Source organism: Roseicyclus marinus (genome assembly GCF_036322625.1).
Classification (GTDB): domain Bacteria; phylum Pseudomonadota; class Alphaproteobacteria; order Rhodobacterales; family Rhodobacteraceae; genus Roseicyclus; species Roseicyclus marinus_A.
The window spans coordinates 2,094,075-2,148,540 of sequence record NZ_AP027266.1 but is presented as its reverse complement, the minus strand read 5'-3'; the positions used below and the strand labels follow the sequence as shown (position 1 = coordinate 2,148,540).

The following is a 54,466-nucleotide window of genomic DNA, read 5'->3' as shown; positions in this document are numbered from 1 at the left end:
CTGCGCCTGAAACCCAAGGCAGATGCCCGCAAGATCCGCCACGGCGCCCCCTGGGCCTGGGCGGATGACCTCGTTCTGGACCGTCGCTCGCGCGCCATCCCCGCCGGGGCCCTGGCCGTGCTCGAAGATGCCGAACGCCAACCGCTCGGCCTTGGCGTCGCCACGATCGAGGCCAAGATCGGCCTGCGCCTTCTGGATCGCAACCCCGATGCCGTGATCGATGCCGATTGGCTCTCGGCCCGGATCGGGGCGGCGCTGGCGCTCCGGCAACGGGCTTTTGACGCGCCCTTCTACCGCCTGATCCATGCCGAAGGCGACGGGTTGCCCGGCCTGATCGTCGACCGTTTCGGCGATACGCTCGTGATGCAGCCCAATGCGATCTGGCTCGAAGAGCGCGAGGATATGATCGCCCAGACGCTCCTTTCGGCCACCGGCTGCACCAATCTGATCAAGAACGGCACCGGCCGCGCCCGTCTGGCCGAAGGCCTGCCCGAGGTGACGGCGGTTCTGGCCGGTGCGGCCCCCGCCTCCGCCATCCCCGTGCCGATGAATGGCGCGACCTACATGGCCGATGTGATGGGCGGGCAGAAAACGGGCCTGTTCTACGACCAGCGCGACAACCATGCCTTTGCCGCGCGGCTGGCGCGGGGCGCGCGCGTGCTCGACGTGTTTTCCCATGTGGGCGGCTTCGCGCTGGCCTGCCTTGCGGCGGGGGCGGACAGGGCCGTGGCCGTCGACGGCTCCGAACCCGCGCTGGCGCTCGCCCAAGAGGGGGCCGTTGCCATGGGCGTTGCCGATCGCTTCACCACGCGGCGCGGCGATGCCTTCACCGAGATGGAGGCGCTGGCCGCCGAAGGCGCGCGGTTCGACCTCGTCATCTGCGACCCGCCCGCCTTTGCCCCCGGCAAGACGGCGCTCGAAGCGGGCTTGCGCGCCTATGAACGCGTGGCCCGTCTGGCCACCGCGCTCGTGGAACCCGGCGGCACGCTGATCCTGTGTTCCTGTTCCCATGCCGCCGACCTGTCGAAATTCCGCGCCGCCTGCCTGCGCGGGATCGGCAGGGCCGGGGGCGAGCCGCGCCTGATCCACACGGGCTTTGCCGGCCCCGACCATCCGCAGCACCCCGCGCTCACCGAAACGGGCTATCTCAAGGCGCTGGCCTTCCACCTGATGCCATGACCCTGCGGGCGGTGATCGACGCCTGCGTGCTCTATCCGACCGTCCTTCGCGAGATCGTGCTGGGGGTGGCGCGCGCAGGCCTGATCGAACCGCTCTGGTCCGACCGCCTGCTCGAGGAATGGGCCCGCACCGCCGCCCGCCACGGGGGCGCGGTCGACGAAGCCTTGGCGCGCGGCGACATCGCGGCACTGGCGCTGGCCTTTCCCAAGGCGAGGCTCCCCGCCGATCCGGGGCTGGAGGCGCGCCTCTGGCTGCCCGACAGCGGCGATGTCCATGTGCTGGCCACCGCGATCACCGGACAGGCCGAGGCGATCATCACCTTGAACCTGCGCGATTTTCCTGCCCGCGAATTGATGGGGCAGGGGGTCCGGGCGCTCCATCCCGATGCGACGCTCCATGACCTGTGGCTTGCCCATCCGGACCGCGTGGCCCCGGTCGTGGGCAGCGTCCATGCCAAGGCCGAGCAGCTCTCGGGTGCAAGCCTCGACAAACGCGCGCTTCTCAAACGGGCCCGCCTGCCGCGGCTGGCCAAGGCTTTGGGCTAGGCGCGGAAAACGCGCGTTTTCCGTCCTGGAAATCCCGGGATTTCCAAGACGTTTCCCCCGGGAAAACGCCCCCTCACTCCGGCGGCAATTCCTTGGCCCAGCGGGCTTCCAGCGCCTCGATGGCGCGCACGCGGTCTTCGGTCTTGGGATGGCTCATCAGCCATGCGGGCATTCCCCGCCCGCCCATGCCCGCCAGCCCCTCGAGCTTGAGGAACAGCGATTTCTGCGGCCCCGTGCCGATCCCCGCCTTGGTCAGCAGGGCCGCGGCATAGGCATCGGCCTCGTATTCGTCCTGACGGCTCAACCGTGCCGCCAACAGCCCCGCAAGCATGTTCGCGATCCACACGCCCACCCCCGGCACGATCCGCCCCAGCACGGTGGCCAGCGCCACCCGCACCGCGTTCTGGCCGGAAAAATCGATCATCCGGCGGCGCGAATGCCCCAGCGCCACATGGCCCAGCTCATGGGCCACGACACTGGCCAATTCCTCGCCCGTGACCTCGCCCGCCCGATACTTGTCGTAAAAGCCCCGCGTCAGGAAAATCCGCCCATCGGGCGCGGCCAGCCCGTTCACCGGCGCCACTTCGTAGATATGCACGCGCACCCGCTCGATCCCCAGCGCCTCGGCCATGCGCGCCATCAGCCCGCGCAGGCGCGGATCGGCCAGCTCGGTCGAGCGCGCATCGAGCTCCCGCTTGGTGCGCCAGGCCGAGAATTGATACATCACCAGCGCATAGCCGATGGCCAAAAGGATCGGGGTCAGCTTCAACATGGTCTGGATATGGGGCGGGCCCGGGGCCGGGGCAACGGCCTTGTCATCTGGCCTTGCGCTCATGCAGCGCGGCACGCAGCCACAGGCCCAATCCCCCCGTCACCGCGAGCGCCGCCAACAGCCCCGAGGCAGTGCCAAGCATCTCCCCCAGCGCCAGGATGTCATCGGCGAAAAGCGCGCCCAGACCCACGTAAAGCGTGACCCAAAGGGTCTCGCCCGCCACCCCCGCGCGGGTAAACGCCCGCCAGTCGATCCGCGCAGCCCCGCCCGCGAAATTGACATAAGGGCCCAGCGGCGACACCAGCCACCGGCTGAAAAACACAGCCTTTTCCGCATTCTCGTGCAGCTTGTCCTTTGCGCGCGCCATCAGCACGGCCTGGCGCGGCGACAGCTTGCGCCCCCCGAACCGCCCCAGCGCATGACGCCCCACCAGGTATCCCGCCTGATCGCCCGCAACCGCCCCGATCAAGGCAATCGCCCAGACCTGCCACAGAACCAGATCGCCCGCCGCCGCAAAGCCCCCCGCCGACAGCATGATCAGCGAACTGGGCACCGGCAGCGCAAGGCAGGAGAAAAAGGTGCCAAGCGCCACGAGGATCAAGCCATAACTCGGCACAAGCCCAAGGATCGCTTCGGTCACGGCGGGCCCGCCGCGGGGATCGCATCCTCGATGTGACCGATCAACACCTCGATCGGCACGCTTGTCTCGGCCGCGATATCGTTCAACGTACTGCGCGCGGACGGCGCGATGGGCAGGGCCGCCCTTATGACATCAAGCTCCACGTCATGGGATCGCGCGATATAGCGCGGCGTCATCCACCCTTCGATGGCCTGGTCGCGGTGGGCGGGATCGGCCCAGTAGATCGTGAAAAGCGTCAGCCGCACCGCGAAAACCAGCGCCACGATCAGCGCCCCGGCAAAGCCAATGCTCGCCCAGCGATGATGCGCCCACAGATATCCCAGCGCCCCGCGCCGCGCGCTCATCGGCCCAGCTCCCGCATCCCCCGGTCCAGCCCCTCAAGCGTCATGGGCACCATGCGCCCCTCGAAAATCTCGCGGATCATGCCGATGGATTGCGTATAGCCCCACAGCTTTTCGGGCGTGGGATTGATCCACAGATGGTCGGGCCATTGCGTGCGCGCCCGCTCCAGCCAGACCTGGCCCGCCTCCTCGTTCCAATGCTCGTTCGCCCCGCCCGCAAAGGCGATCTCGTAGGGCGACATGGCCGCATCGCCGACAAAGATGCATTTGTAATCGGACCCATAGGTGTTCATCACCTCATGGGTCGGGATCTGCTCGGTCCAGCGCCTGCGGTTGTCGCGCCAGACGCTTTCGTACAGGCAATTGTGGAAATAGTAATGTTCCAGATGCTTGAATTCGGCGCGGGCGGCGGAAAACAATTCCTCCACCACCTTGATATGGTCGTCCATCGACCCGCCCACGTCGAGAAACAGGATCACCTTGACCGCGTTGCGCCGCTCGGGCCGGGTCTTGACGTCCAGCCAGCCCTGTTCGGCAGTGGCCCGGATCGTCCCGTCCAGGTCCAGCTCCTCCGCCGCGCCGTCGCGCGCCCATTGCCGCAGCCGTTTCAGCGCCACCTTGATGTTGCGCGTGCCCAGTTCCACGTCGCCCGCGAAATCCCGGAATTCGCGCTTGTCCCAGACCTTGACCGCGCGGCGGTGGCGGGACTCGGCCTGGCCGATCCGCACCCCTTCGGGATTGTAGCCATAGGCGCCAAAGGGCGATGTGCCCGCCGTGCCGATCCACTTGTTGCCGCCCTGGTGGCGGCCCTCTTGTTCGCGCAGGCGCTCGCGCAGCGTCTCCATCAGCTTGTCGAACCCGCCCAGCGCCTTGATCTCGGCGCGTTCCTCGGGCGTCAGGTGCTTTTCGGCCAGCTTTTCCAGCCATTCGGGCGGAATTTCCGCAGCTTCCAGCACCTGTTCGGGCGTGATCTGCTCCAACCCGCCAAAGGCATGGGCGAAACACTGGTCGAACCGGTCCATGTGGCGCTCGTCCTTCACCATGGCCGCGCGCGCCAGGTAATAGAACCCGTCCACATCATAGGTCACCAGCCCCCGCGACACCCCTTCAAGAAAGCTCAGGTATTCCCGCAAGGAGACGGGAATACGGGCAGCGCGCAGGGTTTCGAAAAAGGGCAGGAACATCTTGCCCCGCAGGATGTCAGGCGGGCGCGGGGATCACAAGCATCGCGAAAGCCCCGATCGTGAAGCCGATGATGCCGAAGATCGTGGCGTAATGCAGCAGGTCCAGCCTGTTGCCGCCCTTGCGCCGCGCCACGATCAGACCCAGCGCGATGCCGCAGGCCCCTCCGATCAAGTTCAACATGCCTTTTGCCCCGCCCGGTTTCCTGTCACGGCGACAATGCGGCAACCTCTGTCAGGCGCGCACCCACCACCGCGGAATTGCCGAAGCCATAACGACCCCAGGCAAGGCTGTCGAGCCGGACCTGACGCGCCTCCGATGCGCGGCCAAGCGCCTCCAGCGCCTCGGCCCGGATCATCAGGAGCGTCGACAAGAGCGCCGCGTTCTGCGCCCGCGTGGCAGCCGGCATCGCGCGCCCCGACAGGCTCAGCGCATCTTCCGCCCGCCCCGAACTGAGCGCAAAGGCGGCCAGCTGCATGTCGATATGCGCCGCATGGATACCCCCCGGCGCGATCCGGTCATAAAGCTCCGAGGCGGCGAGGAACGCATTCACCGACCGTTCCACATCGATGCCAAGCGCCAGACGCCCCAGCGCGAAATAGCTGAAGGCCAGCCGTGAATCCGTCAGCCCCTCGGCCTGCGCGATGGCGACGGCGCGCTCGGCGGCGGCCACGCGCAACCCGTCCCGCGTGCCGGGGCCAAGCGCGGTCTCGACCGCCTCGATCCAGGCGCGCGGGGTCGCCACCTCGGCACCCGCACCGCCCCCGACCTGTCCACGCGGATTGATCCGCGCCAGAATGCCCGGCAACACCGCCGCCACCTCGGCCCGCGTCATGCCCGACCGGATGGCCGGATCGTAATAGGCGCGCAGGATCAGCATGTCGAAACCGGTCAGCACGGCATGGAAATTGTCGTCGTTGAAGATGGAATCGGGCAGGCGATACAGGTCGTTGAGCGGCCCCAGCGCCTGTGCCACTTCCTCGTGCAGGCAATCGCGCACCTCTTGGGGGGCCACGTCATTGGGCAGGAAAACGGCGACCCTGTCGCGGGTTTCCAGCGTCGTCCAATCCATGTCCCGCGAATTGCGCGCCCGCCGGAATTCCGCCCATGACGTGACGCGCGGCACCACGAAACAGGCCGCCTCCGGCACGATCCGCTGCATCCTGTCGCGTGGCAGGGTCTCGACGGTGATGTTGGCGTCCTGCCCATGGGCGACGCGGCGAATGTCGATGCGCGCCTCGCGCCGCAAGCGGTCGATCAGCCGGTCCAGATCGGCCGACAGCGTCGCCGGACCGCCCGGCACCACCGCGATGGTGACCGGCCCCTCGAACCGCGACAGCCGCGCGATCTCGCGCCCCGATTCCATCTGGAACGACAGTTCAAGGAAATCCGCCGCGATCTGCGAATTGGACCGCGTCACCGGCGCAGGCTCTGGCGCGCCGAACTGGTTCATCACCGGCACGGCCTGCGCGATCGCGGGCGGCATGCGGCGTTCGGGCATCTCGCCCAAGGGCGCGTTGGAGGCCACGCAGCCCGCAAGGACCCACGCGGATGCCGCCGACAGGACAAGGAGGCGCAAGGACCTCATGCGCGGCTGGACCGGCTCGGCGCATCGTGGCGCGGGACAGGCATGGTCATGAGAATCCCCCAAGGACCCGGAACGTGGTCATCTGCCGGTCCAGCTTGCTGCCCGATTGTGGCATCAATTCGGTCAAGCACGAGCAGTTTTGCGGAGCCGGCAAAGACGTGCCATCCTTTCACGTTTTGGAAAGGAATGGCGCGATTTCTTTACCCTTCCTTCACCTTCGGCGCGGCGCGAGAAAGGCCAGACGCTCGAACAGGGCCACGTCCTGCTCGTTCTTCAACAGCGCCCCGTGCAGCTTCGGCAGCGCCGAAGCGCCGTCGCGTTTGAGGTCCTCGGGCGACAGATCCTCGGCCAGAAGCAGCTTGAGCCAGTCCAGAACCTCGGATGTGGAGGGCTTTTTCTTCAGCCCCTGCTGATCGCGGATTTCGTAGAATTGCGTCAGCGCCGTGGTCAGAAGCTGCGCCTTGATGCCGGGGAAATGCACCTCGACGATCCGCTTCATCACCTCCATGTCGGGAAAGCGGATGTAGTGAAAGAAACAGCGCCTGAGGAACGCGTCGGGCAGTTCCTTTTCGTTGTTCGACGTGATGATGACGATGGGTCGCGTTTTGGCGCGGATCGTTTCTCCCGTCTCGTAGACGAAGAATTCCATCCGGTCCAATTCTTGCAAAAGATCGTTCGGGAACTCGATGTCGGCCTTGTCGATCTCGTCGATCAGCAGGACACATTTTCCTTCCTGCTCAAAGGCTTGCCACAGTTTCCCCTTGCGGATGTAGTTGCGCACATCGTTGACGCGCGCATCCCCCAACTGGCTGTCGCGCAAGCGGCTGACCGCGTCATATTCGTACAATCCCTGCTGGGCGCGGGTCGTCGACTTGATGTGCCATTCGAGGATCGGCAGCCCCAGCGCGCCCGCGACCTGCCGCGCCAGTTCCGTCTTGCCGGTGCCCGGTTCCCCCTTCACCAGCAAGGGCCGCTCCAGCGTCACCGCCGCATTGACGGCGACGGTCAGATCCTCGGTGGCGACATAGCTTTCGCTGCCTTCGAACCGTGTGGTCATGCCTCGATCTCCCGTTTTCCGTCTTAGTGGTAGCGGCTTGGGCCCGACGGGGAAAGGGCTGCGGCCAGGGCCGATGGAGTTTCGCTCAAAAGGCGAGCAGACCTCGAAAAACTTGCCTAGAAAGCGAACGCGCCTTGCCGATGGGCCGGATTGCCATGGCCCACGCATTAGAGTGTCGACAAGCCGCGCGCGGTCTAGTAATCGGGCGGCGAGGGGCCGGAAGGGTGTCATGCCAGACCGACAAGACGACGCCGGCTTCGCTGAGGGGAGCGACATGAAGGCCGAGATTTTTCTGCCCGAGGATTACCGTCCCGCGGAGGACGAACCTTTCATGAACGAGCGTCAGCTCGAATATTTCCGGCGAAAGCTGATCACCTGGAAGAACGAGTTGCTGGACGAAAGCCGGACCACGGTCGAGGCGCTTCAGGACGGCACGCGCAACATTCCCGATATCGCCGACCGCGCGAGCGAGGAAACCGACCGGGCGCTCGAATTGCGCACCCGGGATCGCCAGCGCAAGCTCATCGCCAAGATCGACAGCGCGCTGCGCCGCATCGAAGAGGGCGAATACGGCTATTGCGAGGTGACGGGCGAACCCATCAGCCTCAAGCGGCTGGATGCGCGCCCCATCGCCACGATGAGCCTCGAGGCGCAGGAACGTCACGAACGCCGCGAGAAAGTGCATCGCGACGACTGACCGCGCTGCCTTTCGGCCATCGGGCTGGAACAAGACAGGGGCATCCTTCGGGGTGCCCTTTTTCGCATCGGGGGATGACATGCTGATCGGGCAAGAGGTGACGATCGTCGGCGGCGGGATCGGTGGGCTGTCCGCCGCCCTGGCGCTGGCCGCGCGCGGGGCGGTCGTGACCGTGCTCGAACAGGCCCCCGAGATCACCGAGGTCGGCGCAGGCATCCAGATCAGCCCCAATGGCTGGCGCGTGCTGCAAGCCCTGGGCCTGGCCGAGGCGCTGGCCGCCCTCAGCCCCCGGTCGCAAGCCGTACGCCTGCGCGATTTCCGACGCGGGGCCGAGGTGTTCACCATGCCCCTCACGCGGCCCGATCAGCCCTGGCACCTGGTGCATCGCGCCGATCTGGTCGGGCTTCTGGCCCGGGAATGCGCGGCGCGGGGTGTCACGATCCGGCTGGGTGTCAGGGTTTCCGCCATCACGCAGGGGCCGATGGCGACGGAGGTGACGCTTGCCGATGGCACGGTCGAGACCCATGGCCTGACCATCGCGGCGGATGGATTGCATTCGCCCGCGCGACTGGCGCTCAATCCCAAGTCACGCCCCTTTTTCACCGGACAGGTGGCGTGGCGCTGCACCATTCCGGTGGATGAACCCATGGCACCCGAGGCCCATGTTTTCATGGGGCCGGGGCGGCACGTGGTGCGCTACCCGCTGCGCGACCGGCTGCTGGTGAATATCGTGGCGGTCGAGGAACGCGACGGTTGGGCCGCCGAAGGGTGGAACCACCGCGACGACCCCGCGCGGATGGCGCGCGCCTTTACCGATTTCTGCCCCGAATTGCGCGACCTGCTGGACCGGGCGGAGGATGTGTTCTTGTGGGGCCTGTTCCGTCATCCGGTCGCGCAGGTCTGGCAGGATGATCGGCTTGCGCTCTTGGGCGATGCGGCGCATCCGACGCTGCCCTTTCTGGCGCAGGGCGCGAACATGGCGCTCGAGGATGCCTATGTCCTGGCCCGCTGCCTGTCGGAGGAGCCCGAGACGCGCGAAGGGCTGGCCCGCTACGAGGCGCTGCGCCGCCCGCGTTGCGCGCGGATCGTGCAGGCGGCCAATGACAATGCCGAGAATTATCACCTGCGCCCCGGCCCGTTCCGCTTTGCCGCCCATACGGCGCTGCGCGCCGCGCAACGGGTTGCGCCGCATGTGGTGGCGGGAAAATTCGATTGGGTGCATCGGTTCGACGTGACCGCGTGACGGGGCGGGGAAGGGTGGTGCGCCTGAAGGCACACCCTACGGTTCCCCTCGCGGCCTTGTAGGGTGCGCCTGTCACGGCGCACCACCCGACCCTCATTCCAACCGATAGGCCGGCAACCGGTCGAAGGCCGCCCTGAGCGCCTCACCCCAGCCCGAGGAAATCATCTCGTAGAAAGGATCGTCGCGTTCGATCCGGTGGACGCGGCCCGTCTTGAGACTGTCGGCCTCGTAGAGATGCAGATCGAGCGGCAGGCTGACCGACAGGTTGGCCTTGATCGTCGAATCGAAGCTCAGCATCAAAAGCTTCACCGCATCCTCGAAACTCATGCCCGGATCATAGGCGCGCACCAGGATCGGCTTGCCGTATTTCGTCTCGCCGATCTGGAAAAAGGGCGTGTCGGCGCTGGCTTCCACGAAATTGCCCTCGGGGTAGATCATGAAGAGCCGGGGTTCACCGCCATGGACCTGCCCGCCAAGGATGAGCGTGGCGGAAAACGGGCTATCGGCCTGCATCCCCATGCGGCCCGATTGCTCCACGATGACCTCGCGCAGGGTTTCGCCCACCAGCTTGGCCACCTGGAACATCGATGCGGCTTCCAGGATCGAGGGCGCGCCGCGTTCCTCGGCCGGTTTGGCGCGTTCGTTCAGAAGCGACACGACCGCTTGCGTCGTCGCAAGATTGCCCGCCGTCATCAGCGTGACCGACCGTTCCCCGGGCCGGTCCCAGATGAACATCTTGCGGAACACGCTGATATTGTCGACGCCCGCATTGGTGCGGGTGTCGGACATGAATACCAGCCCCCGGTCGAGCTTGAGCCCCACGCAATAGGTCATGCGCCTGCCACCATCCCCTGCCTGCCCCGCCTGTCGCGGTCAGGATTACTGCTGCTGAACCTGTATGTCGATGGACATGGCTTCGCCAGAGCTTCCGAAGCGCAAGCCGCTGACCGGGGCCGCATCGCGGTAATCGAGACCGGTTGCGACCCGCACGTAGCGCGTATCGGGCGAAATGCCGTTCGAGATGTCGAAACCCACCCAGCCAAGCGGTTCGACATGCACCTCGGCCCAGGCGTGGCTGGCATCCTGGTGGATGCGGTCATCCATCATCAGATAGCCCGAGACATAGCGCGCCGCATAGCCCAGGTGCCGGGCTGCGGCGATGAAGATATGGGCGTGATCCTGGCAGACGCCGCCGCCGTGATCGACCGCTTCCTCGGCCGACGTGGCGGAATGCGTGACGCCGAGCGTATAGGGCACGGCGGCCAGCACGCGGGCCGAAAGCGCATGAAGGCGCGGAATATCCTCGGGCTGTTCTTCTTTCAGGCCCCGGACAAGGGCGCGCACCTTGGGCCCCGCGCGGGTCAGATCGGTCGCCCCCTGAAAGAACCACAGCGGCGCAAAGCCCGCATGCCGCCCCGTCACGCCCGCCACGTCGGCGGTTTCCACCTCGCCCTCGCAATGGACGACGATCGAGGTCGCCTGGCTGTCGAATGAAATCAGCGACACGCGGTTCTGGTGGTGATCGGTAAACTCGGTCTCAAGCGTGCCGCCCTTGATCTCCATCTTCCAGGTCAGGATGGCCTGTCCCGCGCGGCTCTTGGGCACAAGGCGCAGCTGTTGCAGACCGTAGGGCACCGGCCTGTCGAAATGGTAGGTGGTGGTGTGCAGGATCTTCAGGCGCATCGGCTCATCCCAGAAACCTGTAATCGGTTTCGATCTGCTGCCCCAGGCGGGCGATGTCGGTCAGGAAATCGGTGATGAATTCGTGCAATCCATCCTCGAAAACGCGGTCGATCGTGCCATGGGTCAGCCGTGCCGCGATCACGTCGATCTGGTCGTGACAAGGGTGGCGCAAGCCGTAAGCGCGTTCCAGATAGCCCAGATTGGTGGCGATCTTGCCCACCGAAAACGCAAGGCTGCGCGGCATCCGCGTGTCGAAGATCAGGAAATCCGCGATCCCGATGGGGCTGGTTTCCCCTTGTGTGATCCAGCGATAGGCACGCATCCCCGCGACCGAGCGCAGGATCGTTTCCCATTGCACGTTGTCGAGGCTCGACCCGATCTGGCTGATCGACGGCAAGAGGACGTAGTATTTCACGTCCAGGATGCGCGCCGTATTGTCCGCGCGTTCGAGGAATGTGCCCAGGCGGCAGAAATCGAAGATGTCGTTTCTGAGCATCGTGCCGTGCATCGCGCCGCGCACCAAGGCCGATTGCTGGCGGATCAGCGCCAGAACCTCGGGCAGGTCGCGCGCGGACACGGGGCGGGCCAGTTCGCGCTTGAGGATCATGTAGGTGTCGTTGACCGCCTCCCAGACCTCGCGGGTGATGGCGGTGCGCACCAGGCGCGCGTTCATCCGGGCCGCGGCGATGGCCGACAGTACGGAGGACGGGTTCGACATGTCGCGCAGCATGAAGTCGATGGCCTTGGCGGCTTCGATCTGCTCGTGCTTCTGGAAATAGAGATGCGCGACGGCGGCGGTCTGCAGCACGCTTGTCCATTCGTCGTCATCGCCATCGGCCCGCGTCAGCGCGATGCGAAAGCCTGCCTCGATCAGGCGGGCGGTGTTTTCGGAGCGTTCGAGATAGCGGAACATCCAGAAGAGGCCGCCTGCGGTCTTGCCCAGCATCGCCCTATTCCTCCAGCACCCAGGTGTCTTTCGTGCCGCCGCCCTGCGACGAGTTCACGACAAGACTGCCCTTCTTGATCGCCACGCGGGTCAGCCCCCCCGGCGTGATCGAGATCTTGTCGGGCGCGACCAGAACGAAGGGGCGCAGATCGACATGACGCGGGGCCAGACCCGCCTTGGTCAGGATCGGCACGGTCGAAAGCGCAAGCGTGGGCTGGGCGATGTAATTGCCCGGTTTCGACATCAGTTTGGCCCGAAACGCCGCCAGTTCCTTTTTCGAGGCGGCAGGCCCCACCAGCATCCCGTAGCCGCCCGAGCCATGCACCTCCTTGACCACCAGCTCGCTCAGGTGGTCGAGCACATAGGCCAGCGCATCGGGTTCGGAACAGCGCCATGTCGGCACGTTTTGCAGGATGGCTTTCTCGCCGGTGTAGAATTCGACGATATCGGGCATGTAGCTGTAGATCGCCTTGTCATCCGCGATCCCCGTGCCCGGCGCATTGGCGATGGTGATGCCGCCCGCGCGGTAGACATCCATGATGCCCGGCACGCCCAGCATGCTGTCGGGGCGGAAATTGAGCGGGTCGAGGAAATCATCGTCGACCCGGCGGTAGAGCACATCGATGGGCTTGTAGCCTTGGGTCGTGCGCATCTGCACCTTGCCGCCGGTGATGCGGATGTCGTGCCCTTCGACCAGTTCCACGCCCATCTGGTCGGCCAGGAACGCATGTTCAAAATAGGCCGAGTTGTGGATGCCGGGCGTCAGAACCGCCACCGTGCAATCGGGCGAGCAATTCGGGGGCGCGCTGGCCGCAAGCGACCGGCGCAGGTCGCGCGGGTAATCGGACACCGGCTGCACCTTGACGCGGGTGAACAGCTCCGGGAACATCTGGAGCATGGTTTCCCGGTTCTCCAGCATGTAGCTGACGCCCGATGGCGTGCGGGCATTGTCCTCGAGCACGTAGAAATCATCTTCGCCTGTCCGCACCAGGTCCACGCCCACGATATGGGTGTAGACATTGCCGGGCGGGGCCATCCCGATCATCTGGGGCAGGAAGGCGTCGTTTTTCGCGATCAGCTCGACCGGCACGCGGCCTGCGCGCAGGATCTCCTGCCGGTGGTAGATGTCGTGGAGAAAGGCGTTGATCGCGCGCACGCGCTGCTCGATCCCGCGCGTCAACCGCGCCCATTCGCGGGCGGAAATGATCCGCGGCACGATGTCGAAAGGGATCAGCCGTTCATCGGCCTCGGCCTGGCCATAGACGTTGAAGGTGATGCCGGTGCGCCGAAAGAATTGTTCGGCATCCGTCGATTTCTTGCGCAGGTCGCGCAGATCCTCCGATCCGAACCAGCTGCAATATGTGTCGTAGGGCGGGCGCGGCGCACCGCCGGCGTTGTGCATCTCATCGAAAAAGCGTGGCGTATCGGTCATGTCATTCCGTCGAAAACCCTGTCCGTATAGGCGCAAAGCCCGCCGACGAGCGCCAGTGGCATGGCGGGCTTTGCGCAGCCCGACCTAGGCATTGCCCAGGGTTTAGGCAATTTGCCTAATTTTCAAGCCAAATGGTAACTGGCCCGTCATTGGTCAGCGTCACCGCCATGTCGGCCCCGAAGCGCCCGGTTTCGACCTTGGGGCCGAGGGCTGCGAGGGTGGCTGCGAAATGCTGGTAGAGCGTTTCGCCCAAGGCCGGATGGGCAGCGGTCGAAAAGCCGGGGCGGTTGCCGCTGCGGGTATCGGCGGCAAGGGTGAACTGGCTGACGACCAGGGCACCGCCGCCCGTATCCAGAAGCGAGCGGTTCATCTTGCCCGCCTCGTCCTTGAAGATGCGCAGCTTGGCCACCTTGGCGGCCAGGGCTTCGGCCTCGGCCTCGGTGTCGCCCTGCATCGCGCAGACAAGGATCAAGAGACCCGGCCCGGTCTGCCCGATCAGCATGCCCTCCACCTCGACGCGGGCCTGCGTGACGCGCTGGACCAGGGCCCTCATGCCAGATCCGCGCGATGCGGCGGGTTGGCCCCGGCGCGGGTGACGGTGACGGCGGCCGCGCGCACGCCCAGATCGAGCGCTGCGCGCAGCGTCTCGGGCTTCAGGCCTGCGCGCACCGATGCCTTGTCCAGCGCATCGGCATCGGCCAGCCCCGCAAGGAAGCCTGCGTTGAACGTATCCCCCGCGCCGACGGTATCGACCACCTCGACCTTTTGCGCCGGGGCATGAAGCGGCGCGCCCGCGCCAAAGGCCGTGACGCCCTCGGCCCCCTGGGTCACCAGGACCAGCGCGGGCCCCTTGGCCAGAAGGGCTGCGGCCAGATCGGGCAGGGGGCCAGCCCCCATCAGCCATTCCATATCCTCATCCGAGATCTTGACCACATCGGCGCTGGCCAAGAGCCGGTCCATCCGGGCGCGAAAGCGCGCCTCGTCGGCGATGAAACCGGGGCGGATATTGGGGTCGAGCATCACCAACCGGTCCGCACTCGCCCGCGCGGCAAGGGCCGCATAGGCTTCCGCACAGGGTTCCACGGCAAGGCTGATGCCCCCCAGGAACACGGCCCGAACCGCATCGGGCAGTGCGGGCAGATCGGCCTCCGTCAGCATGCGGCCTGCCGTGTTCTCGTCGTAGAAGGCGTAGCTTGCCTGCCCGTTCGTCAGCGTCACGAAGGCCAGCGTCGTCGGGCGGTCGGACCGCGCGGCAAGCCCGTGGTCGACGCCCGATGCCGTCAGAACAGCGGTCAGGCGTTCCCCGAACAGATCGGTCGAGATGCCGCTGAAAAACCGCGTCTCAAGCCCGAGCCGCGCAGAGGCAACGGCGGTGTTGAAGACGGAACCGCCGGGGTAGGGGGCAAAACCCGCCTCTCCGGCCTCGGTCTGTCTTGGCAGCATGTCGATCAGGGCCTCGCCCGCGCACAGGAGCATGGCATCTCTCCGCATCATTTCCCGCCTGCCTGACTAAGGCGCGAGAGCCCCATAGACCAGTCCCTTGTTGGCTGCTGCCTACTTGAACCCGGTCCCGCCGCCTTCGGCCATCCCGTAAAGATAGAGCCCCGCCCCGATCACGATGGCCGCAAGGATCACGGCGATCGTGATCTTGATCCAGGACCAGGGGCGTTCGCCCTGCACCTTTCCGGTCTGACCGTTCACGACGAAGCGATAGCTCTGCCCCCGGTACTTGTAGGCGGCGAGCCAGACCGGCAGCAGGACATGTTTGAAGGTCACGTCGTCGATACGGATCTGCATGTGGTCGATGCGCTGTTCGTCGCCGCCGATGTCGCGGCGGATGTCTTGCCGGATCTGCGCCTCCATCACCTGCTTGGCCTCTTCGAAGCCTTCGGCCAGCTCGACCTGGTAGCCCTCGGCCCGGAAGCCGGACAGGAATTCCGGCCTGTAGGCGTCAAGCTCGCTCAGGTCCCAGGGCGCCAGCCGGTCGGTGAAACGCTTGGGCAAGGACCGCGAGGCAAGGATCAGGATATCGTCGAAGAACCGCGCCACCCGGCCCGAGCGGCGGCTCCAGCGGATGCGTCGTTCCTGCCGCGATTTTCCGTCCGGCCCGCGCACGGTGACATAATAGGCATCGCCCCGCTGGCCGCGATAGTTCGTGGCCGTATCGGCGTCATAGGTCCAGTAGGGGACGTAGATGCCATCCATCTTGCGGCCCTTCTTGGCATACTCCTGCAACCCGTTGGGCGCGAACCACAGCCGCCCGAGCCAGCCGTTCATCGCCTCGTGGGCCTGTCTCTCGGTCAGTTTGAAGGGCAGCACGCCCTTTGGCTTGATGTGGCGATGGGTGCCCGTGTCGGCCACCACGGGGGTGGCGCAAAACGGGCATTCGGCGGAATGGGTCGCGCCCTCGAAACTGACCTGTGCGCCGCAAGACGGGCATTGGCTGACGCGGGTTTCCTCCATCTCCTGCGCGGGGAGCTGGGCCGCGATGGCCGCCTCGTAATCCAGTTCGACGAGCGCGGGGGCATCCCCGCCCCATGGGCCTGCGGCGCGGTCATCCTCGATCGGTTCCTCGTGGCCGCAATGGTCGCAGACCAGTTTCCCCTCCGTCGGCGCGAACCGCAGGTCCGAGCCGCATTGCGGGCAGGGAAAGCGGTGTTCATCCTCGGGGCGTGCCGCCTCTTTGGCATTGTCGAAACTGTCGGACATGATGGCTTTCGCGTCGTGGGGTCTGCTTTGGCGCGTCATGGGGCGTGCGCCGGGGCGGCCCGCATCCCGCGTGCCGCCCGTGTCGCGTCAGGGGTCACACGCCCGGCGGCGGGGGCGGCGGCATGACGGTGAAAAGCTGCGCGAGTTCCGGCACGTCATTGGCGATCTTCCAGCCGTCCTGACCGGCGGTCCAGACATGGGTCTGGCGGGTCAATTCGCCGCTTTGGGCCATGCGGCCAAGATCGGCCTTGGAAAACGGCCCGCTTGTCTGACCGTTCACCGCGATGTGCCAGACATGTTCGACGGGCGGGGGCGGCGGGGCTGCGGGTGCGGCGGCCCGGCCGCCCCCCATCGCCTGCGTCAGGCCCTGGGCCATCGCCATGCCCATCCCCATGCCCAGACCTTCGCCCATGCCGCCGCCGCCGGGGTTGTCGGCGGCAGCGCGCATCGCCTCGGCGGTCTGGAATTGGGTGTATTTGTTCAGATCGCCCACGACCCCCATCGAGGTCCGCTTGTCCAGCGCCTCTTCCACGGCGGGCGGAAGCGAGATGTTCTCGATGTAAAGCTCGGGCAGCGTCAGGCCGTATTCGGTGATCGTGGCCGAAATCCGGTCGGCGACGATCTTGCCGAATTCGCCGGTATTGGCCGCCATGTCGAGCACCGGGATGCCCGATCCCGCCACGACCTGGCTGAATTGCTGCACGATGATGTTGCGGATCTGGTTGGTGATCTCGTCGGTGGTGAATTCGCCATCCGTGCCCACGATCTCGGTCATGAAGCGCGCGGCATCGGCGACGCGCACCGTATAGGTGCCAAAGGCGCGGATGCGGGTCGGCCCGAATTCCGGGTCGCGCAGCATGATCGGGTTCTTTGTGCCCCATTTCAGATCGGTGAACCGTGCGGTCGAGATGAAGTAGATCTCGGATTTGAACGGCGAGGCGAACCCATGGTCCCAATGCTGGAGGGTCGTCATGATCGGCATGTTGTTGGTCTCGAGCATGTAGAGACCGGGGGTGAAGACATCCGCGAGCTGCCCCTCGTGGACGAAAACCGCCGTCTGCCCTTCGCGGACCGTCAGCTTGGCACCATACTTGATTTCATTGCCGTAGCGCTCGAACCGGTAGACCATCGTGTCGCGGGTGTCGTCGGTCCATTCGATGACATCGATGAACTGACCCCTGAGAAAATCCATGATCGGCATCTGGCAATCCCCTGTCGAAAAGGCTGTTTGTCGCGAAAGATGATACAGGCTGCCCGTCGGTGTCGCTACAGGCAATGCGGGCAAACTCGCGCTGCCCCGTGGTTGCGGTGATCGGGCAAAGGTATCAACTGGACCCTCCGACAAGCTCTTGGGCGATCTGGCGCAAAGTCGGGCGCGCCTCTTCGGGGCGCAGGCCGGGGCTCAGGCGCGGATCGTAGAGCATCTGCAAAAGCAATTCGTCATGCCGTGTCAAAAGCGCGAATTCCTCGTCGTCGTTGAAGATCGACGGGCGCGCGGCGGGGCTGTCATTGGGCAGGCCCAAGCCTTGGGCGACTTCCTCGTGAACGCAGGAGCGGCGCAGAAGTGACGGGTGTTCGTCACGGATGATGGCAATGGCCGCCACATAGACGGAGCGGCCGCCAGCCTCGGAAAAGGCGTAGACCGAACAGAAGGTCGACCGTGGCAGGTTCTCGATCTCGGCCACGACCTCCGCGCCGATGCCGGGCACAAGGCTGCGCACCAGATCGCCCACCTCGCGCAGATCGTCCCGGCCAAGGTAGAGCACATGGAAATTGCCCCCTGTCCGCACGGTCGAGACGGGATGACCCGTCGCGCGGGCAAGCCGCGTGGCATAGGTGGTCAGGATCGCCCGATCCTCGGCCTGCTGCGCAGGATCGACCAAGCGGCCGAAATGGGGCTGTATGCGCACGGGCTGTTCCCAGCGGCGCAGGCGCGCAGGCGTCTGTTGCTGCACGAAACGCCCGCCGATCAGGGCATATTCGTCGTAAAGCGCGATCCGTTCGAAATTGGCCGCCAGCATCGCGGCGGAAAAGGGGGCATCCCTTTGGCCGCTGTCGGTGCGCAGCAATCCATCTTGCGTCAGCCGAACCTCGATCCCCTGATAATAGCGCGCAAGGGCAAGGCTTTCGGGGGATTGTTGCGGCGCCTCGACCCGTTCTTCGGGTCGGGGCGAGATGTCGGGCGGCGCGACGGCAGACACGCAGCCCGACACCGCAAGGGCCGCTGCACTCAACAAGACAAGGGATTTGCGCAGCGGCATCATGCGGATCAGGGGGCAGGGGGCGGCGTTGCGCCCGAGCCGGTCGCACCCGATGCCGCCTGCGAGGCGCGCGCGGAGGCAGCCGAGAGCGTGTCGCGCAATTCCGCCTCCATCCGCTGCATTTCGGCTTCGGCCTCGGCCCGGCGGCGCTTGCCCTCGTCGGCGATCTGGAGGCTTTCCTCGATCGTGGCGATCAGCTCGGCATTGGCGGCCTTGACCGCCTCGATGTCGAAAACGCCACGTTCCATTTCCTCGCGCACGATCCGGTTGCTTTCGCGCAGGTTGGCCGCGTTTTGCTGCAACAGCTCGTTGGTCAGGTCGGTCGCCTCGCGCACCGCGCGGGCCGCTTCGGTCGAGCGCTGGATCGTGACCGCCTGCGCCAGCTGCGTTTCCCACAGCGGCACGGTATTCACGAGGGTCGAATTGATCTTGGTGACAAGGCTCTTGTCGTTTTCCTGAACCAGCCGGATCGAGGGCAGGGATTGCATCGTGACCTGCCGCGTCAGTTTCAGGTCATGCACGCGGCGCTCCAGATCGTCGCGGGCGGCGCGCAGGTCGCGCAATTCCTGCGCCTTGATGACCTGGTCATCCTCGGGGGCGGCCTGCACCTCGGCCTCCTTGGCGGGGATCGTGTCCTGATCCAGCTCGCGCAGTTTTTCCTCGCCCGCGGCGATGTAGAGCGCGAGCTCGTGGTAGAAATCGAGCGTCTTTTCGTAGAGCTTGTCGAGCGACTTGATGTCTTTCATCAAGGTATGCTCGTGGCTGAGCAGGTTCTCGGTGATGCGGTCGATCTGGTCCTGCACCTGTTCGTAGCGCGCCATGAAATTGTGGATCGGCTTGGCCTTGCCGAACAGGCGTTCCCACCAGCTCTGCTTGCGGTTGGGGTCCAGTTCATCGACCGAAAAGCCCCGGATCGTGCCCACGATCTCGCGCAAGCTGTCGCCTGCGGGGCCAACATCCTTGTTCTTGACGCCTTGCAGCATCGCCTGGCTGATCTGCTGCAATTCGGCCTGCGCCGCCGAGCCGAAGGTGACGATGGAATTCGTGTCGGTCATGTCGATCTCGGCCACGCGCTTGCGGATTTCCTCGGCGGTGGGGGCGTCTGCCTCGGGCAGGGGCACAAGATCGGCCGAAGGTTCGAGCAGAACCACGGCGTTGATTTCCTCGACGAGCTTGGTCGCTTCTTCGGCCTGTTGGCGGATGGTCGTGGTCATTTTCTTGGTCCTTATCCCTCGATACGCAGGTTTTCGCGGGTCAATCGGTCCCTCAGGACCTCGATCTCCACGTCGAAATTGGTGCGGTCATCGGTCAACATGGCCGTTGTCCGCTTGGCGAAATTGGTTTCCATATCCGTCAGGAACGCCTCGTAATCGGCGCGGACCTGCGTGTCGCGGCCCCGCGCATAAAGCTCGACGAATTGCACCGTCGCATCCCGCGCCCCTTGCAGGTAGACGCCAAGATAGCGCCGCGCTGCGGTCAGATCGCGCGGATCGGCTTCGACCTGCCGGAACATCTGGCGGACGGTTTCCTCGAAGGCCTGAACCCGCGCCTCCAGCTGGCGGTCGCGCGCGCGCTTGATGGCGTCGGTCATCTGGGCCAGCACCGCTTCGGCCTCCTCGATCTTGCGGGCGATGCGGTCGGTTTCGCGGCGGTCGAGCCCTTCGAGCCCCTTGTCCGACAGGGGATCAAGCCCGAAGGAGGCAAGATGAAGCGCCCCCGCGATCAGGCCCATGATGAGGGCTGCGGCCATGTTCCACTGACCGCCAAAGATCAAAAGCCCAACGCCCGCCCCCGTCAGGACGGAACCGAAGATCTTGCGCGGGATGGCGGGGCGGCGAGCCACCTTGCGTTCGTCAAAGGCATCCTCGGCCCGGACCCCGTCGCGCGTCAGCCATGCCGACAGCATCAGCGCCGCAGCCCCTGCCAGATCGACCGCCAATCCCGACACCGGTTGAAACAGGGCGACACCTGCCGCAACCAGCGGCAAAAGGAACAAGATGTTGAGCTTGGCCCCGTGCCGCATGGGTTTGCGGCCTTTGAAACTTGGCACTTCGAGCCGTTGTGCCGTCACCGTTTCGCGCGGTCTGCCGGCGTCGCGCGGGCCGGTGGGGCTGAATTCTCCGCCAAAGCGTTTCGACATCTCTAGAGCACCCCGAAGCCGCCGAAAGCGGCCATGACGGTGACAACGACGAGGGCAAAAAAGGCCGCGCCCTGCAAGAAACTGGAACTCATCTCGACCCCATTGGTTAGTCGTCGCCCTCGATCGTTACGTTAGGAAGCTTTTTCCACAAAAACCAGATGTTCTAAGGGCAGGTGGTGGTTTCCCGCCGTTCGGATCACATCGGCATTGCGCGCCGTTGTCACAAGGGGGACAGCTGCGGGGCCGGTGCTCTGCCGCTTTGCCGCGGGGCTGGACGGGGCAGGCTTGCGCGCAGGGCAGGCAGCGGATCACGCCGCGAGGGATCGCACAAGTCCCTGTAAAGGGGGAATAATCCCGGGCGCAGGTAGGTCGACCAATGGCACACGCGCGTCGCGGGCGGTCGGGTAGGATAGCCCGCAGAGGCGAGGACCGCCAAGCTCTGCGGGCAATCGACCCGCAGATCGGTCCAGCCCGGATGCCCCGATAGCCCCGAGGAAATCGGCCAGTCGCGCACCGATGGGGCCGCAACGCCGAGGCGGAAAAGCGCATCGAAAAGCGCGTTTTCGCGGGTGGTCACATTCACGATCTCGACCCCGCGCGCACCGGGGCCGGCCATCGCGCACTGGGCATGGCTGCGGTATTCTGCCCCTGACATCAAGATGATACGGCGGATCGCCCCCGGGCCCACATGCGCCAATGCCGCCAGCGCGACACGGGCGCCGAGCGAATGGGCAAGGATATGGACCGCCAGATCGGGGCGCAGCGCGCGGATCGCCGTGATCAGGCCCGCAAGGCTGCGCCCGATGCCGAAAGCGCGCCGCGCGACCTGGGGCAAGTTTCCGCGCGCATGCCAGCCAAAGCCGAGGCCCAAACCGGCGCCGGGTCGGTCCAGCCGGAGGTGTCGGGGCCAGCTGACGGCCTTCCAGCAGCTGCGCGCGGGGGTCAGTGACAAGATGTGGTGGTGGGGGTCTTCGCCCGCCACCCATGGCGAGAAGCGGAAGCCGTGGATCATGATCACGACGGGCGCGTTGCGGGGCAGGGCGATCAGGCTCTCTGCCAGTGGCGTGGCAGAGCTCCAGCCCGTTTCCGTCGCGTTCACGGACACCAGCGCCATGCCGATCCCCCCTACCATATCTGGGGGGTGTTCTAGGCGGTTTGCGCGACACCGGCGTTAAGGTGGCGCGACAGATGCGTGACAGCTCAAAGCTTGCCGAAAGGTTAGCAAACCGGCCCGTTTCTTGCCGAAAGGTTCACAAACCGAGCTTGGCCGTTACCAATTCGTTGACGGCGGCGGGGTTCGCCTTGCCGCCTGTCGCCTTCATCACCTGGCCCACGAACCAGCCCGCGAGCTTGGGGTTCTGCTTGGCCTTTTCGACCTGCGCGGGGTTCTCGGCGATGATCTGGTCGACGGCGGCTTCGATCGCGCCGGTGTCGGTCACCTGCTTCATCCCGCGCGCCTCGACGATCTGGGCCGGATCGCCGCCTTCGGTATAGACGATCTCGAAGAGGTCCTTGGCGATCTTGCCCGAGATGTCGCCCGATTTGATCAGCCGGATGATGCCGCCCAGCTGCGCGGGGCTGACGGGGCTTGCGGTGATGTCGGCCTCGTCCTTTTTCAGACGGCCAAAGAGCTCGTTGATGACCCAGTTCGCGGCCATCTTGCCGTCACTGTTTTGCGTTTGCGCGCCCTCCGGCGCGACATCGGCCACCACCGCTTCGAAGTAATGGGCGGCATCCAGATCGGCGGTCAGAACGCTCGCGTCGTAATCCGACAAGCCGTAATCGCCCAGGAAACGCGCCTTTTTCGCGTCGGGCAATTCGGGCAGGTTGGCCGCGATGTCATCGACCCAGGCCTGTTCGATCTCGAGCGGCAGCAGATCGGGATCGGGGAAGTAGCGGTAATCATGCGCCTCTTCCTTGGAGCGCATGGAGCGCGTCTCGCCCTTGTCGGGATCGTAGAGGCGGGTTTCCTGATCGATCTTTCCGCCCGCTTCCAGAATGGCGATCTGGCGGCGCGCCTCGTAGTCGATGGCGGCTTGGATAAAGCGCAGCGAGTTCATGTTCTTGATCTCGCAGCGCGTGCCGAGATGGCTGAAATCCTGGCTGTCCTGGTAACGCTCATAAGCGCCGGGCAGACAAACGGAGACGTTCACATCCGCGCGCAGGTTGCCGTTTTGCATGTTGCCGTCGCAGGTGCCCAGGTAGAGCATGATCTGGCGCAGCTTGGCGACATAGGCCGCCGCCTCTTCGGGGCCGCGAATGTCGGGGCGGCTGACGATTTCCATCAACGCCACGCCGGTCCGGTTCAGATCGACGAAGGAGAGCGCCGGGTCCATGTCATGGATCGATTTGCCCGCATCCTGTTCGAGATGGATGCGTTCGATCCGCACGATCCGCGCGGTGCCATCGCCCAGTTCCACGAGCACTTCGCCCTCGCCCACGATGGGGTGGTAGAGCTGGCTGATCTGGTAGCCCTGCGGCAGGTCGGGATAGAAGTAATTCTTGCGGTCGAAGGCCGAGCGCAGGTTGATCGCGGCCTTGAGCCCCAGACCCGTGCGCACGGCCTGGGCCACGCAGAATTCGTTGATCACGGGCAACATGCCGGGCATGCCCGCATCGACGAAGGCGACGTTGGAATTGGGTTCCGCGCCAAAGCGGGTCGAGGCCCCCGAGAAGAGCTTGGATTGCGAGGAAACCTGGGCATGAACCTCCATGCCGATCACCAGTTCCCAATCGTGTTTCGCGCCCGCGATCACCTTGGGTTTCGGGGTCTGATAGGTCAGGTCGAGCATCCGTGCCTCCGTCAGCCGTGCGGGATGCGTTTAGGTCAGCGCGCGCAGCGGGGCAAGGCCCGCCGCCATGGCCGGATCGGCGGTTGACCGCCGAAAAGACTGCCCCGCGGCCTGCGCGCTTGCCAGGGGGCGCTGTGCGCGCCCACAGGATGGCGTCCGTAACAGTCCAGGTCCCCTGTCGCATGACCCCATTCCGTTTCGCATCCCTTGCAGCCCTTGGCCTGTTCATGTCGTCTTGCGGGGCGATTTCGGCCGATCGCACGCTCGAGACCACGGCGATGGCCTGGGACCATGTGCCCCAATCGCAGGAATGGGAGGCGCGGGGTTTTGCGGCGCTCGACACCCATGCCGCCGTCCTGCCCGATTTGGTGCCCGCCGATATCGACGCGTGGTGCCCCGGTTACCCGGATGCGACCGAGGAAGAGCGCGCCGCCTTTTGGCTCGGGCTTTTGTCGGCGCTGGCACGCCATGAAAGCACGTGGAACGAACGGGCCGTGGGCGGGGGCGGGCGCTGGTTCGGGCTGGTGCAGATCAGCCCCGCCACCGCACGGCATTACGGCTGCGCGGCCACGAGCGGGGATGCATTGCTCGATGGCGGGGCCAATGTCAGCTGCGCGCTGAGGATCTGGGCCACGACCGTGCCGCGCGATGGCGTGATCTCGGAAGGGACGCGGGGGGTTGCGGCCGATTGGGGGCCGCTCCATCCCAGCCAGGCCAGCAAGCGCGAAGAGATCCGCAACTGGGTCAGCAGCCAGGCCTATTGCCAGTCCTGAGACGCGCGATCGCGGGGCCCTGCGCGCGTTTTCCTTGCAAGACAGGGTTCGGGCAGGCAATCTCGACCGGGTGCGCTGCCTGGGGAGGAGACGCGTGACGCGGTTTTGCGTCCTGTTCGTTGTTGGTCTTGCCTTGTCCGGCGTCAGGCTCGTGCTGCCGGCAGGAGCAGAACCTCTGCCCGCGTCGGAGGCGTCGGGCTCCGTCACGGTGGCGCAGATGCAGGCCGCCTTTCCCGATCCGCCCCGCATTGTCCCGCGCCCGCGCCCCGGCGACAGGCCGCTGGGCCGGATCGCGCTGGCCCCCGACCGCAGCCTCAGGCCAAGGATGCGCGACAGCTGGGACATTCCGCGCCTGCGCTGGGACGCGCATCCGCGCGGGCCTCGCTGGAGCGCCGCCGTCATGTCCGCGCTGCGCGGGCCGGGGGCGCCCCTGCTCGACGTGGTGCCGCGCGACATCGCGGAGTGGTGCCCGGCCTATCCGGGGGGCGATCCCGAACAGCGCGCGGCCTTTTGGGCGGGGCTGGTATCGACGCTGGCCTGGCATGAAAGCACCCATGATCCGCGTGCCGTGGGCGGCGATGGGCGCTGGTTCGGGCTGGTGCAGATCGCGCCGGGCACCGCGCAATGGCGCAATTGCCAGGTCGGCACCGGCGAGGCGCTGCTCGACGGGCCCGCCAATCTGCGCTGCGGCATCCGCATCATGGCGATCACCGTGCCGCGCGACGGCGTGATCGCCGAGGGGATGCGCGGGGTCGCCGCCGATTGGGGCCCGTTCCATTCCCGCCGCAAGCGGGAGGACATGCGCAACTGGGTCCGGGGGCAGGACTATTGCCGCCTGCCTCTCCGTCCCGTGATGCGGCCCGACAATGCCCCGTCTGCCCCCGGTCGCATGGCCCAGCCACCGCGCCCGCGCCCCGGTCCGCCGGAGGCCCGCCAGATCGCCGCGCGCTGAGCCGCTGTCCGTCTTGCCCGATGCGGACTTGCCCGTCGTGCTGTCGCGCGGTTAGATCGGGACAGATCAGCAAGGACCGACGATGCCCCGCTACGAATACAAGCTCGTTCCCGCCCCCCAGAAAGCCAGCCGGCACAAGGGCCTGAAAGGGGCCGCGAATTTCGCGGCGACGCTCGAGGATGTGATGAACGCCATGGGCGCGAAGGGTTGGGATTACCTGCGGGCCGATATCCTGCCCGAAGAGGTGCGCAAGGGGCTGATGTCGCGCACGACGACCTATCGCACGCTTCTGGTGTTCCGGCGCGCCCTGCCCGAGGGGGCGGAAACGCCCCGTGCTCGGGTCGAGGCCCCGCCCTTGCGCCGCGAGGTGGCGCGCGAGGACGACGCCCCCGCAGAGGAAGCGAGCCTTGCCAATCTCTTCGCCCCCGCGCCCGAGGAGGGGCGCAAGGAGAGCGGCGCGTGACGGCACGGGACCGCAGCGCGCTCCAACCTTTTGATGTCGCATGTCCGGGGCGCGCAAACCCGGTTCCCACCTTTGCGCGATAGGCTCTAATCGCTGACGCTCAGCCCCAGCGCGTGGATTTCCGCGACCAGCTCCTTGCCAAGTGCTGCATGGATTGCCCGGTGGCGCGCGATGCGGTTCAACCCGGCAAAGGCATCGGCCGCGATCGTCACGTGGAAATGGCTTTCGCCCCCGTCCTGGTAGCCCGCATGGCCGCGGTGGCGCTCGCTTTCATCCACCACCTCCAGGAGCCGCGGCTGGAAGGCGTCGCGAAGCCGGGCTTCGATCCGTTGGGTTCGTGTCATGTTTTTCACCTTTTCCCGCCCGGGGCCCTTCACCTTGCCGTCCAAAACCCTAAACTCCCGCTTCCGAGTCGAAAAGGGGAGCGCGATGCCTGACAAGGACCCGTTCAATTTCGACCTCCGCGTGTCCACCGACAAGAAGAAGCGCCGCTCGGGTCGGCGCGGCATGTCGGGGGCCTTCGAAACCTCGCAGCGCGTCTGCGAGGCCGAGGGATGCGAGGAGGTCGGCCAGTACCGCGCGCCCAAGAGCCCGGACAATCTGGAGGAATACAAGTGGTTCTGCCGCGAGCATGTGCGCGAGTACAATCTCAAGTGGAACTTCTTCGAAGGCACGACCGAGGCCGAGATGGAAGCCCAGCTCGACCGCGACCGGGTCTGGGACCGTCCCACCAAGCCCTTCAAGAAATCGGTCGAGGAACGCGCCTGGGCGCGGCTCGGCGTCGATGACGCCCACCAGGTGCTGGGCGGCAATGCCACGCGCAACCCCGGGCGCAGCAACGGGGCGGGGCGCAAGCTGCCGCCCACCGAGCGCAAGGCGATCGAGATCCTCGAGGCCAAGGACAGCTGGACCAAGACCGAGATCCGCAAGAGCTACAAGGCGCTGATCAAGATCCTGCACCCCGACATGAATGGCGGCGACCGCTCCGACGAGGAACGCCTGCAGGAAGTCGTCTGGGCCTGGGACCAGATCAAGGACAGCCGGAACTTCGCCGATTGAGCGCGCCCGGGCTTTTCATCTTGGCAAGAAAACTCCCGCCGGAGGCTCCCGCAGGGGCCAGCTTCCGCCCCTTTCCCGATAGGTCCCACCGCCGCCACGGGGCCCGCGCCGCGCAAGCGGCGCGCGCCCGGGCGACGGCAAGGCCGGCGCAAAAGATGATCGCCCCATGCCCGACACCCGCATCAGAACCCTGATCCTCGGCGCAGGTGCCGCGGGGATGATGTGTGCCGCCCATGCAGGGCCGGGCACGCTGGTCGTCGATCATGCGGGCGCGCCGGGCGAAAAGATCCGCATCTCGGGCGGCGGGCGCTGCAATTTCACCAATCTCAACACCGAACCCGCCAATTTCCTGTCGGGAAACCCCCATTTCTGCAAATCCGCGCTCAGCCGCTACAGCCCCTGGGATTTTCTCGATCTTGTCGGGCGGCACGCCATTCCCTGGCATGAAAAGACGCTGGGCCAGCTGTTTTGCGACCGCTCCGCCAAGGATATCATCGCCATGCTCCGCGCCGAGATGGACCGGGCGGGGGCAGATCTGTGGCTGCGGACCGAGATCGGGGAGATCGCGCATCGCGACGGGCGCTTCCACGTCGCCCTGACGCGGGAGGGGCGGGAATGCCCGGTCGTGGCCGATCACCTGGTGCTCGCCACGGGGGGCAAGTCGATCCCCAAGATGGGGGCGACGGGCCTTGCCTACCGGATCGCCGAAGATTTCGGCCACAAGATCACCGAAACGCGGCCCGCGCTTGTGCCGCTCACCTTTGACGCGGCGCAAAAGGCGGTTTTCGCGGGGCTTGCGGGCAGTTCGGTCGCGGCGCGCGTCCGTTGCAACGGCGCGGGGTTCGAGGAGGCGGTGCTGTTCACCCATCGCGGATTGTCGGGACCGGCGATCCTTCAGGTGTCGAGCTATTGGCGCGAGGGCGACCGGATCGCGCTGCGGCTGTGCCCCGATCTCGACCTCTATGACCATCTGCGCGCGCGCCGGGCCGAGGCCGGGGGGCGGGCGCTGGGCACGATCCTTGCCGAAATCCTGCCCAAGGCGCTGGCGCGTCACCTGTCCGAGGATTGGGGCCTGTCGGGCAACCTTGCCGATCAATCCGATGCCGCCCTGCGCCAGCTGGCCGACAGGTTGGAAAACTGGATGCTCGCCCCGACCTCGTCGGAGGGTTACCGCACGGCCGAGGTGACGCTGGGCGGCGTGGCGACGGACAAGATCAGCTCGGCCACGATGGGGTCGCGTCTTGTGCCCGGCCTATACGTGATCGGGGAGGCGCTCGATGTGACGGGCTGGCTCGGGGGCTACAATTTCCAATGGGCCTGGGCCTCGGGCGTGGCGGCGGGCCGGGCGATCGCTGCCGCCTGAACGGGGGGTCAGCCGCGCCAGAAGGCGGCGGTGAAGAGCACGAAGACGGCCAGCAATTCCAGCCGCCCGATCAGCATGGCAAAGATCATGATCCATTTGGCCGAGGTCGGGAAGGCGTCCATCGCGCCGGTGGGGCCCACCTCGGGGCCGAAGGCGGGGCCGATATTGGCGACCGATGTCCAGGCGGCGGTGATCGCGGTCTGGGTCGCCATACCCGTGAGCGACAGGGCCACGGCCACGACCCCGAGCGTCAGGAAGAAGAGGACGGTGAAGGTCATCACGGAATCGATGACGTCCCGATCGATCTGGCGCCCGTCGAGGCGCGGCGTCGTCACCGTGCGCGGGCTGACCAGAAGGCGCAGCTGGCTGATCAGCGCCTCCTTCAGCACGAGATAGCGGAAGATCTTGACCGAACATCCCGTGGAGGCGGTGCAGCCCCCGATCAGCCCCGCCACGAAGAGGATGGCAAAGGCGAAACTGCCCCAGGCCGTCACATCGACGCTGGCATAGCCCGTCCCGGTCCAGAGCGTCACGAGGTTGAAGGCGCTTTCGCGGAAGGCGGGTTCCAGCGGGTAATCCAGCGCGAAGACCTGCCAGAGCGTCAGGACGAGGATGGCATAGGCCATCCAGCGCAGGAAGGCGCGCACCTGCACATCGTGCAACAGTGCCAGCCGGTTGCCATTGGCGAACTGGATGAAGCGGATGAAGGGCACGGAGGCGAGGATCATGAAGATCACGGCGGCATATTCCGCAAGCCCCGAGAAGGCCGCGAAACTGCGATCCGTGGTCGAAAAGCCGCCCGTCGAGAGCGTGGTGAGCGCATGGACCGTCGCCTCGTACCAGTTCATGCCGAGCGCGCCATAGGTCGCGGCGCAGGCCAGGGTGAGGACGACATAGGCCTGGATCAGCCCGCGCGAGATGTCGATGGTGCGAGGCAGGACCTTGCCCAAAGTGTCGAAGCCTTCGGAGCGGAAGAACTGCATCCCCCCCACCCGCATCACGGGCAGGAACAGAAGCGCCACGATGACGATCCCGAGGCCGCCCAGCCATTGCAGGATGCCACGCCACAGGTTCACCCCGCGCGGCAGGGCGTCGAGACCGGGAAAGACGGTGGCCCCGGTCGTGGTCATGCCCGAGACCGCCTCGAAATAGGCGTCGGTGATCGAGACATCGGGTTCGCCGAGCATCAGGGGGATCGCGCCCACCATGGGCAGGACGACCCATGTCGCCGTGGTGAGCAGGAAGGCTTCGCGCACGCTCATCTGGCGCAGGTCGAAATTGGCCGAAGCCAGCGCCACGCTGCCCCCGAGCGCGATGGCCACGGCGGCCGAGACCGCGAAAGCCTGCCAGTTGCGGTTGCCGTCGGCGAGGTCGAGCGCCATCGGGAACAGCATCGCCACCCCCATCACGATGGTCAGGAGGCCAAGCACATATCCGACGGGGCGCGGGTCGAGCATGGGGCGGAGCGTTGGCGCGCGCGTCCACCGCTGTCAAGCAAACGGGCCGGGGCAGGGGCGGCACGGGCCGCGAAAGTGATTGAAATATCGCCCAAAGCTGTGTCACGCTTGGCGCGATTTCCATCCATGCCGTGCCCGTGCCGGGCAGTATCGGGCAGGATCGTGCCAGCCAAGGGGGGCTTTCGGGCCTTCCGTCGCCAGACAGGGACAAGGACCGTGGCCCAGATTGCGGACAAGACCGGGTCGAAAAAGACCCTGACGGATAGCGATATTTCCACCTATCAGCGCCGCAGCGGCCCCTCGGGCGGGGTGGTCGGCACGGATGCCGATGCGCATGTCACGCCGCAGGCGGGCCATGATGCCGATGTAATGCCGAAGGCGGGCCATGATGTTGATGCCGCGCCCAAGGCGCACAGCGATGCCGATGCCGCGCCCGCGCGCGACCGGGACGCCTGAGACAGCTTAGACGAGGGACAACCGACACAATCCTGGGGAGGAACACGGGATGACGGACGACACGGACGGCAAGGCGGGCAAGGGCGGGTCGTCCCCGCCCACGCTGACGGACGAGAACATCAAGACGCGCCACGGCATGGACCGGCGGTTGCTGCTGCGGGGTTTCGGGATCGGAACCCTGGGGCTGGGCATGGCGGGCGTTGCGGGCTGCGTGCCCACGACCACGACCACCATCGTCACTTCGCGCTCGGGATGGACTGACAGCGACAATGGTCCGATCCTCGATCCGGGCGGCAACGGGCGCGGGCCGCGCCACGGGCGCTACACCGGCTGGACCGACAGCGACAATGGCCCGATCCTCGATGCAGGCGGGCAGGGGCGGGGACCGCAGCGCTACGGCTGAGGGCGCGTGTTAGAGCGCGTCGCGTTCAAGCGCCGCCCTCTAACCCTTTGATGTCGCATGTCCGGGGGGCGCAAAACCGGTTCCCACTTTTGCGCGACATGCTCTACATCACGCAGACATGAAAAGGGGCGCGTCCCGGTGCCGGGCGCGCCCCTTTGTCATTATGGCATTGGCCTCAGCCGCGGTGGATCAGGCTGGCGAACAGATGCGGATCGAGGCTGGCCTGGGCGAATGTCTCGCCCTCGGTCAGGAGGCTTACGGCATCGTGGCTGTGCAGGCTTTCCTGGTGGCTGGCGGCGACCCGGAAATCGCCCACGCGCGGATCGGCATGCAGGCGTTCGGCAAAGAGCCGTGCCGCATCCTCGACAAAGATCGGGTTGGCGGCGTTGAGCTCGGCGAAAGCCTGTTCATCCTCGCGCTTGACCATGACCTGCGTTTCGGTCGGCACGGCATCGCGCGCCATCTCGATCAGATCCTCGAACCAGAGGCAGGGCTGACCTTCGGCCAGTTCCACGGAAATCCGCGCGACCGAGCGCTGCGAATGGGGCGTGGCCAGCTGGTTGCGGGTCGCGCGGGCATGTTCGGACAATTCCAGCGAACAGGGGCAGGTCGAGGAATAGACGTAATCGAGATGCACGAGTTTCTGGCGCAGGCCGCCGCGTTCCACCAGTTCCAGCGCGATGTCGTAATACTGGTAACCCGACAGCCCCGAGCGCAGGCTCGCGACCTTGGCCGGGAAGGACAGGCGCATCTGGATGCGGGCATCGAAGCTTTCGAGGTCGGATTTGTAATCCTCGAGCGCGGCCTCGATCACCTCGAAGGAAAAGGTCTTTTCGGCATGGGTATAGAAGGACCGCATGATGCGGCTCATGTTGATGCCCTTCTTGTCCGCCTCGAGGCTGACGGTGCCGGTGACGCTGGTCTCCAGCGTCAGATCCCCGTTGTCGCGGGTGTGGTAGCGGATCGGCAGGCGGAAATTCGAGATGCCCACATGCTGGATCTGGCGGTTCGCGCCCTTGATCAGCGAGGAGGGGCCGTTTTGCAGATCGGGCAAACCGTCCTTGTAGGCGGCGTCGACGGTGAAATCGGCCGGATAGCGGCGTTCGAACACGGGATAGGCAGGGGCGGCAAGCCGCGTCACCGCCGGGTCGAGGGCCGAGATCTCTTCGGGGGATGCAGTTTCCATCCATGCCTTGAGACGCGCCAGCGCGGTTTCAAGCTCTGCGCGGCTTGGCGTTTCGGTCATCTCGGTCACATGGATGTTCATGGTCGTTCCCTTTCCGTCCGGCACGAAGCCGCAAGATAGGCGCGCCACCGGCACTTCCCAATCTTGTCGTGCATTTTTTTTACGCTAATGCGACGGGATCGGATCAGGAAAAACGACCAGGTTCAGGTGGATTGCGATGTGGGCCTGCCTCAGGCCGCGTGGCAGAGGCCCGGTCCCAGATCCTTGGACATGATCGCATTGGGCAGATGCTGGCCGTTCAGCGCCACCGCGCGCCGTTCCACCACGCGCCAGCCGCGCCGGCCAAAGAAGCGTTCGGCCAGAAGGCTCGCCCCGGTTTCAAGCCGTGTGAGGCCCGCGGCCCGCGCGCGCCCCTCGAGCACGGCATAGAGCGTTTCGGCCACGCCCTGTCCCATCGCCTCGGGCGCGACATAGGCGAAATCGATCCAGCCCGTGCCGGCATCGAGCGTCATGAAGCCCAGGAGCCGTTCGGCCCGTTCGGCGACCACCGTCTGTGCCTCGACGAGGCGGCGGCGCCATTCCTCGCCGCTGGGGGGCGCGGGAGACCATGCGGCGCGCTGTTCAGGATCGTAGTGGCCTGCCGCCCCCTCGCGCACGGCGCGGTGGTAGAGGGCGGCCAGCTCCGGCGCGTCGGTGACGCGGCAGGGCCGGATGATCAGCCCGTTCATGCGCCCGCCGCCCCCTTTTGTGCCGCGTCAAGCGCCGCCGACAGATCCGCGATCAGATCCTCGGGATCCTCGAGCCCCACCGAGAGCCGCACCAGGCCCCGCGTGATCCCCAGACCCTCGCGCTGTTCTTCGGTCAGGCGCTGATGGGTCGTGGTCGCGGGATGGGTGATGATGGATTTCGCATCGCCCAGATTGTTCGAGATGGTCACGATCTTCAGCGCGTTGAGAAAGCGGAAGGCCGCGTCCTGCCCGCCCGCGACCTCGAGCGCGATCATGGTGCCGCCCGTCTCCATCTGGGCGCGGGCCAGCGCGTGATGGGGATGGCTGGGCAGGCCCGGATAGATCACGCGCGACAGCCCCGGCAGGGTTTCGAGCGCGGTGGCGATGCGATGCGCGCTGTCGGCCTGCGCCCGGCAGCGCAATTCGACCGTTTCGAGCGATTTGAGCATCACCCAGGCGTTGAAGGGCGACATCGCCCCGCCCGTATGCTTGAGATAGGGTTCGACCACCTTGCGGATATAGTGTTTCGAGCCAAGGATCACGCCGCCAAGGCAGCGGCCCTGCCCGTCGATATGCTTGGTGGCCGAATAGACCACCACATCCGCGCCAAGCCCGAGCGTGTCCTGAAAGACGGGCGTGGCAAAGACATTGTCCACGATCACGAGCGCGCCCACCGCATGGGCAAGCCGGGACACGGCGGCGATGTCGATGACCTCGAGCGTCGGGTTCGAGATCGATTCGAAAAACACCGCCTTGGTGCCGGGGCGGATCGCCGCCTCCCATTGCGCCAGATCGGTGCCGTCGACGAAACTGACCTCCACCCCGTAGCGGGTCAGAACCTCTTCGAGGATATAGAGGCAGGAACCGAAGAGCGCGCGCGCGGCCACGACATGATCGCCCGCGCGCAGCATCGACACGAGCGCCGCATTGACCGCCGCCATGCCGCTGGCCGTGGCAAAGGCATCCTCGGCCCCTTCGAGGGAGGCGATGCGATCCTCGAACATGGCGACGGTCGGATTGCCGTAGCGGCCATAGATGAATTCGTCGGGCCCGATCTCGACAAAGCGCGCCTCGGCGGCTTCGGCGCTGTCATAGACGAATCCCTGCGTCAGGAAGATCGCCTCGCTCACCTCGCCATATTGGCTGCGGCGGGTGCCCGCATGGACGGCGCGGGTGCGCTTGCGCAGGGTTTTCAGGTGGTTGGCATCGGCCATGGCCCCGTTCCTCTCCTCTCATGCCCCGGCATTGCGCCGGTGGCGGACATGGTCGGGGGCGAGCGGTCAGGCTGGGCGTCCTCGACCTCTTTAGCGGCTTGTTTAACGTGGCCCGCAATCCGGTTCACAAATCACCACGCGCGCTGGCTACGCCGCCCGTGGCCTTGCGTCAAGCGCGCTTGGCTGTGGGCAGGCTGCCATGGGGCTGCTAGGGTCCTTGCCATGGCAATTATCGTGGACAGGTCAGGGATGGGGCAGGGCGCAGGCATCGCATCGGGCAGGCTCGTCGCGCTCGATCTGGCGCGCAGTGCGGCGCTTCTGGCGATGGCGGTGTTCCATTTCGTCTTTGACCTCGAGCTTTTCGGCTTTGTCGCCCCCGGCACGACCATGCTGCCCTTCTGGCGCTGGCTGGCCTATCTGACGGCGGGGTCTTTCCTGTTTCTCGTCGGCGTGGGGCTGGTGCTGGGCCATGGGCGGGGCATCCGCTGGCGGGGGTTTTTCCGGCGCTTTGCCAGGATCGCGGGGGCTGCCGCGCTCATCACGCTGGCGACATGGATCGCCATGCCCGATGTCTTCATCTTTTTCGGCATCCTGCATTGCATCGCCGCGGCAAGCCTTCTGGGACTGGTCTTTCTGCGCCTGCCCGTGCCGATCCTGCTGGCGCTTGGGGCCTTCGTCTTGTGGCTGCCCAATGCGATGCGCTTTGCGGCCTTTGACGCGCCGTGGTTCTGGTGGACGGGGTTGCAGGCCGTGGGGCTGCGCTCGGTCGATTACCTGCCGATCTTTCCCTGGTTCGCCCCGGTCCTGTTCGGCATCGCGGCGGCGCGCCTGATGGACAGGGCGGGGCTTTGGGACAGGCTCGCGCGCTGGCAGGCGGGCGCCATGGCGCGCGCCCTCGCCTTTGCGGGGCGGCACAGCCTCGCGGTCTACCTGATCCACCAGCCTGTGCTGATCTCGCTTGTCTGGCTTGCCGCCCAGCTGCGCGGCTGATCCTTCATCTTTCTCCAAATATGCAAGACAGGACCGCGCCACGCGCCCAAGGCATCAGGCGGCGCGGATGCGCTCCACCATCTCCGACAGGTCCCGGCTCAACCCGTCTTGCGCGGCGATCCGGTCAAGCGCGCCCGTGATCAGCGCCTGCCTGTCGGCATCATAGCGCCGCCAGGTCTCGAAGGCGGTCGACATGCGCGCCGCCGTCTGGGGGTTCTTGGCATCGAGGCGGATCAGCCAATCGGCCAGAAACCGGTAGCCTGCGCCGGAGGGGTCGTGAAAGCCCGCCGGATTGCCCGAAGTCAGCCCGCCGATGACGGAGCGGAAGCGGTTGGGGTTCGTCCAGTCGAAAAGCGGATGGTCTGTCAGCGCCCGGGCGATGGCGACCGCCTGTTCCGGGGCGGCATGGGCCACCTGGGCCATGAACCATTTGTCCATCACCAGCCGGTCGTCTTTCCAGCGGTCGTGGAAGCGCCGGGCGATGTCGGGATCGCCTGTTTCCAGAAGCGTGGTGAAGCCCGCGATCTCGTCGGTCATGTTGGTGGCGGCGGCGTAATGCGCCTTTGCGCGGGCGGGGCCCTCGATGCGGGCAAGGAGCGTCAGGGCGCTGTTGCGGAGCGCGCGCTTGGCCGCCTGATCGGCATCGGGGCTATAGGCGGGGCCGGGGTCCATCGCGTCGTAAAGGGCGGCAAGACGGGGCTGGAGCGCGCGCGCCATCGCAACCTGCATCGCGCGGCGGGTGGCGTGGATCGCGGTCGGGTCGGGCACGAGGCCCGCGTCATGGGCGGCCTGCGCCATGTCATCCTCCGACGGAAGCGCAAGGCAGAGCGCGCGGAACGCGGCGTCGAGCCGATCTTCGGCGAGCAGCCGGTCAAGCGCGTCGAAGAGCGCGGGATCGGGCGCGCCGCCCGTCAGCATCTCCATCAGCGTCTCGCGCATCAGGCTGCGCCCGGCCTCCCAGCGGTTGAACGGGTCGGGGTCATGGGCCAGAAGCACCAGCCGATCCGCGCGGCTGAGGCCCGCATCGAGGATCACGGGGGCCGAAAACCCGCGCAGGAGCGAGGGGATCACGTGATCGGGCCGCGCGATGCAAGCGCGCCGCGCCATCTCGTCGAGGTCGAAATCAAGGGTCAGCTCGGGCCCGTCGAGGATGACGGTGGTTTCGGGCAGAAGCTCTGCCCCCTCGGGCGACAGGAGGCCCATGGCGACGGGGATGACCACGGGTTCCTTGAGCGGTTGGCCGGGGGTGGGGGGCAGCTCCTGGGCGAGGCGCAGGTGCAGACGCCCCTCGGCCACCTGCCATTCGGCCGAAACGCGGGGCGTGCCGGCCTGGGTATACCAGCGCTTGAATTGCGACAGGTCGCGGCCCGTCACATCCTCGAACACGGCGAGCCAATCCTCGATCGTGCAGGCCTGCCCGTCATGGCGGCGGAAATATTCGTCGAGGGCCGCGCGATATTCCTGCGCGCCAACGATGCGGCGGAGCATCCCGATCAGTTCCGCGCCCTTTTCATAGACGGTGGCGGTGTAGAAATTGTTGATCTCGACATAGCTGTCGGGGCGCACGTTATGGGCCAGGGGGCCTGCATCCTCGCGGAACTGGCGGGCGCGCAGTTGCAGCACATCCTCGATCCGCTGCACGGGCGCGCTGCGGGTATCGGCGCTGAACTGCTGGTCACGAAAGACCGTCAGCCCCTCCTTGAGGCAGAGCTGGAACCAGTCGCGGCAGGTGATGCGGTTGCCGGTCCAGTTGTGGAAATATTCATGCGCGACGATGCTTTCGATGAAATCGTAATCGCGGTCGGTCGCGGTCTCTGGGCTCGCGAGGACGTATTTGGAGTTGAAGATGTTCAGCCCCTTGTTCTCCATCGCGCCCATGTTGAAATCGTCGACGGCGACGATGTTGAACACGTCGAGATCGTATTCGCGGCCATAGACCTCTTCGTCCCAGCGCATGGACCGTTTGAGCGCATCCATCGCATAGGCGCATTTGTCCTCGTCGCCGGGGCGCACCCAGATGTTGAGGGCGACGTCACGGCCCGACATCGTGGTGAAGCGGTCGGAATGGGCCACGAGGTCGCCCGCGACCAGCGCGAAGAGATAGGCGGGTTTGGGCCAGGGATCGTGCCATTCGGCCCAGCCGGGGCCGGAGGCGGCGGGGTTGCCGTTCGACAGGAGGATGGGCAGGTCGCTTTCGATGCGCACGGTGAAAGGGGCCATCACGTCGGGGCGGTCGGGGTAGAAGGTGATCTTGCGGAACCCTTCGGCCTCGCATTGGGTGCAGAACATGCCGCCGGAGGTATAGAGCCCTTCGAGGGCGGTGTTGTCCGCCGGGTCGATCTCGACCTCGGCCTCCCAGGTGAAGCTGGGGCCGGGCAGGCGTTCGGCGGGCACGGTCAGCCCTTCGGGCGTGAGCAGGTAATCGAGGGCTGTGAGCGGCGTGCCGTCGAGCGCGCAGGAGACAAGCCGGAGGTTTTCGCCATCGAGCCGGAGGTTGCCGTTCTCCAACCCGGCGGGATTGGCGCGGAAGCGGATTTTCGAGCGCACGCGGGTGCCCCGGGGGGCCAGCCGAAAGGTCAGCTCCACCGCCTCGACCAGGTGCGAGGGCGGGTGGTAATCGGCGAGGCGGATGGGCTGGGGGCTTGCGTCTTTCATGGTCTCTCCTGTCCTGCCCGAGGGGGCATGGGTCGGGCTGGAGGCTAGGCCGCGCGCCGGGGCTGTGCAAGGTCGCGGGCCGCCAGCGGGGGCGGAAATTCCTTGATTCCTTGGGTTTCGCGCATAGGTGGACTGGCAGGGATCGCCGGCCCGGACGGGGTCTGCGGCCCGATCGACACCCAAGGCGAAAGGAGACAGCCATGTCCGCCCCGAGCACCAATGTCGAGAAACAGGAACGCCGCCACAAGCCGGTTCTGACCGTGTTGCGCGGGCTGATCGTTCTGGCCGCCGTAATCCTGGTGGGGTTCATCGCGCTGCAGGTCGCAGGCAGCGACGAGGCCCCCGAGGACGGGATCATCGCCCCCTCCGTGTCGAACTGACCGGGCACTTGCGTCAGGGCCTTTGACAGGCCTGTTCCACCTGCTATCTGCCCCGCCATGAGTGCGGATGTTCTTGTTTGGTTCAAGCGTGACCTGCGGGTGCAGGACAACCCGGTGTTGGCCCAAGCGGCGGCGCGGGGGGGTCGTGTGCTGCCGCTGTTCATCGTGGAGCCGGAGGGATGGGCGCAACCTGACGCCTCGGCCCGGCAATGGCGGTTCGTGGCCGAGAGCCTTGGGGCGCTGCGCGAGGATCTGGCGCGGCTCGGCGCCCCGCTGATCGTCCGGGTGGGACCGGCGAGCGAGGTGCTGGCGGGGCTTCTCGCCGCGACGGGCATCCGCGAGGTTGTGAGCCTCGAGGAAACCGGCAATGGCTGGAGCTATGCGCGCGACCGGGCCGTGGCGGGGATGCTGGGCGCGATGGGCGTTGCCTGGCACGAGCTGCCGCAAATGGGGGTCATCCGGCGGCTGAAGGGCCGCGACGGTTGGGCCGCGCGGCGCGACCGGGTGATCCGGGGCGCGCAGGTGCCCGTGCCGGAGGCGATCCAGGGCTTTGACCTCGACCCCGGACAGATCCCGGAGGCGCGCGATCTGTCCCTTGCCTTTGACCCCTGCCCCGGTCGGCAGAAGGGGGGCAGGGCAGAGGCGCTGGGGCTTTTGTCCTCGTTCCTCGAGACCCGTGGCCGCGACTATCGGCGCGCCATGTCCTCGCCGCTCGAGGGGGCTACGGCCTGTTCGCGGCTCAGTCCGCATCTGGCCTGGGGCACGATCTCGGCGCGCGAGGCGGCGGAGGCGGCGGCGCTGCGCAAACGGCAGGCCAAGGGCACGCGCGAAGGCTGGTCGGGCGCGATGCAGAGTTTCGAGGCGCGGCTCGCCTGGCGCGATCATTTCATGCAGAAGCTGGAGGATGAGCCCGCGCTGGAACATCGCTGCCTGCATTCGGCCTATGAGGGGTTGCGGGGCGATGATGCCGTGCGGCGCGCGGCCTGGGAGGCGGGGGAGACGGGTTTTCCCTTTGTCGATGCCTGCATGCGGTCGCTGAATGCGACGGGCTGGCTCAATTTCCGGATGCGGGCGATGCTTGTGTCCTTTGCGAGCTATCACCTGTGGCTCGATTGGCGGGCCACAGGGCCGCATCTGGCGCGGATGTTCACCGATTACGAGCCGGGCATCCATTGGTCGCAGATGCAGATGCAATCGGGCACGACGGGCATGAACACGGTCAGGATGTACAACCCGGTGAAACAGGGGCTGGACCAGGACCCGACCGGGGCATTCACCCGGCACTGGTGTCCCGAATTGCGCGAGCTGCCCGACGCTTTCTTGCAGGAGCCGTGGCGCTGGGAGGGGGCAGGGCGCATCCTGGGCAAGCGCTATCCGGTGCCGGTCATCGACCTGGTCCAGGCGGGCCGGGCGGCGCGCGAAAAGGTCTGGGGCCTGCGCCACGGCGATGCCTTTCGGTCGGAGGCGGCGCGGATCGTCGAAAAGCACGCAAGCCGCAAGGATGGGGGCGCGGGGCGGCACTTCGTCAATGACCGAAGCCCGAAAAAGGCGCGGCGCGGCGGGGGCGGGGCGGGGCAGTTGAGCCTCGATCTGTGAGGGGCTTGCCGCCCGCCCGGTCCGCCATAGATGCGCCTGCATGGCCCGCATGCGCAAGAAATCCGATCTGCCCCAGAAGCCCTGCGCCACCTGTGGCCGCCCCTTTACCTGGCGGAAAAAGTGGGAAAAGGTCTGGGACGAGGTGCGCTACTGCTCGGATCGGTGCCGGGATACGCGGCCCAAGGGCGGCGACACGGGCGGGGAGCGCGGGCAGAGGCGCGGCTGATCAAACTGCGGTGCATCGCGCCCCTGCCGCGCGGTGGGGGTGTCATGATGTCGACCAATACGGTCTATGCCTATCTTGAAACGGATTTCGGCGGCAGCCTGCCCGCCGATCCCCATCTGGCGGCCCAGACGGGCCAAAGCCTGCCCGTGGCCCTGTCGCGCGGCGCCGTGCCGGTGCCCTTGCGGCTGGAGGCGGGAAGCGTGGCGGAGCCCGTGCGGATCGGACGGGTGCAGGTTGTGGCGGGGGATGTGGTCCAACCCGTCTGGACGCTTGTCGATGCGGCCAAGAACGTGACGCTGAGCGCGCATGTGATCGAGAGCCGGTCCGGCCCCGTGACGGTGATCACCGCGCCGCTGCCCCTGCGCGCGGGGCAGGATTACAACCTGTCGCTGCCGGTGGCGCTGAAGGGCGAGGGCGCAAGGTTTCATGGCGGGTTCCATTCCGGCACGCTGATCCTGACCGTGAAGGGCAAGCGGCCCATCGAGCAGATCGAAGAGGGCGACCTGGTCTGGACCGGGGCCGAGAGGTTCGAACCGGTGGTGCGTCGGCTGGTGCAGAGCGTGGCCGCGCGGGGGCGCGCCGCCCCGATCCGGTTCCGGCGCGGGTTCTGGGATCTGAGCGACGATCTGCTGGTGTCGGGTAACCTGGGGCTGCGGGCCGAGCTTCACGGCGAGAGCGTGCTTGTGCCTGCCTCGGCCCTGGTGGCGCTGGGGCACGGGGTTTTCGAGTTCGGGGCCAATGTGACCTGGCATCAGCTGCAACTGGCGCAGCATGGCCTGATCCTGGCGCAGGGGCTGGCCTGCGAAAGCCTCTGGTCGCCCGAGGAGGGGGCTGGACGCCCCCAGGACGGGGGCGCGGCCGGTCCGGTCCTGCCCCGTCTGAGCGAGGCGGAGGCCATCGCGCGTCTTCGGTGAGATATCGCGTCCGGGGGCTGTTGCCGATCGGAAACTTTTTCCGTAATCCGCACCGCGAGGGGCCGGTATGCTGCGGGATACCGGCGAGACAACATCGGAGGGGTGAACATGGCGGAATATGTGACGCGCGGGCGTTTGCAGGTGTCGACGGTGCTGGCCGATTTCATCGAGACGCGGGCGATTCCCGGCACGGGGATCGCGGCGGATGTGTTCTGGACGGGGTTCTCGGAGCTGCTGAACGGCTTTGCGGCCAAGAACCGGGCGCTTTTGGACAAAAGGCAGGATCTGCAGGCCAAGATCGACGCCTGGCATGTCGCGCGCCGGGGGCAGCCGCATGACGCGGATGCCTACGAGGCCTTTTTGCGCGAGATCGGCTACCTCATGCCCGAGGGCGATGCCTTTGCGATCGACACCGACCGCATCGATCCCGAGATCGCGACGGTCGCGGGCCCCCAGCTGGTGGTGCCGATCACCAATGCGCGCTTTGCGCTGAACGCGGCCAATGCGCGGTGGGGCAGTCTTTATGACGCGTTCTACGGCACGGATGCGATGGGCAGCCAGCCCAAGGGTGGTGGCTACGACCGTGGTCGCGGCGCACGGGTCGTGGCCCGGGCGCGGGTGTTCCTGGACAGCGCCTTTCCGATCGAGGGGCACAGCCATGCCGATGCGCGGCGCTACCACATCGACAAGGGTCAGCTCCTGATCGACGACAAGCCGCTGGAAACGCCCGCAAAATTCGCAGGCTACCGGGGCCATCCCAAGGCGCCCGAGCGGGTTTTGCTGGTCAACAACGGCTTGCATGTCGAGCTGGTCTTCGACCGGACCCATCCCATCGGGTCGCGCGACCAGGCAGGGCTTGCCGATGTGCGGATGGAGGCGGCGGTCAGCGCGATCATGGATTGCGAGGATTCGGTCGCCTGCGTCGATGCCGAGGACAAGGTGCTGGCCTATGGCAATTGGCTGGGTCTGATGCAGGGCGATCTGTCGGAGACCTTCGAGAAGGGCGGGCAGATGATGACCCGCGCGCTGGCGCCCGATCTGGATTACGTCGCCCCCGACGGGCAGGCGATGCAGGTCAAGGGCCGCGCGCTGATGCTGGTGCGCAATGTCGGCCACCTGATGACCAACCCGGCCATCCTGCTCGAGGACGGGTCCGAGGTCTACGAGGGTCTGATGGATGCGATGATCACCGTGCTGATCGCGATGCATGACCTGAAGAAGGATGCAGGTCTGCGCAACAGTCATGCGGGATCGGTCTATGTCGTGAAGCCCAAGATGCATGGGCCGGAAGAAGTCGCCTTTGCCGACGAGACCTTCAGCAAGGTCGAGGAGGTGCTGGGCCTGCCGCGCTACACGGTCAAGCTGGGCGTGATGGACGAGGAGCGCCGCACGAGCGTGAACCTCAAGGAATGCATCCGCGCGGCCAAGCATCGCGTGGCCTTCATCAACACCGGGTTCCTCGACCGGACGGGCGACGAGATCCACACCTCGATGGAGGCGGGGCCGTTTTCCCGCAAGGATTTCATCAAGCGCAAGAGCTGGATCGCGGCCTACGAGAACCAGAATGTCGATATCGGCCTGGAATGCGGCCTGCGCGGGCGCGCGCAGATCGGCAAGGGCATGTGGGCCAAGCCCGATGCCATGGCCGAGATGCTGGAGGTCAAGATCGAGCATCCGCGCGCGGGCGCCAATTGCGCCTGGGTGCCGAGCCCGACGGCGGCGACGCTCCATGCGCTGCATTACCACCAGGTCAATGTCGCGGCCGTCCAGCAAAAGCTGGAGGCGGGCGGGCGGCGCGCCTATGTGAATGCGCTGCTCGATATCCCGCTGGCCTCCTACCAGCGCTGGACCGAGGCGCAGATCACCCGCGAGGTGGAGAACAACGCCCAAGGGATCCTGGGCTATGTCGTGCGCTGGATCGATGCGGGCGTGGGCTGTTCGAAAGTGCCCGATATCAACGACGTGGCGCTGATGGAGGATCGGGCGACCTGCCGGATCTCGGCCCAGCACATCGCCAACTGGCTGCATCACGGCGTGGTCAGCGAGGCGCAGGTGATGGAGATCCTGCGCCGGATGGCGGCGGTCGTGGATCGGCAGAATGCGGGCGATCCGGGCTATGTGCCGATGGCGCCCGGCTTCAACGGCATCGCCTTTGCCGCCGCTTGCGACCTGGTGTTCAAGGGCCGCGAGCAGCCGTCTGGCTATACCGAGCCGGTGCTGCATGCCCGGCGGCTGGAGTTGAAGGCGGCCTGAGGATGGGGGCTCTGCCCCCGCCCGTTCCGGGCTCCCCCGGAGTTTTTTACCAAGATGAAGGGGGGGCGCGTTAACCTTAATCGGGGGTTAAGCGCCTTAACGGCGGGTTAAGAGATCAGAGGGAGTGTTGATAAATGATTACTTTGGATGCAGCGCGCGAGATGATCGCGGTGGCGCGCGCCAAGGGCCGGGAGATGGGGTTGAAGCCCCTGTCGGTCTGCGTGCTGGATGCGGGCGGCAACCTGCTGGCTTTCGAGCGCGAGGACGGGGCGAGCCCGGGCCGGTTCGAGATCGCGCGGGCCAAGGCCTATGGCGCGGTGATGCTGGGGATGCCCGGCAGCGCGCAGATGGCCCGCGCGGAGGCGCAGGCCTATTTCATGGCGGCCGTGAACGGGGCTTTCGGTGGCAAGGTCGTGCCGGTGCCGGGCGGTGTGCTGGTGCTGCGCGATGGTGCTGTCGTGGGGGCGGTTGGCGTCACCGGCGACACCTCGGACAATGACGCGGCGGCGGCTGTCGCGGGGATCGCTGCGGCGGGGTTCGAGGCGCTGGCTTGAGCCGGAGGCTGATCTCGTCGGGATCTCCCTTCGAGGGGGAGATCGGCTATTCGCGGGCCGTGGTGCAGGACGGCTGGATCTTTGTCGCGGGCACGACGGGGTTCGATTACGCGACGATGCAGATCTCGGCGGATGTCGCGGCGCAGGCCGAGCAGACCTTCGCCAATATCGCGGCGGCGCTGGGCCAGGCGGGCGCGTCGATGGCCGACGTGGTGCGGGTGCGCTACATCCTGCCCGATGCCGCGCTTTGGCCCGCCTGCTGGCCCGTGACGCGCAAGTGGCTGGGCGAGGTGCGCCCTGCGGCGACGATGATCGTGGCGGGGTTGCAGGATCCGCGCATGCTGATCGAGATCGAGGTCACGGCGCGCCTGCCCGGGGCCTGTGGCGCGCCGGCGTAACGCCCGGGCGGCGCGCCTTTCGCCTGCCTGTTTTGCGGGCAGATGCAGCGCGGCAGGGCAATCGCCCGCTGCGGCGGTCTTTTCGTTTGCAGGAAATGGCGCTACATCTGGTGGGCATGCACAGGGGAGACCACATGGCGCGGCCCGTCATCGGCATCATCGGCAACCAGCATCTCGTGAACGAGCAGTATCGCACCTATGCGGGCGGCGCGATGAATGCGGAGGCCGTGTCGGAGGTGGCGGGGGGGCTGCCGCTCGTGATCCCGGCCGATCCGCGCTTTGTCAGCGTGGCCGAGCTGGTGGAGGTCTGCGACGGCTTCCTGTTCACCGGCGGGCGGCCCAATGTCCATCCCGAGGAATACGGCGAGGCCGAGACGGAGGCGCATGGCGCATTCGACCGGGCGCGCGATGCGGTGGCGCTGCCGCTGATCCGGGCCTGTGTCGAGCGTGGCCAGCCGTTTTTGGGCGTCTGCCGGGGCTTTCAGGAGGTGAATGTCGCCATGGGCGGCTCGCTCTACCCCGAGATCCGCGATCTGCCGGGACGGATGAACCATCGCATGCCGCCCGATGGCACGATCGAGGAGAAATTCGCGCTGCGCCATGTCGTGACGCTGACCGAGGGCGGGCCGTTTCACCGCATCTTCGGCGCGACGGAGGTGATGACCAACACGCTGCACGGGCAGGGAATCAAGCGGCCCGGGGGCGGCGTGGTGATCGACGGGCATGCGCCCGATGGCACGCCCGAAGCGATCTATATCGAGGGCGCGCCGGGCTTCACCCTGTCGGTGCAATGGCATCCGGAATATCGCGCGGCGCAGGATCCGGTGAGCCGTCCCCTGTTCGAGGCCTTTGGCGCGGCGGCGAGGGCCTGGGCGGAGAGCCGGAGGCCCATGCCGGTGGCCGCCGTCGCCTGAGGCGGATCAGCCGAGCAAGATCACGGCCCAGCCGGCAAGGCCGATCTGGAGGAGCTGGATCACGACCGAAAGCCCGTGGAGCCGTTTGAAGGCCCCGCTGTCGCCCCGGTCGGTCGCGGCATTGATCCGGCCCATCAGGTCCTGACGGGCATAGATCGTGCCGAGGCAGATGGCACCGAGAAGCGCCGCAGCGAGGACCGACACCGGGATCGTGACCAGCGCCGCAAGGCCCGAGAGGGCGATCACGGCGAGGTAGTAATAGGGGAAGGTGCCGCGCAGGAGCGGGCGCACCTTGTCCATCGGCAATTGCGCGAACAAGACCGGCGCGAAGCCGAAGCTGAAAAACACCATGCCCCCAAGCAGGGTGGCGGCGAGAAGAAGGGCGATCATGCTCATGCCGCGCGACGTAGCGGGCGGGGCGCAGAGGACCAGCCATGGGGCTGCGCGGTGGCTTGTCGCAGGGTCGTGTCAGGTCGCGCGGGGGCCGCGCAATTCGCTGATGTGGCGGCGGATCTTGTCCCATTTTTCGGCGTCTTGCGCATCGCCTGCGTCACGCGATGCGGCGGCTTTGCGGGCGGCTTCGGCTTCGGCCTTGTCGCCATGGGCGTCGTAGAGGCTGCGCGCGTATTGCACGAGATCCTTGTGGTCCATCGGGTCTCTCCCCCTTGCTGGGGCCAGCGCGCGGGCGCGGGCCCGGTTCCGGTGGAGGGACAGGGTAGCGCGACGGGGGTGGTCGGGTCCATCCCGTGGGCTGCCCGGATTGCGGGCGTTTGCCAAAGGATTGGGCGGTGGGGGCGGCGGTTCAGCCGTATTGGGCGAGCATCGCCTTGAGATCGTCGAGCGTATTGGCCTCGGCCACGGGTTTGTCGCGCCGCCAGCGCACCATGCGCGGAAAGCGGAGCGCCACGCCGGATTTGTGGCGGGGGCTGGCCTGGATGCCTTCGAAGGCGATCTCGAACACATGCTGGGGTGTGACGGCGCGGACCGGGCCGAAACGGTCTGTCGTGTTCTTGCGGACCCAGGCGGTGATTTCGCGGAATTCGGCGTCGGTGAGACCGGAATAGGCCTTGGTGAAGGGGACAAGCGCGTCGCCATCGCGCACGGCGAAGGTGAAATCGGTGTAGAGCGTGGCCCGCCGCCCGGAGCCTGCCTGCGCATAGATCATCACGGCGTCGATGGTCAGGGGGTCGAGTTTCCATTTCCACCAATCGCCCCGGCGGCGGCCGGGCAGGTAGGGGGAGGATGTGCGTTTGAGCATCAGCCCCTCGGCCCCGATGTCGCGCGCGGTGGCGCGGATGCGGGCGAGATCGGCCCAATCGTTGGCGGCAATCGGGGGCGAGAGGCGCAGGGGCAGACCGGGGGGGAGGGCGGTCAGCACGGTCGCAAGCGTGTCGCGGCGGCGTGAGAGCGGCCAGTCGCGGATATCGGCGCCCTGCCATTCGAGCAGGTCATAGGCCATGACGATCACGGGCGCCTCGGCCAGCAGTTTTTTCGGCACGGATTTGCGCCCGATGCGGGGTTGCAGGCTGGAAAAGCCGAGCGGGGCGTCGGTGGCGTGGTTCCAGGCGAGGACCTCGCCGTCGAGGACGGTGCCGGTTGGCAGGAAATCGGTGAGCTGCGCCAGTTCGGGGAAGCGGTCGGTCATCAGATCCTCGCCCCGCGACCAGAGGTGGTGGTCGCCGCCGCGCAGGATCAATTGGCCCCGGATGCCGTCCCATTTGTGTTCGGCGATCCAGTCGGTGACGGGGCCAAGCGTTTCGGGCGCATCCTCGAGCGGATGGGCGAGGCTGAAGGGATAGGGGCGCGAGAGGTCCGCCGTGGGATCGGGGGCGGTGATGAGGCTGTCCCAGCTTGTCGTGTCGGGGGACCAGTCGCCCATGAGGCGGTGGGTCAGTTCGGCCTCGTCGATCCCGGTGGCCTGGGCCAGCGCGCGGGTCATGAGTTTCTGGCTCACGCCCATGCGCCAGCCGCCGGTGATGAGCTTGTTGAAGACGAAGCGCTCGGTGGGGGCGAGCCCGTCCCAGGCGGTGAGGACGAAGTGCTTGCGGGTGGCATCATCGGCGCGGTCGAGCGCGCGGAGTTGCGTGATCCAGCCGGTGAGGGAGTTTTCGAGGGTCGTGGCGGGCGGGGGCAGGACGAGGGCGATGGTTTCGGAGAGATCGCCCACGACGGGGTAGCAGGCTTCGAAGAGCCACAGGGGGATGCCCGCGCGTTCGGCGGCCCATTCGCGCAGGCGCGTCGTGGTGATCGCGCGGCGGGGGCGGCGGCCCGAGAGGAGCGCCACGGTCCAGAGCCGGTCATCGGCCGGGGCCGTGCGGAAATACTCCGCCAGCGCTGCGGTCTTGACGCTGGTCTTGGTGGTCTGGTCCAGCGTGGTGAAGAGGGTGGCGAAGTCTTTCATGGCCGGATCCGGGCCGCGAGGAAGGCCCCGAGATCGGCGAGCGCGCGGTCGGCGGCGGGGGCGCGGCCCGCATGGAGGTGCCAGACATGGGGGAGACCCGGCCAGAGGGAGAGCTGGGCGTCGTCCATGGCGGCGGCGAGGCGGTGCGCCTCATCGGCCAAGGCCTCTTCGGCGCCGGCATGGAGGAGCGTGGGCGGCAGGCCGGAGAGGTCGCCCGAGAGGGGCGAGATGGTCGGATCGGTCGGGTCGACACCGGGCAGATAGGCGCGGCGGATGCGGCGGGCCCAGGCGGGGGGGATCAGGATTTCCCCGGGCGCGGCGGCGAAGCGGGCGGCGATGTCGCCGCCGAGGTCTGCTGCGGGCGCGATGAGCGCCATGGCGCGCGGCAGGGGCAGGCCCGTGTCGCGGGCATGCTGGGCGAGGAGAAGCGCCAGATTACCGCCCGCGCTGTCGCCTGCGAGGGCTGCGGGGGGCGTTCCGGCTTCGACCAGGCGTTGGTAGGCGGCGATGGCGTCCTGGCGGGCGGCGGGCGCGGGATGTTCGGGGGCGAGCCGGTAGCGCGGCAGGACCACGCGCAGCCTCGCATGGGCGGCGAGATGGGCGGCAAGGGCCGCGTGGGTGCGCGGGCTGCCGATGGTGAAGCCGCCGCCGTGCAGATACATGAGGAGGGGCGCGTCGGGGGCCACGCCCTGTGGCGTGATCCAGAGCCATCCCCGCGTGTCACGGGCGAGGGTCGCGCCGGGGGGCAGCGCGCTGCCCATCCGGGCCGAAAGCGCGAAGAGGCCGCGCAGGAGGCGCTGGGAGGGGAGGGCTGTCAGGACCGGGCGGTCGAGCCAACGCGCGGTGAAGCGCCAGAATCGGTCAAGGGCGGTCAGGTCGGTCATTCCACCCCCTCTGCCGGGGTCGGATCGTCGAGGGTTTCGCCGCCGAACTCGGTCTCCACGATACCCGCGTCATGGCCTTGGGACCGGAGCCACTGGGCGAATTGCGTGGTGTAGCCGTGGGTTACGAAGATCCTTTCGGCGCCGGTTTCGGCGATGGCGGCGTTCAGCCCCGCCCAATCGGCATGATCGGAGACGACGAAGCCCCTGTCGGCCGCGCGTCTGCGGCGCACGCCCCGAAGCTGCATCCAGCCCGAGGCGAAACCGGTCGAGACGGGGCCGAATTTGCGCATCCAGGAAGAGCCGAGGGCTGCGGGTGGGGCCAGCACCATCGCGCCGCGATGCGCCTTGAGGTCGAGGCTTTGGGTGACGGGGATCGTGGGGGGGAGCGCGATGCCCTGGGCGCGCAGAACCTCGGTCGTGGCCTCCACCGCGCCATGGGTCAGGATCGGGCCGATCGCGGGATCGAGAAGGCGCAGGACGCGCTGCGCCTTGCCGAGCGCATAGACGCCGAGGATGGCACTCTGGCCCTTGGCGCGGGCCTCAAGCCACCAGGCGTTGATCTCGCGCGCCAGTGTCGCCTCGTCCGGCCAGCGGAAGATCGGCAGGCCGAAGGTGCATTCGGAGATGAAGGCATGGCAACGGAGCGGCTCGAAGGGTTCGGAGAGCCCGTCGGGCGTGGTCTTGTAATCGCCCGAGACGACCCAGACCTCGCCCCCCACCTCGACCCGGATCTGGGCCGAGCCCGGCACATGGCCCGCGGGGTGATAGCTGATCGTGGCATCGCCCATGCGGAGGCTTTCGCCATAGCGGATGGTCTGGAGCGTGATGTCGCCCAGGCGGTGGCGGATCACGGGGGCGGCGGCCTCGGTCGCGAGGTAGCGTTTGTGGCCCCAGCGGGCATGGTCGGAATGGCCATGGGTGATGAGCGCCCGGTCCACGGGGCGCCAAGGGTCGATATGGGCATCGGCCGCCGGGCAATAGATGCCGGCCTCGGTGAAGGTCAGGACCATGGGGGGAAGGTAGGGGTCTGTGCGGGCGGCGCAAGGTGGGGGCTCTGCCCCCGTCGCTGGAAGCGACGAGTCCTTGATTAGGGGGCTCTGCCCCCGTCGCCAGAGGCGACTCCCCCGGAGTTTTTCGGCCAAGATGAAGGGGGTCAGGGTTTCCGGGCGACGAGGAAGCGTTGTGGCGGGCGGCGGGGCAGGTCGGCGCGGTCGGTGAGGGTGAAGCCTGCGCTTTTGATCTCGGTCTCTAGTTTGCGGGGGGAGAGGAAGCGGAAGGGGGGCAGTTTGCCTGCGCGTTGCAGGCTGCGCAGGAGCGGCCAGAGGAGGAGCCAGCGGCCGCCGAGGCAGGGTGTCTTGGTGATGAGATGCCCGCCGGGTTTCAGCAGGCGATGCGCCTCGCGCAGGGCGGCGGCGCGGTCGGGCAGGAGATGCAGGAGGTTGAAGGCAAGGATCGCGTCGAAAGGGCCCTCGGGCAGGCTGCCGTCGCCGGGGCGGGCCTGGAGGAGCGTGAGATTGGGCGTATCCGCGCCCTTTTCGGTGGCGATGGCGATCATGGCTGCGGCATCGTCGGTGGCGATGTAGCGCGCGACATGGGGGGCGAGGCGGCAGGCGGTCGTGCCGGTGCCGCAGCCCAGTTCGAGGACTTGGGCCCCGGGCGGGAGGAGGGCCATGGTGCGCGCCAGCGTTTCCTCCCAGGTGGCGGGGTTGCGCATGGGCATGGCGGCATAACGCTGCGCGACACGGTTCCAGAAGGCGGCTTGGGGCGTTTCGCGGGGCATGGGAATTGGTCGCGCGTCGGTGCGGGCGGCGCAAGGCGGGCAAGTGACGCGGGACGCGCGCGGGGGGGAACGGGAGAGATTGCGCGAGGTGTGCCGTGGTGCGATCTTTGCGCCATGCGCGTGATCGGGGATCTTTGGCGGGGCGACCTGCCGCTTGGCGATGCCTTCTGGAGCTGGGCGGTTCTGGGCGGGCTTTTGGTCAATCTGTCCACGAGCCTTGGATTTCTGTGGCTCATCACCCTTGATCTGCCGCTACTGGCGCTCGGGGTGGGATATGGGCTGTCCCTGCCCTTCAACTTCGTGGCCACGATGGGCGTGTGGCGGTCGGCGGCGCGCCACGTGGGACCCGCGATCCAGGCCGATCTGGCCCGGATCGCGGTCTTGGTCTGGATGGGGGTCTTGAGCCTGAGCTAGCCCCCGTTGCCCCGTCAGGTGAGCGCGGCGCAGAAGCGCTGGATGCGGGTGCAGGCCTCGCGCAGCGTTTCATCCGCCGTCGCATAGCTGATGCGGAAGGCGGGCGAGAGGCCGAAGGCTCCGCCGAAGACGACCGCGACGCCGGTTTCCTCCAGAAGCGCCTTGGCGAAGGTTTCGTCCGTGTCGATCAGCGTGCCTGCGGCGGTGGTCTTGCCGATCAGGCCCGCGATGGAGGGATAGACGTAGAAGGCGCCTTCGGGGACGGGGCAGTCCATCCCCTCGATCTCGGACAGCATCGAGACCACGAGGTCGCGGCGGCGTTTGAACATCTCGTTGTTGGTCGCGATGTAATCCTGCGGGCCGTTCAGCGCCTCGACCGCGGCCCATTGGCTGACCGAACAGGGGTTCGAGGTCGATTGCGATTGCACCTTGCCCATGGCCTTGATCAGCTCGACCGGGCCTGCGGCATAGCCGATGCGCCAGCCGGTCATGGCATAGGCCTTGGACACGCCGTTGCAGGTGAGCGTGCGGTCATAGAGGCGCGGTTCGACCTGGGCGGGGGTGGCGAATTCGTAATCGTCGTAGACGAGGTGTTCGTACATGTCGTCGGTCATGACCCAGACATGGGGATGGCGCATCAGCACATCGGTCAGGCCCTTGAGTTCGGCCGCCGTATAGCCCGCACCCGTGGGGTTCGAGGGCGAGTTGAAGATGAACCACTTGGTGTTGGGCGTGATCGCGGCCTCCAGATCCTCGGGCGTGATCTTGTAGCCGTTCTGGCTCGGGCCTTCGACGAAGACGGGGGTGCCGCCCGCAAGGAGCACCATGTCGGGGTAGCTGACCCAATAGGGGGCGGGGATGATCACCTCGTCGCCGGGATTGAGCGTTGCCATCAGCGCATTGTAGAGGATCTGCTTGCCGCCCGTGCCGACGGTGACCTGCGCGGGCGTGTAGTCGAGATCGTTGTCGCGCTTGAACTTGGCGCAGATCGCTTTCTTGAGCTCGGGGATGCCGTCGACGGCGGTGTATTTCGTCTTGCCCGCGACGATGGCCGCGATGGCCGCATCCTTGATGTTCTGGGGCGTGTCGAAATCGGGTTCGCCCGCGCCGAGCCCGATCACGTCCTTGCCCTGTGCCTTGAGGTCGGCCGCGAGGTTCGAGACGGCGATGGTGGGCGAGGGCTTCACGCGGGCGAGCGTGTCGGACAGGAAGGGCATGGGCGTGCATCCTTGTTGGGCAGGCAGGGGTTTCGGGCTGCCGGGTGGCAATTCGTCGGCCACACCATTAGGGTGCGGACCTGTGACGATCAAGACAGCATGGGCAAGACAGGATGGGTGCGCCGGAACAGGCAAGCCGGGAAGGGAATGGCGATGACGACAGAGGTGCAGGAAGGTCCGGGCTGGTATGACGGCGACACGGCGACCTTTGGCGACCGGATGACCGGCGCGCGCGAGGCGGCGGGGCTGAGCCAGACGGAACTGGCGCGGCGCATGGGCGTGAAGGTCAAGACGGTGCGGGCCTGGGAAAACGATCAGTCCGAACCGCGCGCCAACAAGCTGCAGATGCTGGCGGGCATGCTGGGCGTGTCGATCATGTGGCTGTTGACGGGGCAGGGCGATGGGCTGGACGGGCCGGAAACGCCCGAGCCGCTGTCGGACGACCTGCTTGCGCTTTTGGGCGATTTACGGTCGATGAAGGTGGAGCAGGCGCGGCTGGCCGAACGGATGGGGCGGCTGGAAAAGCGGCTGCGGCTGGCAATGTCGAACAGGGTGTGAGCGATGGACGAGACGCGGGAGATCCGGATCAAGCGGCTGCGGATGCGGGCCTGGCACCGGGGGATCAAGGAGATGGACCTGATCCTGGGCGGTTGGGCGGATCGGCATCTGGCCTTGGCCGATGATGCGACGCTCGATGCCTTCGAGGCGGTGATGGCCGAGGCCGATCACGACCTGTACCAATGGGTGTCGGGTCAGGCCGAGGCGCCGGTGGCGCATCGCCCCTTTCTCGACCGCCTGGTGGATGGGGCGGGTCTGGCGCGCTGAGGCTGCTGCGGCGTTAACCCGATATTTCCGAATCTCGTGCGAGGTCTGGGCCCGTAGCAGATGATGCGAGGCCCATGATGAGCGTGCATGCCCCCCCCGCGGCGACCCGGACAGGGTTCCTGTCCGCCTATCTCGATTCGCTGGCCATGGTCGAACGGCTGCACCGGCTCTTGCTCGATGTCATCAAGGATGAATTCGAGCGCCTGGGCATTCTGGACATCAATGCCGTGCAGGCGCTCTTGCTGTTCAACATCGGCGAACACGAGGTGACGGCGGGCGAATTGAAGACGCGCGGCTATTACCAGGGCTCGAACGTCAGCTACAACCTGAAGAAGCTCGTGGACATGGGCTACATGCACCATCAACGCTGCGAGATCGACCGCCGGTCTGTCAGGGTGCGCCTGACCGAGCGGGGGCGCCATATCCGGGAGGTGGTGGCGCTGTTGTTCGCGCGCCATGCGGAGGGGTTGGAACGCCACGGCGTGCTGGGGATCGACGGTCTGGACCGGGTGAACCATTCGCTCAAGCGGATCGAACGGTATTGGACGGATCAGATCCGGTACATCTACTAGGCGGGGTGGGGTGCTTGGACCGGCTGCTGGGGCGGGAGGCTGCGAGCTGAGGGCTGAGGGGTGAGGGGTGAGGGCCGCCCCTGACTACGGCAATGTGGTCGCGGGGCGTGCCATCGGCGAGGGCATGAGAAGGCGAAGGCAAGACAGAGGTCCGGCCCTGCAAGGCATGGGTCATCCGGGCGGGCAGAGACGGGGAGGTGTCCGGGCCTGAGAGGGCGGTCCAGACCAGCACTGGACAGGGCGGTCCAGACGAAGGCTGGATAGGGCAGCCCAGATCAGAACCGAAAAGAACAGGTCAGAACCGGACCGGAACGGTGGGTCAGAACCGGCACGTGCCTCTTCAGCCGCAGCGACGACCCTGACGGGGCGAGAACCCGCCGAATTCGACCGAGATGGTCAGTTCGAGCGCGGGTTGCGCATCCTGGATCACCGACTGGCGGCGCAAGAGCTCGCTTTGCAGGCTGACGCATTCATTCACGTAATCAAGGCCAAGGCCGATCGCGCGCTGCGTGTCGCGGTCGTAGTCATAGGTCACCCGCGCCGTGCCGCCCCAATCGAGATCGCGCGCGAGCGAAAAGGCATGGGTGTCCACCTCGGCATCGTCGATGCTGTAATTGGTCATGAGGCTGGAGGACCAGACATCCCCATCATCGAAGGTGAAGCCGCCCGCCGCGAAGGAGGAGTCGGTGCTGCTCCGGTCGCGGGTGAGGTCGGACAGGAGCGTGAGTCCGTCAAGAACTGTCCAGGAGAGGTTGGCAGAGATCAGTTCGGTCCTGCTTGTGGTGCCGAGGTCCTGATCGATTTCCGATCGGCTGTAGGTCGCGCCGAGTTGCCCGTGATCCCATCCATAGGACAGGGCAGCAACGCGGCGCACAGGGTCGAAATCGCCGTTATGGACCTGGCTTGCGGTCGCAGTCAGGCCGGCATTGCTGTATCCCAACCGTGCCGTATAGAGCGGGCCGCCGTCATAGCCGCCCGCGGGTATGTTCCAGAGGAAATCCCGCTCGATCCGCGTTCCGACAGACCAACCGGTGGACAGGAAGATATCGTAATCGAAGCCGATCTCGGTCGCGTCGAAATCCTGGGGCCGGTCCAGACGGCGAAAGCGGCTGAGGGCGAAGCGGTTGTTCGGATCGAAACTGTCGATCGTGCCATCGACGCTAGGCACCACGGCCCCGGCGCCGCGAAAGGCGATCTGGCGCACGAAGGGCTCGAAGCTATGGCGCGTGCCATTGGCCATGGTCCCTTCCCATGGCCAGCGGAGCGCCACCACGGCGAGCCTGTGGGCGGTGCGCTGTTGCGCCAAGGCTGCGGGATCGTCGCTGATGTTGTAATTGTCGGAGAAGCCGGCCAGTTCCCCGTCCAGAACGAAGCCCGCGCCGATATCCCAGCTTTCCCGCCAGCGCAGGCCGGCGAAGACGCGTTCGATGTCGCGCCGACGGGCATTGGTGGGGCCGAAATCGTTGTATTCGGCCTGCGCCACGGTGTTGAACAGGAATTCACCCGGAATCCCGTTGATCTCGAACCAGCGGGCATATTCGGCATTCAGATCCGCCGAAGGGTGATCGAGCGTGGCGTTCGGGGGTTGCAGGCTTTCGAGGATGCGGCCGGTGAAGCTCACGATCTCGCCCGGCCTGGTGCGGTTGACCGACAGGGAGGAGATGAGGGTCGCAGCGTCGAATCTGAGCGGCGTGCCGGTGAAAGTCTCGGTCGTGCCGCCAAAGAAATTCTGATCGGCCAGATAGGTGCGGTGGCTGGCATCTTGCACCTGGAAGGCCAGGTCAAAGCCGGACGGAAAGGAAAATTCGCCGTTTCCGAAAAGGTAGGCCTGCGCGCCGCGCGAATTGGGTCCCTGCCGCGTCACGGCCCCGTTCAACTCGATATCCCCATACGCAAAGGATTGGCGATAGCGACCTTCCAGCGTGTTCAGGACCCCTGTGGCCCCGCCCAAGGTGAAGTTCGGCGTCAGCGTCACATCCGCATGATCGCCGAGCGTAATGAAATAGGGCAGGCGGAGCGTCGTGCCCGAAACGCTGCTCGACCGGATCGAGGCGCGCAAAAGCCCGTTGGCCCGTTCCACCGTCGGGTCGGGCATCCGCAGGTATGGAAGATAGCCGACAGGCACGCCCGCCACGCGGAATTGCGCGTTGCGCAGGTAGATCATCCGCTCGAGCTGGTCATGGGTCGCGCGCTGGGCGCGGATTTCCCACAGCGGCGTCGGGCGATTCTCGC

The 54,466-nt window shown here is 66.7% G+C and carries 58 protein-coding genes and 1 riboswitch (2 of these 59 only partly in view); of the genes, 24 read left to right on the top strand and 34 right to left on the bottom strand.

The genetic code is table 11. The features are described 5' to 3' along the window. Nucleotides 1-1,179 carry the 3' portion of an RSP_2647 family RNA methyltransferase gene (locus AABA51_RS10245; RefSeq protein WP_338276530.1) on the top strand. It extends 24 nt beyond the left edge of the window, so the window shows 1,179 of its 1,203 coding nt (coding positions 25-1,203); its start codon lies beyond the left edge, outside the window; it ends in the stop codon at nt 1,177-1,179. 2 nt (nt 1,180-1,181) lie between these two features. Next, nucleotides 1,182-1,724, top strand: coding sequence for an RSP_2648 family PIN domain-containing protein (locus AABA51_RS10240; RefSeq protein WP_338276528.1), 543 nt, complete (start codon nt 1,182-1,184; stop codon nt 1,722-1,724). A gap of 73 nt (nt 1,725-1,797) precedes the next feature. Here AABA51_RS10240 and AABA51_RS10235 read toward each other — a convergent pair whose 3' ends face one another. The 7 genes from AABA51_RS10235 to AABA51_RS10205 all read right to left on the bottom strand — a co-directional run bounded on the left by AABA51_RS10235 (nt 1,798) and on the right by AABA51_RS10205 (nt 7,304). Beyond that, the gene (locus tag AABA51_RS10235; RefSeq protein WP_338271684.1) at nt 1,798-2,496 is read right to left on the bottom strand and encodes a M48 family metalloprotease; all 699 of its coding nucleotides are present in this window, start codon (nt 2,494-2,496) and stop codon (nt 1,798-1,800) included. A gap of 43 nt (nt 2,497-2,539) precedes the next feature. Then, on the bottom strand, nt 2,540-3,136 hold the full coding sequence (locus tag AABA51_RS10230; protein ID WP_338271682.1) for a DedA family protein: 597 nt from the start codon (nt 3,134-3,136) through the stop codon (nt 2,540-2,542). Next, nucleotides 3,133-3,480: a hypothetical protein gene (locus tag AABA51_RS10225; RefSeq protein ID WP_338271680.1), complete on the bottom strand. Its 348-nt coding sequence runs from the start codon at nt 3,478-3,480 to the stop codon at nt 3,133-3,135. Before AABA51_RS10225 ends, AABA51_RS10230 begins: the two co-directional genes overlap by 4 nt. After that, nucleotides 3,477-4,661 carry a vWA domain-containing protein gene (locus tag AABA51_RS10220; protein WP_338271679.1) on the bottom strand — a complete coding sequence of 395 codons (1,185 nt, stop codon included), beginning with the start codon at nt 4,659-4,661 and terminating at the stop codon, nt 3,477-3,479. The genes AABA51_RS10225 and AABA51_RS10220 overlap by 4 nt, the downstream gene beginning before the upstream one ends. Before the next feature lie 16 nt (nt 4,662-4,677). Next, nucleotides 4,678-4,842, bottom strand: coding sequence for a hypothetical protein (locus AABA51_RS10215; RefSeq protein ID WP_277827445.1), 165 nt, complete (start codon nt 4,840-4,842; stop codon nt 4,678-4,680). A gap of 25 nt (nt 4,843-4,867) precedes the next feature. Then, entirely contained in the window at nt 4,868-6,247 is a 1,380-nt protein-coding gene (locus AABA51_RS10210; protein ID WP_425328803.1) for a DUF2927 domain-containing protein, read from the bottom strand. Between the two features lie 211 nt (nt 6,248-6,458). Then, nucleotides 6,459-7,304 (bottom strand): AAA family ATPase, encoded by an 846-nt coding sequence (locus AABA51_RS10205; RefSeq protein WP_338271677.1) that lies wholly within the window; start codon nt 7,302-7,304, stop codon nt 6,459-6,461. Nucleotides 7,305-7,533: 229 nt separating this feature from the next. Here AABA51_RS10205 and dksA point away from each other — a divergent pair, with 229 nt between their 5' ends. Continuing rightward, nucleotides 7,534-8,001 carry an RNA polymerase-binding protein DksA gene (gene dksA, locus AABA51_RS10200; protein WP_338271676.1) on the top strand — a complete coding sequence of 156 codons (468 nt, stop codon included), beginning with the start codon at nt 7,534-7,536 and terminating at the stop codon, nt 7,999-8,001. Nucleotides 8,002-8,053: 52 nt separating this feature from the next. Beyond that, complete coding sequence (locus AABA51_RS10195; RefSeq protein ID WP_338271675.1) at nt 8,054-9,244, top strand: FAD-dependent monooxygenase; 1,191 nt, start codon at nt 8,054-8,056, stop codon at nt 9,242-9,244. A gap of 93 nt (nt 9,245-9,337) precedes the next feature. Here AABA51_RS10195 and AABA51_RS10190 read toward each other — a convergent pair whose 3' ends face one another. The 13 genes from AABA51_RS10190 to gatB all read right to left on the bottom strand — a co-directional run bounded on the left by AABA51_RS10190 (nt 9,338) and on the right by gatB (nt 23,207). After that, the gene (locus AABA51_RS10190) at nt 9,338-10,078 is read right to left on the bottom strand and encodes a proteasome-type protease (RefSeq protein ID WP_338271674.1); all 741 of its coding nucleotides are present in this window, start codon (nt 10,076-10,078) and stop codon (nt 9,338-9,340) included. A gap of 45 nt (nt 10,079-10,123) precedes the next feature. Further along, nucleotides 10,124-10,927, bottom strand: coding sequence for a transglutaminase family protein (locus AABA51_RS10185; RefSeq protein ID WP_338271673.1), 804 nt, complete (start codon nt 10,925-10,927; stop codon nt 10,124-10,126). Between the two features lie 4 nt (nt 10,928-10,931). Then, nucleotides 10,932-11,873: an alpha-E domain-containing protein gene (locus AABA51_RS10180; RefSeq protein ID WP_338271672.1), complete on the bottom strand. Its 942-nt coding sequence runs from the start codon at nt 11,871-11,873 to the stop codon at nt 10,932-10,934. A 4-nt stretch (nt 11,874-11,877) separates the two neighbouring features. Beyond that, nucleotides 11,878-13,305, bottom strand: coding sequence for a circularly permuted type 2 ATP-grasp protein (locus tag AABA51_RS10175; RefSeq protein ID WP_338271671.1), 1,428 nt, complete (start codon nt 13,303-13,305; stop codon nt 11,878-11,880). A gap of 115 nt (nt 13,306-13,420) precedes the next feature. After that, the gene (dtd, locus tag AABA51_RS10170; RefSeq protein ID WP_338271670.1) at nt 13,421-13,858 is read right to left on the bottom strand and encodes a D-aminoacyl-tRNA deacylase; all 438 of its coding nucleotides are present in this window, start codon (nt 13,856-13,858) and stop codon (nt 13,421-13,423) included. Next, the gene (locus AABA51_RS10165; protein ID WP_338276524.1) at nt 13,855-14,781 is read right to left on the bottom strand and encodes a carbohydrate kinase family protein; all 927 of its coding nucleotides are present in this window, start codon (nt 14,779-14,781) and stop codon (nt 13,855-13,857) included. Before AABA51_RS10165 ends, dtd begins: the two co-directional genes overlap by 4 nt. Nucleotides 14,782-14,859: 78 nt before the next feature. Beyond that, on the bottom strand, nt 14,860-16,014 hold the full coding sequence (locus AABA51_RS10160; RefSeq protein ID WP_338271669.1) for a TFIIB-type zinc finger domain-containing protein: 1,155 nt from the start codon (nt 16,012-16,014) through the stop codon (nt 14,860-14,862). A 94-nt stretch (nt 16,015-16,108) separates the two neighbouring features. After that, the gene (locus AABA51_RS10155) at nt 16,109-17,215 is read right to left on the bottom strand and encodes an SPFH domain-containing protein (RefSeq protein ID WP_338271668.1); all 1,107 of its coding nucleotides are present in this window, start codon (nt 17,213-17,215) and stop codon (nt 16,109-16,111) included. 124 nt (nt 17,216-17,339) lie between these two features. Next, nucleotides 17,340-18,278, bottom strand: a complete 939-nt coding sequence (locus AABA51_RS10150) for a DUF2927 domain-containing protein (protein ID WP_338271667.1) — start codon at nt 18,276-18,278, stop codon at nt 17,340-17,342. A gap of 5 nt (nt 18,279-18,283) precedes the next feature. Then, nucleotides 18,284-19,489 carry a toxic anion resistance protein gene (locus AABA51_RS10145; protein WP_338271666.1) on the bottom strand — a complete coding sequence of 402 codons (1,206 nt, stop codon included), beginning with the start codon at nt 19,487-19,489 and terminating at the stop codon, nt 18,284-18,286. Between the two features lie 11 nt (nt 19,490-19,500). Then, entirely contained in the window at nt 19,501-20,415 is a 915-nt protein-coding gene (locus AABA51_RS10140) for a 5-bromo-4-chloroindolyl phosphate hydrolysis family protein (RefSeq protein WP_338271665.1), read from the bottom strand. Nucleotides 20,416-20,635: 220 nt separating this feature from the next. Beyond that, the gene (locus tag AABA51_RS10135; protein ID WP_338271664.1) at nt 20,636-21,529 is read right to left on the bottom strand and encodes an alpha/beta fold hydrolase; all 894 of its coding nucleotides are present in this window, start codon (nt 21,527-21,529) and stop codon (nt 20,636-20,638) included. Between the two features lie 136 nt (nt 21,530-21,665). Then, nucleotides 21,666-23,207 carry an Asp-tRNA(Asn)/Glu-tRNA(Gln) amidotransferase subunit GatB gene (gatB, locus tag AABA51_RS10130; protein ID WP_338271663.1) on the bottom strand — a complete coding sequence of 514 codons (1,542 nt, stop codon included), beginning with the start codon at nt 23,205-23,207 and terminating at the stop codon, nt 21,666-21,668. A gap of 182 nt (nt 23,208-23,389) precedes the next feature. Here gatB and AABA51_RS10125 point away from each other — a divergent pair, with 182 nt between their 5' ends. The 3 genes from AABA51_RS10125 (at nt 23,390) to AABA51_RS10115 (ending at nt 25,395) form a co-directional block, all read left to right on the top strand. Beyond that, nucleotides 23,390-23,980 carry a transglycosylase SLT domain-containing protein gene (locus AABA51_RS10125; RefSeq protein WP_338271662.1) on the top strand — a complete coding sequence of 197 codons (591 nt, stop codon included), beginning with the start codon at nt 23,390-23,392 and terminating at the stop codon, nt 23,978-23,980. Between the two features lie 94 nt (nt 23,981-24,074). Beyond that, nucleotides 24,075-24,932, top strand: coding sequence for a transglycosylase SLT domain-containing protein (locus AABA51_RS10120; protein WP_338271661.1), 858 nt, complete (start codon nt 24,075-24,077; stop codon nt 24,930-24,932). Between the two features lie 82 nt (nt 24,933-25,014). After that, nucleotides 25,015-25,395: a DUF4177 domain-containing protein gene (locus AABA51_RS10115; protein WP_338271660.1), complete on the top strand. Its 381-nt coding sequence runs from the start codon at nt 25,015-25,017 to the stop codon at nt 25,393-25,395. A gap of 86 nt (nt 25,396-25,481) precedes the next feature. Here AABA51_RS10115 and AABA51_RS10110 read toward each other — a convergent pair whose 3' ends face one another. Next, nucleotides 25,482-25,739, bottom strand: coding sequence for a BolA family protein (locus AABA51_RS10110; RefSeq protein WP_338271659.1), 258 nt, complete (start codon nt 25,737-25,739; stop codon nt 25,482-25,484). Nucleotides 25,740-25,824: 85 nt separating this feature from the next. Between AABA51_RS10110 and AABA51_RS10105 the strand changes: the two genes are divergently transcribed. Both AABA51_RS10105 and AABA51_RS10100 read left to right on the top strand, forming a co-directional pair. Next, nucleotides 25,825-26,454 carry a DnaJ domain-containing protein gene (locus tag AABA51_RS10105; protein WP_338271658.1) on the top strand — a complete coding sequence of 210 codons (630 nt, stop codon included), beginning with the start codon at nt 25,825-25,827 and terminating at the stop codon, nt 26,452-26,454. Nucleotides 26,455-26,620: 166 nt separating this feature from the next. Then, a complete protein-coding gene (locus AABA51_RS10100) occupies nt 26,621-27,817 on the top strand; it encodes an NAD(P)/FAD-dependent oxidoreductase (RefSeq protein WP_338271657.1) in 1,197 nt (398 codons plus the stop codon). A gap of 8 nt (nt 27,818-27,825) precedes the next feature. On the opposite strand, the gene AABA51_RS10095 is transcribed toward AABA51_RS10100, so the two are convergent. Next, entirely contained in the window at nt 27,826-29,274 is a 1,449-nt protein-coding gene (locus AABA51_RS10095; protein WP_338271656.1) for a TrkH family potassium uptake protein, read from the bottom strand. 216 nt (nt 29,275-29,490) lie between these two features. Here AABA51_RS10095 and AABA51_RS10090 point away from each other — a divergent pair, with 216 nt between their 5' ends. Together AABA51_RS10090 and AABA51_RS10085 are read left to right on the top strand one after the other, a co-directional pair. Beyond that, the gene (locus AABA51_RS10090) at nt 29,491-29,730 is read left to right on the top strand and encodes a hypothetical protein (RefSeq protein ID WP_338271655.1); all 240 of its coding nucleotides are present in this window, start codon (nt 29,491-29,493) and stop codon (nt 29,728-29,730) included. A gap of 49 nt (nt 29,731-29,779) precedes the next feature. After that, on the top strand, nt 29,780-30,133 hold the full coding sequence (locus AABA51_RS10085; protein ID WP_338271654.1) for a hypothetical protein: 354 nt from the start codon (nt 29,780-29,782) through the stop codon (nt 30,131-30,133). A 175-nt stretch (nt 30,134-30,308) separates the two neighbouring features. Here the strand turns inward: AABA51_RS10085 and folE2 are convergent, their stop codons facing one another. The 3 genes from folE2 to metZ form a co-directional block, all read right to left on the bottom strand. Further along, on the bottom strand, nt 30,309-31,400 hold the full coding sequence (folE2, locus tag AABA51_RS10080; protein ID WP_338271653.1) for a GTP cyclohydrolase FolE2: 1,092 nt from the start codon (nt 31,398-31,400) through the stop codon (nt 30,309-30,311). A gap of 149 nt (nt 31,401-31,549) precedes the next feature. Continuing rightward, the gene (locus AABA51_RS10075) at nt 31,550-32,047 is read right to left on the bottom strand and encodes a GNAT family N-acetyltransferase (protein ID WP_338271652.1); all 498 of its coding nucleotides are present in this window, start codon (nt 32,045-32,047) and stop codon (nt 31,550-31,552) included. Beyond that, complete coding sequence (gene metZ, locus AABA51_RS10070; RefSeq protein ID WP_338271651.1) at nt 32,044-33,261, bottom strand: O-succinylhomoserine sulfhydrylase; 1,218 nt, start codon at nt 33,259-33,261, stop codon at nt 32,044-32,046. The genes AABA51_RS10075 and metZ overlap by 4 nt, the downstream gene beginning before the upstream one ends. Nucleotides 33,262-33,330: 69 nt before the next feature. Further along, nucleotides 33,331-33,409, bottom strand: a riboswitch (SAM riboswitch). A 74-nt stretch (nt 33,410-33,483) separates the two neighbouring features. Here metZ and AABA51_RS10065 point away from each other — a divergent pair. Then, entirely contained in the window at nt 33,484-34,251 is a 768-nt protein-coding gene (locus tag AABA51_RS10065) for a heparan-alpha-glucosaminide N-acetyltransferase (RefSeq protein WP_338271650.1), read from the top strand. A 54-nt stretch (nt 34,252-34,305) separates the two neighbouring features. Here the strand turns inward: AABA51_RS10065 and pepN are convergent, their stop codons facing one another. Beyond that, nucleotides 34,306-36,906, bottom strand: coding sequence for an aminopeptidase N (gene pepN, locus AABA51_RS10060; RefSeq protein WP_338271649.1), 2,601 nt, complete (start codon nt 36,904-36,906; stop codon nt 34,306-34,308). Between the two features lie 200 nt (nt 36,907-37,106). Between pepN and AABA51_RS10055 the strand changes: the two genes are divergently transcribed. The 8 genes from AABA51_RS10055 to AABA51_RS10020 all read left to right on the top strand — a co-directional run bounded on the left by AABA51_RS10055 (nt 37,107) and on the right by AABA51_RS10020 (nt 44,141). Continuing rightward, the gene (locus AABA51_RS10055) at nt 37,107-37,286 is read left to right on the top strand and encodes a hypothetical protein (protein WP_338271648.1); all 180 of its coding nucleotides are present in this window, start codon (nt 37,107-37,109) and stop codon (nt 37,284-37,286) included. A gap of 57 nt (nt 37,287-37,343) precedes the next feature. Next, complete coding sequence (locus AABA51_RS10050; protein ID WP_338271647.1) at nt 37,344-38,882, top strand: FAD-binding domain-containing protein; 1,539 nt, start codon at nt 37,344-37,346, stop codon at nt 38,880-38,882. 40 nt (nt 38,883-38,922) lie between these two features. Continuing rightward, nucleotides 38,923-39,108 carry a DUF2256 domain-containing protein gene (locus AABA51_RS10045; protein ID WP_338271646.1) on the top strand — a complete coding sequence of 62 codons (186 nt, stop codon included), beginning with the start codon at nt 38,923-38,925 and terminating at the stop codon, nt 39,106-39,108. A gap of 44 nt (nt 39,109-39,152) precedes the next feature. Beyond that, nucleotides 39,153-40,022, top strand: coding sequence for a Hint domain-containing protein (locus AABA51_RS10040; protein WP_338271645.1), 870 nt, complete (start codon nt 39,153-39,155; stop codon nt 40,020-40,022). Between the two features lie 108 nt (nt 40,023-40,130). Beyond that, complete coding sequence (locus tag AABA51_RS10035; protein WP_338271644.1) at nt 40,131-42,275, top strand: malate synthase G; 2,145 nt, start codon at nt 40,131-40,133, stop codon at nt 42,273-42,275. Between the two features lie 134 nt (nt 42,276-42,409). Next, a complete protein-coding gene (locus AABA51_RS10030) occupies nt 42,410-42,829 on the top strand; it encodes a GlcG/HbpS family heme-binding protein (protein ID WP_338271643.1) in 420 nt (139 codons plus the stop codon). Continuing rightward, a complete protein-coding gene (locus AABA51_RS10025) occupies nt 42,826-43,227 on the top strand; it encodes a RidA family protein (protein WP_338271642.1) in 402 nt (133 codons plus the stop codon). The genes AABA51_RS10030 and AABA51_RS10025 overlap by 4 nt, the downstream gene beginning before the upstream one ends. Nucleotides 43,228-43,361: 134 nt before the next feature. Beyond that, nucleotides 43,362-44,141 (top strand): gamma-glutamyl-gamma-aminobutyrate hydrolase family protein, encoded by a 780-nt coding sequence (locus AABA51_RS10020; RefSeq protein WP_338276522.1) that lies wholly within the window; start codon nt 43,362-43,364, stop codon nt 44,139-44,141. A gap of 6 nt (nt 44,142-44,147) precedes the next feature. On the opposite strand, the gene AABA51_RS10015 is transcribed toward AABA51_RS10020, so the two are convergent. The 6 genes from AABA51_RS10015 to AABA51_RS09990 form a co-directional block, all read right to left on the bottom strand. Then, nucleotides 44,148-44,537, bottom strand: a complete 390-nt coding sequence (locus AABA51_RS10015) for a DUF4149 domain-containing protein (protein ID WP_338271641.1) — start codon at nt 44,535-44,537, stop codon at nt 44,148-44,150. A 72-nt stretch (nt 44,538-44,609) separates the two neighbouring features. Continuing rightward, entirely contained in the window at nt 44,610-44,792 is a 183-nt protein-coding gene (locus AABA51_RS10010; RefSeq protein ID WP_338271640.1) for a hypothetical protein, read from the bottom strand. A 151-nt stretch (nt 44,793-44,943) separates the two neighbouring features. After that, entirely contained in the window at nt 44,944-46,542 is a 1,599-nt protein-coding gene (locus AABA51_RS10005) for an ATP-dependent DNA ligase (RefSeq protein WP_338271639.1), read from the bottom strand. Further along, on the bottom strand, nt 46,539-47,426 hold the full coding sequence (locus tag AABA51_RS10000; protein ID WP_338271638.1) for an alpha/beta hydrolase: 888 nt from the start codon (nt 47,424-47,426) through the stop codon (nt 46,539-46,541). Before AABA51_RS10000 ends, AABA51_RS10005 begins: the two co-directional genes overlap by 4 nt. Beyond that, nucleotides 47,423-48,436, bottom strand: coding sequence for a ligase-associated DNA damage response exonuclease (locus AABA51_RS09995; protein ID WP_338271637.1), 1,014 nt, complete (start codon nt 48,434-48,436; stop codon nt 47,423-47,425). Before AABA51_RS09995 ends, AABA51_RS10000 begins: the two co-directional genes overlap by 4 nt. A 143-nt stretch (nt 48,437-48,579) precedes the next feature. Then, the gene (locus AABA51_RS09990) at nt 48,580-49,206 is read right to left on the bottom strand and encodes a class I SAM-dependent methyltransferase (protein ID WP_338271635.1); all 627 of its coding nucleotides are present in this window, start codon (nt 49,204-49,206) and stop codon (nt 48,580-48,582) included. A gap of 114 nt (nt 49,207-49,320) precedes the next feature. Between AABA51_RS09990 and AABA51_RS09985 the strand changes: the two genes are divergently transcribed. Further along, the gene (locus AABA51_RS09985; RefSeq protein WP_338271633.1) at nt 49,321-49,620 is read left to right on the top strand and encodes a hypothetical protein; all 300 of its coding nucleotides are present in this window, start codon (nt 49,321-49,323) and stop codon (nt 49,618-49,620) included. A 14-nt stretch (nt 49,621-49,634) separates the two neighbouring features. Here the strand turns inward: AABA51_RS09985 and AABA51_RS09980 are convergent, their stop codons facing one another. Next, complete coding sequence (locus AABA51_RS09980; RefSeq protein WP_338271632.1) at nt 49,635-50,837, bottom strand: pyridoxal phosphate-dependent aminotransferase; 1,203 nt, start codon at nt 50,835-50,837, stop codon at nt 49,635-49,637. A gap of 153 nt (nt 50,838-50,990) precedes the next feature. On the opposite strand from AABA51_RS09980, the gene AABA51_RS09975 reads away from it, so the two are divergent. The 3 genes from AABA51_RS09975 (at nt 50,991) to AABA51_RS09965 (ending at nt 52,234) form a co-directional block, all read left to right on the top strand. After that, nucleotides 50,991-51,395, top strand: coding sequence for a helix-turn-helix domain-containing protein (locus AABA51_RS09975; RefSeq protein ID WP_416916252.1), 405 nt, complete (start codon nt 50,991-50,993; stop codon nt 51,393-51,395). A gap of 3 nt (nt 51,396-51,398) precedes the next feature. Beyond that, a complete protein-coding gene (locus tag AABA51_RS09970; RefSeq protein WP_338271630.1) occupies nt 51,399-51,662 on the top strand; it encodes a succinate dehydrogenase assembly factor 2 in 264 nt (87 codons plus the stop codon). A 77-nt stretch (nt 51,663-51,739) separates the two neighbouring features. Then, complete coding sequence (locus AABA51_RS09965) at nt 51,740-52,234, top strand: winged helix DNA-binding protein (RefSeq protein WP_338276520.1); 495 nt, start codon at nt 51,740-51,742, stop codon at nt 52,232-52,234. Between the two features lie 340 nt (nt 52,235-52,574). Here AABA51_RS09965 and AABA51_RS09960 read toward each other — a convergent pair whose 3' ends face one another. After that, a protein-coding gene (locus tag AABA51_RS09960) for an LPS-assembly protein LptD (protein WP_338271628.1) crosses the window boundary here: on the bottom strand, nt 52,575-54,466 show its 3' portion. 529 nt of this gene lie beyond the right edge of the window; only the last 1,892 of its 2,421 coding nucleotides appear in the window; its start codon lies beyond the right edge, outside the window; it ends in the stop codon at nt 52,575-52,577.

Bases quoted from the DNA above. Each gene is read 5' to 3' on its own strand.
- AABA51_RS10085 (WP_338271654.1), top strand. From the start codon at position 29,780: ATGACGGACGACACGGACGGCAAGGCGGGCAAGGGCGGGTCGTCCCCG.
- AABA51_RS10030 (WP_338271643.1), top strand. From the start codon at position 42,410: ATGATTACTTTGGATGCAGCGCGCGAGATGATCGCGGTGGCGCGCGCC.
- gatB (WP_338271663.1), bottom strand. From the start codon at position 23,207: ATGCTCGACCTGACCTATCAGACCCCGAAACCCAAGGTGATCGCGGGC.
- AABA51_RS10210 (WP_425328803.1), bottom strand. From the start codon at position 6,247: ATGAGGTCCTTGCGCCTCCTTGTCCTGTCGGCGGCATCCGCGTGGGTC.
- AABA51_RS10225 (WP_338271680.1), bottom strand. From the start codon at position 3,480: ATGAGCGCGCGGCGCGGGGCGCTGGGATATCTGTGGGCGCATCATCGC.
- AABA51_RS10160 (WP_338271669.1), bottom strand. From the start codon at position 16,014: ATGTCCGACAGTTTCGACAATGCCAAAGAGGCGGCACGCCCCGAGGAT.
- AABA51_RS10180 (WP_338271672.1), bottom strand. From the start codon at position 11,873: ATGCTGGGCAAGACCGCAGGCGGCCTCTTCTGGATGTTCCGCTATCTC.
- AABA51_RS10190 (WP_338271674.1), bottom strand. From the start codon at position 10,078: ATGACCTATTGCGTGGGGCTCAAGCTCGACCGGGGGCTGGTATTCATG.
- AABA51_RS10000 (WP_338271638.1), bottom strand. From the start codon at position 47,426: ATGACCGACCTGACCGCCCTTGACCGATTCTGGCGCTTCACCGCGCGT.
- dtd (WP_338271670.1), bottom strand. From the start codon at position 13,858: ATGAGGGCCCTGGTCCAGCGCGTCACGCAGGCCCGCGTCGAGGTGGAG.
- AABA51_RS10065 (WP_338271650.1), top strand. From the start codon at position 33,484: ATGGCAATTATCGTGGACAGGTCAGGGATGGGGCAGGGCGCAGGCATC.
- AABA51_RS10040 (WP_338271645.1), top strand. From the start codon at position 39,153: ATGATGTCGACCAATACGGTCTATGCCTATCTTGAAACGGATTTCGGC.
- AABA51_RS10145 (WP_338271666.1), bottom strand. From the start codon at position 19,489: ATGACCACGACCATCCGCCAACAGGCCGAAGAAGCGACCAAGCTCGTC.
- AABA51_RS09975 (WP_416916252.1), top strand. From the start codon at position 50,991: ATGACGACAGAGGTGCAGGAAGGTCCGGGCTGGTATGACGGCGACACG.
- AABA51_RS09985 (WP_338271633.1), top strand. From the start codon at position 49,321: ATGCGCGTGATCGGGGATCTTTGGCGGGGCGACCTGCCGCTTGGCGAT.
- AABA51_RS10015 (WP_338271641.1), bottom strand. From the start codon at position 44,537: ATGAGCATGATCGCCCTTCTTCTCGCCGCCACCCTGCTTGGGGGCATG.
- AABA51_RS10055 (WP_338271648.1), top strand. From the start codon at position 37,107: ATGTCCGCCCCGAGCACCAATGTCGAGAAACAGGAACGCCGCCACAAG.
- AABA51_RS10220 (WP_338271679.1), bottom strand. From the start codon at position 4,661: ATGTTCCTGCCCTTTTTCGAAACCCTGCGCGCTGCCCGTATTCCCGTC.
- AABA51_RS10115 (WP_338271660.1), top strand. From the start codon at position 25,015: ATGCCCCGCTACGAATACAAGCTCGTTCCCGCCCCCCAGAAAGCCAGC.
- folE2 (WP_338271653.1), bottom strand. From the start codon at position 31,400: ATGAACATCCATGTGACCGAGATGACCGAAACGCCAAGCCGCGCAGAG.
- AABA51_RS10150 (WP_338271667.1), bottom strand. From the start codon at position 18,278: ATGATGCCGCTGCGCAAATCCCTTGTCTTGTTGAGTGCAGCGGCCCTT.
- AABA51_RS10165 (WP_338276524.1), bottom strand. From the start codon at position 14,781: ATGCTCCTGTGCGCGGGCGAGGCCCTGATCGACATGCTGCCAAGACAG.
- AABA51_RS10075 (WP_338271652.1), bottom strand. From the start codon at position 32,047: ATGAACGGGCTGATCATCCGGCCCTGCCGCGTCACCGACGCGCCGGAG.
- AABA51_RS10155 (WP_338271668.1), bottom strand. From the start codon at position 17,215: ATGCCGATCATGGATTTTCTCAGGGGTCAGTTCATCGATGTCATCGAA.
- metZ (WP_338271651.1), bottom strand. From the start codon at position 33,261: ATGGCCGATGCCAACCACCTGAAAACCCTGCGCAAGCGCACCCGCGCC.
- AABA51_RS09980 (WP_338271632.1), bottom strand. From the start codon at position 50,837: ATGCCCTTCCTGTCCGACACGCTCGCCCGCGTGAAGCCCTCGCCCACC.
- AABA51_RS10135 (WP_338271664.1), bottom strand. From the start codon at position 21,529: ATGGCGCTGGTGTCCGTGAACGCGACGGAAACGGGCTGGAGCTCTGCC.
- AABA51_RS10035 (WP_338271644.1), top strand. From the start codon at position 40,131: ATGGCGGAATATGTGACGCGCGGGCGTTTGCAGGTGTCGACGGTGCTG.
- AABA51_RS10235 (WP_338271684.1), bottom strand. From the start codon at position 2,496: ATGTTGAAGCTGACCCCGATCCTTTTGGCCATCGGCTATGCGCTGGTG.
- AABA51_RS10110 (WP_338271659.1), bottom strand. From the start codon at position 25,739: ATGACACGAACCCAACGGATCGAAGCCCGGCTTCGCGACGCCTTCCAG.
- pepN (WP_338271649.1), bottom strand. From the start codon at position 36,906: ATGAAAGACGCAAGCCCCCAGCCCATCCGCCTCGCCGATTACCACCCG.
- AABA51_RS09970 (WP_338271630.1), top strand. From the start codon at position 51,399: ATGGACGAGACGCGGGAGATCCGGATCAAGCGGCTGCGGATGCGGGCC.
- AABA51_RS10045 (WP_338271646.1), top strand. From the start codon at position 38,923: ATGGCCCGCATGCGCAAGAAATCCGATCTGCCCCAGAAGCCCTGCGCC.
- AABA51_RS10215 (WP_277827445.1), bottom strand. From the start codon at position 4,842: ATGTTGAACTTGATCGGAGGGGCCTGCGGCATCGCGCTGGGTCTGATC.
- AABA51_RS10185 (WP_338271673.1), bottom strand. From the start codon at position 10,927: ATGCGCCTGAAGATCCTGCACACCACCACCTACCATTTCGACAGGCCG.
- AABA51_RS10020 (WP_338276522.1), top strand. From the start codon at position 43,362: ATGGCGCGGCCCGTCATCGGCATCATCGGCAACCAGCATCTCGTGAAC.
- AABA51_RS10175 (WP_338271671.1), bottom strand. From the start codon at position 13,305: ATGACCGATACGCCACGCTTTTTCGATGAGATGCACAACGCCGGCGGT.
- AABA51_RS10010 (WP_338271640.1), bottom strand. From the start codon at position 44,792: ATGGACCACAAGGATCTCGTGCAATACGCGCGCAGCCTCTACGACGCC.
- AABA51_RS10050 (WP_338271647.1), top strand. From the start codon at position 37,344: ATGAGTGCGGATGTTCTTGTTTGGTTCAAGCGTGACCTGCGGGTGCAG.
- AABA51_RS09990 (WP_338271635.1), bottom strand. From the start codon at position 49,206: ATGCCCCGCGAAACGCCCCAAGCCGCCTTCTGGAACCGTGTCGCGCAG.
- AABA51_RS10205 (WP_338271677.1), bottom strand. From the start codon at position 7,304: ATGACCACACGGTTCGAAGGCAGCGAAAGCTATGTCGCCACCGAGGAT.
- AABA51_RS09965 (WP_338276520.1), top strand. From the start codon at position 51,740: ATGAGCGTGCATGCCCCCCCCGCGGCGACCCGGACAGGGTTCCTGTCC.
- AABA51_RS10140 (WP_338271665.1), bottom strand. From the start codon at position 20,415: ATGTCGAAACGCTTTGGCGGAGAATTCAGCCCCACCGGCCCGCGCGAC.
- AABA51_RS10100 (WP_338271657.1), top strand. From the start codon at position 26,621: ATGCCCGACACCCGCATCAGAACCCTGATCCTCGGCGCAGGTGCCGCG.
- AABA51_RS10005 (WP_338271639.1), bottom strand. From the start codon at position 46,542: ATGAAAGACTTCGCCACCCTCTTCACCACGCTGGACCAGACCACCAAG.
- AABA51_RS10095 (WP_338271656.1), bottom strand. From the start codon at position 29,274: ATGCTCGACCCGCGCCCCGTCGGATATGTGCTTGGCCTCCTGACCATC.
- dksA (WP_338271676.1), top strand. From the start codon at position 7,534: ATGCCAGACCGACAAGACGACGCCGGCTTCGCTGAGGGGAGCGACATG.
- AABA51_RS09995 (WP_338271637.1), bottom strand. From the start codon at position 48,436: ATGGTCCTGACCTTCACCGAGGCCGGCATCTATTGCCCGGCGGCCGAT.
- AABA51_RS10125 (WP_338271662.1), top strand. From the start codon at position 23,390: ATGACCCCATTCCGTTTCGCATCCCTTGCAGCCCTTGGCCTGTTCATG.
- AABA51_RS10105 (WP_338271658.1), top strand. From the start codon at position 25,825: ATGCCTGACAAGGACCCGTTCAATTTCGACCTCCGCGTGTCCACCGAC.